The organism is Planococcus sp. TJ-201 (assembly GCF_058268495.1).
Genome location: NZ_JBZDOG010000002.1, coordinates 1 through 57,671, shown reverse-complemented (window position 1 = coordinate 57,671; position 57,671 = coordinate 1). Strand labels below are relative to the sequence as shown.

Sequence of the window (57,671 nt, the reverse complement as noted above, 5' to 3'; positions counted from 1 at the left end):
CTCCTTCACTCGCTCATTCATTTATAGCTCCTGTTCTGATAGAAGCGACATAATTTCATTTTATCAGAATTAACTGGGTATTTGCTTTTTATTTTGCAATCCCCACAAAAGTTAAGTAACTTTAAGGTATAAGTCAACAGAAATAAAACAAATGTTTTTCTTAAGCCGTCTATTTGATTTATTTCCCTTTATGGACTATCACGACTTTGCTACGATACTACTTCACCAAATAATAGGAGGAATGACCATGACATCATTGACAGGAACACCACGTTTATGGACAGAAGCACAAGTAAAAGCCTCACTCCCACGCAGGGGATCCGACAGCCATAAAGGAAGCTATGGCACCGCTTTGCTGGTTGCGGGTACGAAAGAAATGCCGGGGGCCGCGTTGCTGGCAGGGCTCGGTGCTATGAGAAGCGGTGTCGGCAAGCTGGTCATCGCGACAGAAGCTGAAGCCATGGGCATGATTGTCCCGCAGTTGCCAGAAGCGACCTACCTGTCAAACGGACTGAAGCAAATTGCTGAACAGCAGTCATCGGTCAATTCATACCGTGCAGCTGCCATCGGTCCCGGAACCATTCCGGACAGCTTGATGGAAGATGCCGTAAATGTTCTTCTTGAAAGCCGAATGCCGATTATTTTAGACGCAGGCGCTTTAAGCAAGAGGACATACTCCGATCGACAGGCACCCATCATCCTGACGCCCCACCCTGCCGAGTTTTCTCGCATAACCGGGGTCACTGTCGAGGCCCTGCAAGAAAATCGTGCGCTTCATGCCGGTGAGTGGGCGAAAAAACTGGGAGTTACGATTGTATTAAAAGGGAAAAAAACCATTACCGCGTTTCCGGATGGTGAAATTTGGGCAAATCCATCCGGCAATAGTGCCCTTGCAAAAGGCGGCACCGGCGATACGTTGACGGGCATGATGCTTGGCATGTTGTGCTGCCACACCGATTGGAAGCAAGCCGTGCTGAACGCGGTCCATCTGCACGGGGCGTGTGCAGACGAATGGGTAACGAATCGCTCTCCCCATACGCTCTTAGCACACGAATTGACTGAGCTGTTGCCAACAGTTTGGGCAAGATTTGAACAATAAACCCCAGAAAAAACCAGCCGTTTTTGTCCACGGCTGGTTTGCAACATTTTAACCCCATTTATTTTCTTCTTTTATTTTCATTAATAATGCCTGACAGCCATCTACAACCAGTTGATAAGTTTCCTCAAAGTTACCTGTATAATAAGGGTCCGGAACGTCTTTCGAATGATAGGTTAAATCCAAAAACCGAAGAATTTTCGAGTCGCTTGGCTGATCGAGCATTGAACGGATATCTGCAATATTTGTCTGGTCCATGCCAACGATGTAGTCGAATTTGTGGAAATCGTCCTTGTGCAGTTGGCGCCCCTTCATCCCGCTTGATGAAATGCCATAATTTTTCAGTATTTTCACCGTTCCTGGATGCGGCTTTTTGCCGACATGCCAATCTCCTGTTCCAGCCGAGTCTACCTCTACTTTTTTAGATAACCCTTGTTTGTTGAGCTGCTCTCGCAAAACCGCTTCCGCCATAGGCGAGCGGCAAATATTGCCTAAACATACAAACAGTACACGGATCATGCAGAACACTCCTCTCCATTGGTGGTATACAAATGTTATAGACTTTATGTGCATAGTATAGCACCCGCTGCTGCCTCAAGCAGTGCGGAATTGCTCTTCCCATTGCATCAGTTTATTTACAGAAAAGGTTTAGCGTCCCCTCATTGCGGAATACTACTAACATACTGCGAAAGCGAGGAATCGATTATGAACACAGATATTCAAACATTGCCATCCACACAAACAAAAATTGCCGAGGCAACGCCGGACCACATCAATCAACAAATAGAACGGGAAACCGAAGCCCGTATCAATCAGTTTAAACGTGAAGAACCCGAAGCGATCAAACAGCGCATCGCTGAACTGGACAACGAACGGGATACCGAGCAGGTTTTGAAAATCACGATGGCCGGTATTGCCTTGTCCGCCTCTTTATTGACGCTTACAGCCAATAAAAAATGGGCTCTGTTGGGCGGAACCGCCAGTGCCTTTATGCTCCAGCAAGCGCTCAGGGGGTGGTCTCCACCACTTTATTTGATCCGCCGCCAAGGCATTCGCACTGCGAGTGAAATCAACTTGGAAAAACAGGCGCTGAAAAATTTGTTAAAAGACGAACATTATCCAGTCTAGCCCCATAAATAAGTAAAACGGCTTGTCCCATGATTGAATGGGACAAGCCGTTTTACTAACGGTATTTAAATTTTGAAATGTCGTTTACCCGTCGGTTTATTGCGCACTGATTTTCCTTTGTATATAACCCACAGCAAATAAAGTGTGCCGATGATGCTCAATGAAAACAAAAGTACCTGATAAGAAGCCAGGCCGCGGTGCATCATAGTTTCTGCATAGCGGATGCAATTCATCGAAAAAATCAAGATCGGCAACCATAACCAATTATTAGAAATTGACTTTTCCCCCTTTTTTACGAGTGACCGGCTCTATCTGCGAGAGCTTCTAATCATCTCAGTTTTTAATTGTATCAAAAAATCAGGAAAAATAAAGATTTTTTATTTTACTTTCATTTTTCACAAGGTTTTATCTCTATAACATAGCAAAAAGCAGGCTTGTAACAGCCTGCTTCTTATTATTCGACCACAGCAACTGTCTGCACGTCTTCTTTTCGGTTCTTTCTGGCTTTGCCATAAAAAAGTACAATAACGATAGCCGTCAGAACCAACCCGATAATGAATGAAAGATTCAAGTCCAAGTTAAAACCAATTTTTTGGTTCAGTATATAGACAAAAACCATATACGTAATAAAGATCGCTGGTGCAAGAGACACCAAGTAGTTTTTGCCTTGGATATAGAGATACATCGTCGCGATCCACAACGCAATGGCCGCAGTTGCCTGATTGGCCCACGAGAAGTAACGCCATAGTAAATTAAAGTCAACCTGCGTCAACACTGCTGAAATGATAAACAGTGGAATGGCGATGGCCAGTCGTTTCATCAGCTTGGTCTGATCCACTTTGATGTAATCGGCAATAATGGAGCGTGCCGCGCGGAATGCCGTATCGCCGGAAGTGATCGGCAAAACGATGGCACCCAAAACAGCAATGGTTCCGCCTACTGCACCAAGCAAAGTCATAGACACTTCATTGACAACCGCTGACGGCGTGCCAGAGTTGATCAAGCCGCTCAAGGTTTGGCCGTCAAAAATGCTCATGGCTGCAGCTGCCCAGATCATGGCAATGATCGCTTCCGCAATCATCATTCCGTAAAAGATGTAACGGCCCTGAGATTCTTTTTCAACCGTCCGTGAAATAATCGGCGACTGGGTTGCATGAAAGCCCGATAGTGCCCCACAAGTAATGGTGAAGAACAAGATCGGGAAAATTGGCAAATTACCCGGATGCATATTCGTAAAGTTTAATTCCGGGATTTTGTATTCGGAAAACATCAGCGCAACACCGACGCCCAAGGTCCCAATCAATAGCACTGCCCCAAAGTATGGATAAAGCCGTCCGATGATTTTATCGATTGGCAAAATGGTCGATAAGAAATAATAAATAAATATGATGACAATAATAATGCCTACAGCAACTTTTCCATCCAACAAAATTGACAGCAGGGATGCTGGCGTCGTCACGAATACCGTTCCGACCAACAGCAGCAGCAATAAGGCAAAGACATTGACGACATGGCGAGATGCAGCTCCCAAAAACTTGCCGGCAAGTTCCGGAATGTGCGCTCCTTTATTGCGAATGGAAATCATGCCTGTTAAATAATCGTGTACCGCTCCGGCAAAGATTGAACCGATCACAATCCAGAGAAATGCCACTGGGCCATAAAGCGCTCCCATAATAGGACCAAAAATCGGTCCCGTTCCGGCGATATTCAGCAACTGAATTAATGCATTTTTGTGTTTGTTCATTGGTACAAAATCGACACCGTCCGCATTGGCATAAGCAGGCGTTTTTCTCGTTTCGACCGGATCAAACATTTTTTCAATAAATTTTCCGTATGTAAAGTAGGCCACCACCAAAATGGCAATGGAAATTAGAAAAGTAAACATTGGGCACCCCTATTCTTATATGAAAACGCTTTCTTTATATACTAAGAAATTCCAGCTATGTGCTAATTTCTTAGTATGATTGGCTTTGCTCCTTCCATTTGTCTTTAAAAGTAGTTTTACAAAAAATAATCAAACTTATCATTTATATACTAGAAACATATTTTATGTTATTAGTATAGTTTTAAATAGTCAATCTTTTTTTGAAAAACAAAAAAAATAACGCCAAGCTTTACCGAATTGCTAACTAAAAACGCCTTCCGGCAATCGGAAGGCGTTTGGATCATTAGTTCAGAAACTCCGTTATCCCTTCCACCAATCCATCTGCAAGCGGTAAATCCGGATTGCTGTACGTTTCTAGATTTTCTGCAGAGTCGGCAGAAGCATTTTTAAGAACATGGTTCATGTTTTCGATTATCAATATTTCTGCATCTTTAGAAGCATCTTTCAAAAGCTTGGCATCTTGCGCAGGCACTTGAAGATCAGTGGTGCCACCAATGACTAGGACAGGAATATCAAGCTTGGCGAGTTCAACCTTGGGGTCATATGCTAACCACGAAATCAGGTACGGTTGAACCGAGGGCCGAAAAATGTTGGCCAGCTCTGGACTGATTTGCTCGACCCTGTTCCCTTCTTTTAACGCTGCTATGATTTCCGCCGACTCCGCTAACAGATTTTCAGAAAGCTGCCCACTCAACTGCTCCATTAGCACCTCATCAATTGCACGGCCGGGCCCTGCTAATGAAACAAACACTGAAGCATCTTGCTGCTGTGCCGCAATCATGCCAATCAATGATCCTTCACTGTGCCCTATGACACCCGTCCGGTTAAAGGTTTCCTGTGACTTTGCATACTCGATCCAGGCTGCTGCATCTGCAATGTAGTCATCAAATTCCAAGTCTTCTTCCATCCCAGCCAAGTGTGCGTTTTCTCCAACTCCGCGTTTATCGTAACGGATCGAAGCGATTCCTTGTTCAGCCAATGCTTCCGCTACCATTTTCAAGCTGTTGTTTTTTCCTGCCAACAGCGGCGAGTTGCCATTTTTATCGGTTGGTCCAGAACCTGACAGCATAACCATAACAGGAAATGGTCCCTCTCCTTCTGGAGTTAAAACAAGCGCCTTCATGGTCCCTCCTGCCACAGCAATTTCAACTTTGGTGCCAGCTTCTTGTTCAATAATTGCAGTGGACCTGGTCAGTTCGAATGGAAAGCTTTGTCCTTGCTGGGTGAATGTACCCGTGATTTCATCTTGAATCATTTCACCATTAAAAACCAATTGTTGATTTTGAATATTCATTTCAAAACGAATAACTGGGTCATCAAATTCAATGGCTGTCAGCGGAAAATCTGCAATGCCTTGAACAGGTATTGCAATTGTCCCTTCTTGCCCGTTAAATGCAACGATAATCGGCAGTGGTTGATTGGGTACTTGAATAGCCCCTTCCCAGTTCCCTTCAAGTTCTTCCATTGGTTTCTCCTCCTCGTCGTCTTTGCTGGTTTCCTTGCTGCAAGCTTGCAAAGACAAAATTAAAATGACCAACACGATACAAACACGTAAGGTTTTTTTCATTTCTTCCCTCCGTCCCTTGGCGTCTGACTCTTAAAGGCGTTATAAACAAAACGATCTATCAATCTTTTCCGATAAAGAAAAAAGCACAGAAAAAATCCTGTGCTTCTTCTTACTTTAAGGCCACAAAAGCCAACTACTTTTTAACTGGCTGAATGGAAAATCCGGTTGTGGATAACGTTTGGATCATTAACTTATGCATGAGTTTATAGCCTTCGTCATTGGGATGAATAGAATCCAACCAAATAGACGGATTTTTTCCCATCTCAGCCGTTTTCGAAACGATGATACCTTTTTCGCCGATGGCTGAATTCCAGACACGGAATAACAAGTTTGTAAAACCGAAATATTGCTCTTCTTTTTTCATGGAATTGTACAGGTTATTCTGAACGATGATCGCCTCATCGTTTGCCTGTCGGATCAAAGAGTAAATTTCAAGCAGGTTTTGGCGGTAGGTACGTTTTAAAATGGAAAACTGCCGAAGCAATCCCTTTGCCCCACCATTTCGAAATCCACGAAGCAAATCATTGCCGCCAATATTTAGCAGCACAAGGTCTGCCTTTTCGAGCGGCGCATGCCAAGAATCTGTCCGCATTTTCTGGACCAGCCCGCTGCTGGTCAGTCCATTAATGCCAAGATTCGTAATCTTACTTGTTGGGAATGTTTCTTTCAAGTAACTGGCAATGCCGCCTTTGGTCCCGTAGCCATAAGCTACAGAGTCTCCTAAAATCACTATGTTTTCTATATAAAGCGGTGTTTCATTTTTTTTGGCAGAAAGAAAAGGTGCTCTTCCAAAAAGGGCACCGGATCGAATGTTGATCAATCTGCTGCACGTCCCTTCTTGCTGTTTTTCTCTGTTATTTTATCATATTTCAGCAAATTCGCCGTGCAAAACGCTCCTGCAGTACATCGTCAACTTATACTTTCTGTGTCGAAACCTTTATTATTAAAACTGAGAACTGTCCTCCCTGTCCAATTTCCCGTCGCAAACGCACCGTTAATTGGACTGTTTTAAGAATTCTTTTAAAGGAGTGGATTTAATGACCAAAGACTGGCTTTTAAACGCGAAGCATGTAGTGATCTTTACCGGTGCCGGCATGTCGACTGAAAGTGGCTTGCCCGACTTCCGCTCAGCAAACAAGGGATTATGGCAGCAAAAAGACCCAAACCAAATAGCCAGCGTCGAGGCGCTGAATACGAATGTCGAAGAATTTATCGATTTTTACCGCAAGCGTGCTTTGGGCGTAAAAGAGTTCGAACCGCATCATGGCCACCGCATTTTGGCAGATTGGGAACGACAAGGACGGCTGCAATCCATCATTACCCAAAACGTTGACGGTTTCCACCAGCTGGCCGGCAGCCAACAAGTCGCAGAGTTGCATGGCAGCTTGCAGAACATTCATTGCCAGCTGTGCGGCACTTCCCGCAGCATCCAAGCCTTTCTTGACGAATCCTATCGCTGCGGATGTGGCGGCATTTTTCGCCCTTCTGTCGTGTTGTTTGGAGAAATGTTGCCGGAACAGCCTTTTGAAATGGCCTACGACGAAGCAAGGCGGGCCGATTTGTTCATTGTCCTCGGCTCTTCGTTGTCGGTTGCACCTGCAAATCAGTTCCCGCTCATCGCCAAAGAATATGGTGCAAAGCTTGTTATTGTCAACCAGGAATCAACACCACTCGACCGCTATGCCGACTGGGTTATCAATAACCGCCAAATTGGCGACGTCTTAAAAGAATGGCACCAATACTGACTATATGGAAAGTACCGCTTTCTGGTGTTTTCCATTTACCATCGAAACCGTTCTCAAAAATCGATCGATGAATGGCTCAATAATCGATCAGCCGGCCATTATCGTTCCACTGGCCATACATTTTATTTGCCCTCGTATTTTCAATCAACTTATCCAATCTTTTGGCAAAAACTACAGGATCATTTTTATATCCTTGAATATTGTCAACTCGGATTCTTCGATACAATTCAGGGAAGTTTAAGAAGTTCTCGTATACTTGTTCTTCTTTCAACCGATATTCAATGTCTGGATCAATACTAAAAGATTCCGGGCGCATGTCAGGAAGAACTTTCAACCCTCCTTCTTTCATTAACCCTAACTTCTCCAGCCTTCTGACCCGCTCTTTATTTAACTCAGTCCAGTTGCTTGCTTTTTTTCTGGGTGAAAATCTTTGAGCCAGTTCCGTATCAGACTTTTTCTTCATAATGCCATCAATCCATCCGAAACATAAGGCTTCCTCGACGGCATCCAGATATTGAATAACACGTGGTTTTTCTTTGACACTGACCAATAGCCAACAACATTTTTCGGTAGTTGAATGTTCTTCGAGCCACTCTCTGAATTCCTGTCTTGTTTGAATTGAAAGCAAATTTTCAATTTCCATATGGAACAACTCCTTTCTAACGTTCATTCAGAACTAGAGATCCACCAACTCATCTTCCTATTACAAATAACGTTTCTCTGTCAGTGCCTCAAAATCCTTTTTGTTCATTCAGCAAGTCATTGATATAATCAGAAGAATAAGAAAATCCAGGCAGTCGAAAGGGGCATTTTTGTGATCCATTCTATACCACTCAATTCAAATCAGCTTCACTCATCTTTTAATCGGGACTACACACCTATTCTGACAGTCGCTTCAGGAGATACCATTCAGTTGAAAACACTCGATATCCAATGGGGTTATTCCGCATCTGAAAACGAAGAACGGACTATTTTTAAATCGCGCGAAAACGAAGAAAAGTTGGCCCACCCCATTATAGGACCTATCGCAGTTCAAGGAGCCAAGCCTGGGATGGTACTGGAAGTGCGTACCAACAAGCTGATTCCCGGATGGTACGGACGCAACTGGGCTGGAGGGCTGCCAGCCTGGCAAAATGGCAAACTAGGCATCACAGACAGCGAACGGCTGCAAGTAGACTGGAAGTTAGATGCAAATAAGATGACCGGAAGCTGTGAACTTGGCGGCCAGCAATTCAAAGTCGGCTTGTCCCCATTTTTAGGATTGATGGGAGTGGCGCCTGCGGAAGCCGGGAGCTTTCCGACAAAGCCGCCTGGTTATTTCGGTGGCAATATCGACTGCAAAGAATTGGTGCCCGGCAGCAGTCTCTTCTTGCCTATTTCTGTAGAGGGTGCACTATTTTCATTGGGCGATGGCCATGCACTTCAAGGAGATGGAGAAAGTTCAGGTACAGCGATTGAATGTCCGATGGACTTGGCTGACATTACGTTGATCCTCCACGAAGACATGAAGCTGTCCGTACCGCGAGCAAATACCCCAACCGGCTGGATCACGTTTGGATTTAATGAAGACCTAAACGAAGCAGCAGCAGCTGCACTTGCTGAGATGGTTTCCTTTATGGAACAGTTGTATGGCATTTCTCGGACAGAAGCGACCGCTTTATCAAGTGTTGCAGTCGATTTGCATGTTACGCAAGTCGTCAACGATGTCAAAGGGGTCCATGCGATTTTGCCGCATGCAGCAATCCGCTAAACAAGAATTCTGAAACTTTTGCTTGCAGTTTCCGTACATAAAGAAAGAGGTGATGGAAATGAACAAGAAAAGATCTTCTATAATTGCAGCAGTTCTACTGGTTTTTGTCCTGTTTCCTGTTCAAGCCCTAGCTGTTGACTATTCTATTTCCGAAGTGATCATTGAGGCGCAGGTAAATGCCGATGGAACGGTGGACGTGGTGGAGAACCACACTTATGCGTTCGAAGACGATTTTAACGGCATCACTCGAGAAATCGTTCCAAAAGAAGGCACGTCAATTCAAAACTTTACTGGCTATGAAGATGGAGCCGAACTAAATGTTGAACGTGACGGGGACTTGTATCAAATTTTCCGTGAAGGCGATGACGAAACCATTACAGTTGAATTGCGCTATGAAATTCAACAAGCCGTTGAAAAATTTGAAGACGGCGCCGAGTTTTACTGGCCTTTCTTCGATGACCGCAATGAAAGTGATTATGAAGACATGACTATATCGGTAAGCCCTCCCGCTCCAGCAGAAAGAACCGATTTTGTCGGCTATGACGAAGCCTTTGAAACAGGCTCTGTGCAAAATGACGGCTCGGTCCTGTTTGAAATGGGCTTGGTTCCCGAAGGCTCAAACGGCGATGTCCGCGTTATTTTTGATGCCGAACTGTTCCCTGCCCTTCCCTTGCAAAACGGCTCTGTACGCGAAGAGTTGGCTGATGAAAAAGAGCGGCTGGAAAACGAAGCGGCTGCTTTTGCAGCACGACAGGATACGGGAAGATTTATCGGCACTGGGCTCGTTCCAGCGGCTGGAGCATTGCTGCTTGCCATGACCGCTTGGGCTTGGAACCGTTCACGAAAAACCAGGCAACAGGCACAACCAACTGATGGTGCTTTCTTTGTACCAAAGCAGAAGATGAGCATTCCGGCTACTTTGTATTTCACCAAGTCTTCCATTTTGACACCATCCGTAACCGCAGCTGCATTAATGGAACTGGTGCGCAAAAAGTACGTTGAACAAGTATCGCAAGAACAATTCCGGCTAATTGACCGCAATGCGGAACTTGCGCATGAAAACAGTTTGATCGAACTGCTTTTTGACAAAGTTGGCGACGGAGAATTCTTTGAAACAAAAGATCTTGAGGCCTACACGAAAAATGAGTTAAACCATGCGGCTTATAACGAATCTATCGCTGCCTGGCAGCAAGGCGTTGCAGCAGAGGCAAAACAGCACGGGTTGTACGGCAATCCGAAAGGACTACGCTGGACGGTCGGATTGATTGGACTGGCGTTGTTTGCAGCGGCGATTTTCTTCGGGATCACAAACCTATTGCCGCTAATGTTCTTCTCGCTCGTGATCGGCATTTGCTTTATCGCTTTTTGTTTTTACTCCCCCATTACTTATGAGGGCCACGTCATCCGTGCTGAGTGGAAACAGCTGCGAGAAGCCATGGAAAATTTGAACGAAGATGATTGGCACCACTTGACGCAAGACGAAAAAATGCGTTCTTTTGCCTATGTGTTAGGCGTTGATGAAAAATCAACAAACTCCAATACCCAAAGATTCACCACTGCTTACAGTGAATCGGCATTTGCGGACTTTGGCGTATTTTACAACCCTGTGCTGCTGACGGGCATATTTGTCGCTGCCAATTCAAGCACAAGTGCTTCGGCCAGCGGAACAGGCTCTGTTTCTTTCGGTGGTGGTGTTGGCGGCGGTGGCGGCGGATCGGGTGCCTTTTGACAAACCGCTCAAACGGCTGAGATTTTTTCTCGGCCGTTTTTGTTTTGCCGGCAGTTTCTTGGGGAACAACAAGGTAGATGTTATTTTTTGTATATGGAGGAACTTTACATGATTACTACTAACGAAGCTTTATTAACAAAAGAGGACTTTTCAACCCGTACCGACCTGCCGGAATGGCTTTTGGCTGAATACAAGACCTTTCACGAAACCGTGACAGACAAAACCTTTCCTTGCTACTTTGGAATGAGCGGCGAGTTAAAAGGCGAATTGCGCTATGCCTATATCACACAAGAAGATTGGAGCAATTTGCCTGCAGCTGTCGAATCGTTCTTGGCTTTGTTCAACAACCCAAAACACAAACGCCACGGCTTGTTCGTTTTTGTGGAACCGTTCAAGGAAGAAGGTTCTTTGGAAACCTACCGCCAACAATTTTGGGACATACTCCAGTATTTGCATGACGAAGACGAAATGGAATGGCCCAAAGATGCTCCGCGCGATCCGGACCATTATTTATGGGATTTCACGTTCCAGGGCGAACCTATTTTCATCTTCGGCAATACCCCAGCCTACAAGCAGCGGAAAACGCGCGATCTTGGCAACGCCATGGTGCTTGGCTTTCAGCCCCGCCGTATTTTTGAGGGGTTAAAAGGAACTGAAAAAGGCGGTGTCATGTCACGCGAAAAAGTTCGTCAGCGTGTAGAAGAGTGGGATCACCTGCCAACACACCCAGATATCAGCCATTTCGGCGACCCTGAACACAACGAATGGAAACAATTTTTCATCGGGGATGATAGCGAACCCATCCAAGGAAAATGCCCTTTCATGCACAAAGACATGAAGTAAGACAAAATGAAAAGAGTCGTTTTGGACGGATTCCAAAACGACTCTTTTTTGGGTTTAAACATAAACCAGACAAGGGTAATCCTATAGTGTTGCCCTAATGCGGCTGAAAAAATCAGCCCGCTCGACTGGTTAAAGGGATGCAGTAGACTTTCGCTCATGCAAGCGAACTTCTCTGCTGACATGAAATGCTTCGTCCTGATTGAGAGTCAGCATATCAAGCAGCCGGTTGATCGCTTCTTGCCCAAGGTCATCCAGGCTATCCGTTGGACCAACAGATGTCAAACCAATGGCCGAATGTTGACTCAGTTCCGAGTTGCCAATGCCGATAATGCTGACATCTTTCGGAATGTGGTAACCGGCTTGTTGATAAAAGTCCAAAAACTGAATGGCAATTTCGTCTGTAGCAGCCACAATCGCCGTCGGTTTTTTCTTTAACGACTGAAGATCTTCGAAGGCGCTGTAAAGAGACTCTTTGTCCGTGTCTGCAATTACCAATCGTTTTTTGCGAATTTTATTCCCTGCTTCCTGCAGCGCATAAACAAACCCTTGAAAACGCTCTTTATGCGAAGGATTATTCAGTGTTCCGCCTATCCAAGCGATTTCCTCGTGCTTGTTCTCGAGAAGATGGCTCGCGGCCAGGTAGCCTGCCTCCACATTGTTTAAACCAATTGAGTTGTGACTATCAGGGTAGCTTGAGTTAAGGAGAACAAAAGGAACTTTTGCCTGATTCAGTTTTTCGTAACCTGCTTTATCCAGTCCAACAGATGCGATGATTAGCCCATCAACGTTGCTGGACAAGATCGCGTCATAAGTTTCCGACTCATTGTCTTTCGTGACGAAATGTACATTGACTTGATAGCCTTTTTCTTTTGCAACATTGAGAATTGCAGGAGCAGAACCAATAAAAATTGAATCATCCAACGACCCAGCAATAAGACTGATGGTTTTAGTAGCTTCGACCACAGGCATCGTATCTTCATTACCCGTCGTCGAATAATTTAATTCATTGACTGCGGCCATCACTTTATCATAAGTGTCTTTTTTCACTTGATCCGGTTTATTCAATACTCGTGAAACCGTGGTTTGTGAAACACCTGCATGTTTTGCAACGTCTGTAGTTGATACCAAATCGATCACCCTGCTTTCTTTTTTAGTTAATCCAGCTATTCATTGCAACTATTAAGCGCAATTCATTTACTTATTCACTATACCACCTTTAACCATTTTCTACACATCAGATAATAAAAAATACCTTAATGAATAGATATTAGAATATTCATTATGGCGAAACGAAAGGAATGAATACTATTCATGAATAAAGAATCCTACTTAAAAAGATTCAAAGCTAATCCAATTCAGGAGCATTTTCTGCAAAATTTAGCAGAGCTTCAATCTTTGCATATGCAAAATGTCCCGTTTGAAAACTTAGATGTTATACGTAAAACACCCATTTATTTAAATCTCGAAAGCATTTACGATAAAATTGTGAATCACCATCGAGGCGGTTATTGTTACGAGCTGAATGGTTTGTTCCATTGGCTGCTGGGGGAACTGGGATTCGATGCAAAGCTAATCTCTGCCACTGTTCAAAAACCGGATGGTACTTGGTCTAAATCAGATACTCATGCAGCGATTCTGGTAGAGCTTGATACCTTGTATTTAGTTGATGCCGGATTCGGCGATTCCACGATCAGCCCTATCCCAATTGGCGGTGAACGCCATACAGACCATAGCGGCACTTATCGCGTTCAGCAAGTAGACGATGTGTATTATGATTTAATTAGAGAAAACGATGACACTGAAAAAATTCTTTACCGCTTTTCAACTGTGGAAAAGCAACTGGCTGATTTTCACGAGGGCTGTGTGTTTAACCAAATATCCAAAGATTCGCCTTTCACCCACGATGATTTGGTGACGCGCGCAACAGCTGATGGACGCATTACTTTATCCGGAAGTCAGTTGACACGTTCAGAAAAGGGAGAAAAAACCAAAGTTGAATTGTCTGTTGAGGAAAAAAGACGTGTACTAAATGAGGAATTTGGCATTGATCAGGATACACTGGAAGAACAACTGCAATAACCCAAAAAATCCCCGCTTGTTAAGCGGGGATTTTACTGTTTTTATTCAAAAGCTTCCGGATACACGGTTTTAGCTACCAATTCGACGGCATCGCCAATTCTTGGTCCTGGCCGTGATGTGATGTCCGAGTCCAGGAAAAATACTTGGTCATTTCGGATAGCGTCAATATCGTTCCAACCTTCGCGTGCTTTAATTTCATCAATGGGATTTTCTACATAAGAAACGGTAGTGACGATAATCTTTGGATTCCGTTCAATAACTTCTTCTTCAGAAATCTGCGGCCAGCCTTCGAGATCGCCAAACAGATTGTCGACTTGGGCATGGTCCAATATTTCCTGTTGGAACGTATTTTGGCCGGTCGTATAGATTTCCGGTGAAGGGCTGATTTCAACATACAGCTGTTTTTTCTCTTCTATGGAAGCAACTTGCTCTTGTACGCTTTCAATTTGCTGCTGTATGGAAGCAATCAGCTCATCCCCTTTATCTTCAAGACCTAATACCGTGGAGATTTGCTCGATGTCCCCATAAACATCTTCAAATGATTCTGCGGTTTCAATGACAAACACTTGAATCCCCGCTGCTTCGAGATCTTCAAAACCGGTTGGCCCACCTGTGGAATAGCCGATGACAACGTCTGGATCCATTTCGATAATGCGTTCTGCGTTGAATGTGACAGAATCTGAAACCCGCTCCACCTCTGTTGCTTCAGCTGGATAATTATCGTAGTCTGTAACGCCGATAAGTTTGTCTCCTGCTCCGATTTCGTAAAGAATTTCGGTATTGCTTGGAATCAAGGAGACAACGGTCGCTGGAACTTCTTCGAAAGTCAGCTCTTTATCCAAGTCATCGGTTACCGTATACTCAGTTTGTTGCGAAGGCTCGGTCGCTGTTTCGGGATCTGTTGTTTCGGCAGTGTCAGACTGGCAAGCTCCGAGTGCTAAAGCCAGTGTTCCGATCGATAAGAATTTGAATACGTTGATTTTCATTTGTTTTTGGCCACTTCTTTCTTTTTTGGTCTTGTTGGATAGGACTTGCTGACGAACGGAATTTCTTCTACGCCGTGATGCTGATTGACATATACCGCCATAGTAAACAATACGTTTGCCAACAGGTTGGCATAATCAAAAAGGATTTCGGGCACTTCCCGCTCCAGGCTCACTTTATGCAAAGCCCGTACGGATTTTTTCGCTTCACTGCGGCACACATGCAGCACACAGGCGGCTTGGGTTCCTTGCGGCAAGACAAAATTCCCAATTTTATCTTTAGTAAAGTTTACATAATAATCATACATAGCGCTTAACATAGATAAATCCTCTTCTGCGATGGCAAGTTTGCCCCGTACCGAACCATTTAAATGGTAAGCCATGGGCTGTAAAGTTTTCAAATCCCGCTGAACCACTTCAATATCTGTTGTCAGTGATAAAGCTTCCCCGATTCGGGTCGTCAAAGAATCTGTGCGAATTTCAAAATCCACTGTGGAAGCGGATTCACGCATGAACGGATAACACAGAAAACGCATGTCTTTTTTCATCTTTTCACCTCACTTTTGTTTGGTGAACACCACTGCATTGAACGCTCCCGCAAAACAGCAAAAAGCCGCCCTCAAAAAGAGGGCGGCATTATAGCTATTCAAAGACATACTCCAGCAGTCAAAAATAGACATTTTGCCGTATGATTCCCTTAGCTTCCGAAGAGTAAAAATACGTTCAAAAAAAGGTAGGTCTCCTGGCTTGTGCATCACTTTACTCTAAGAACCTTCCCGTTCAGATGACTTGGAGCATCTAAACAGTGGCATTTTCTTATTTCATACGCACTTACAGTTGCGGAAACAGCCCCGGAATCTAACCGGGTTCCCTGTTATGCTGATTGATCAGCACCTTTTTTCTGCATGATTATTCACTTGTTTTCAGTGTAGCATACCCCTGGCAGCAAAAGACATACGCAATTAAAACTAACTCGAAAATCCTTACCTTTGAGCTTGCCTGTCTTATTCCTGATTTGTCAGCAGGTTTATTTTTCTCGGCTCTGCAAAAACAATTCGCTTGTGCCATCTCAAATACGGTGCATGCTCGGGTGATACCGGCACTTTCATATTTTTGCGCAACCTGTATATGGGGTAATCGTCTTCCGGGATTCGGCTGGAAATATGCAAACGGCCGCCGCCTGTAAACGCAATCAGTCCTGCTGAGTACAGTGCTGCGTGATTGGCACAAAGCAATACCCCATTAAAAGGATCCAGGCGTTCGGCATCTGAACTGTCTTTCCACGGCTTGGCATGGCTCGCTTTTAGTACGTCCCCAATGGCAATTCCACACAGCGGACATTCACCGTTCCACAGCGGCAGCAAGCTTTCGCGGAATTGCTCTTTGCCTCTGCGCATTTTTGTTTTGATTTCCAATTCCGCTTCCGCAATCAACCCGAGCAATGGATTGTGTTCGGTTTTTTTGATGACTTCCATTGCCAGTTCCAGCTGTTCCACTTCCACTGTGAAAATATTCAATGAGCTGATAAGTTCTAAAAACTTTATGGCCAGTTCTTCATTGCACGGATACAAATAGCCTGAATTGCCGCTGGCGTCTTCCTGGAAAGCTGCATATTTCACCGGCAGCAAAGACTGGATATCAGAAAAACGTTCTTTAACAGACAGCGGATTGTCAAGCTCCCGGTATTCCGTTTTTGCAATAAAAGCAGCTTCGGTTTCTTGGGAATGCGGATGTTCACTTTTCGGCTTTGTTCCTTTTGAGCACCCTTTTCGCACTCGGCTAATGGCTACCACATACCCTTTGACATAGTGGAAAACGATATCGCCCTTTTTCAGCTCCTGCATCCGGTTCCACGAATGCGGTACCATGCCGGATTTATCAATTTGCGGTGTCCAAAGAACCCCCGCATTGCGTTCTTCCTGATAAGTCTCTCCTTGCATAACAATAAAACTATTCATGAACTTCCTCCTAGTAATGGCAATACTCAAATTGATTCGATCCTATGTAGTCGAGCTGTTCATTCGAAATTAAACGCTTATTTTTAGTTTACCCCAAATCCAAAGCTTTTGCCGGGGAAAAGAAAAGCGGAAGCGCCCGTGTAGCTCTGCCGGGCATAAGAAATCAAAGAAAGGGAATTCCCCTATACCTTTTCCATTGTTTCTGTCTTTTTTGGTGCAGTCGCCTTGTACCAGTGATAACACAAAATCACAATGATGAGTAGCTCTATTAAATCGCCCCCGTAGTACATCAACATCCCACCAGCTTCTGCCTGTGCCTGTGGAACCCCTGCAGGTGGATGGGCATAAAGGAATTTGGCTAAAATTTTATGGGCTGCCAGCGACAAAATGAGAACGATTGAACGAAGCACGTAACCCACACGGTGAGCGGTAATGTCAACATAGATTATAGAAGCAGTAAACAGATAGCCTGCCAGAAATATATGGATATGGATGAAGGCATAGACGAACACGGACTGATGCATCCATTCGAACAGATTGGTCAAATACAATAGATAAAGTCCACCAATGTTAAGAGTAAATGCAGGAATTGGGTGGCTTAAAAATCTGGCAAGGCGGCTCCTCAACAAAAAGGACATCCTTCTAGCCAGTGGAACAGGCAGCGACCTTAACAGCAAAGTCATGGGCTTCGCAAGCAATAACAATAGCGGTGCCAGCATGCCAAGCAGCAAATGCGTCCACATATGGCCCCTGAAATTATTTTGAGCAAAATCAGCAAGCGGTCCAGCAATGGATATCGCGATGGCAACAATTCCAAGGCTCCATAAGAAAATGCGGTGCAACGGCCATGGCTTATAACGCAGGCTTGTTAACGCAGCAGCCAGTGGGTACAGCAGAAACGACAGAAAAAGCAACACTATAGCCACTGCCTCTAGATTCGCCATCCCTGATTGCAACTCATGCTCCAATTGGACCTCCCCCTTCCCTGAATTTGTTTTCTTGTGACCGAAACTTTTCAGGGGTTTCTTCATTCTCTACCCGATTATGCTGCCAGCTATGTATAGTCTTTTAGTCCTCAAAAAAAGGCAGACACGTTGCTGAAAGGTGTCTGCCTTGCTGAATTTTTTTCATCAAACACTGATGGTTTCAAGCTGTCCCATACTTCCAAAAGCCGAAACTTGGTTTTTTCCATTTCTCTTGGAATGGTACAAAGCCTGATCGGCCTCTCCGATCAACTGTTCGAGTGATTTGCCTTGTGAAGCTAAACAAATTCCCATCGATACCGTCAGTTTGCCATTGGGCTGTTGTTCTTCCCCTTCAAAATGATGGTCCTCGATGCCCGTGCGCACCCTTTCAGCAATCGACAAGGCTTCATCAGCATTTGATGGATCCATGATGCAAAAAATAAATTCCTCACCGCCATAGCGTGCCACATAGTCCTTATTGCGTGTATTGTCCCGCATCAATTGGCCAATGGATCGGAGGACGGCATCTCCTTTTTGATGTCCATGGGTATCGTTGTAAACTTTAAAGTAATCTACATCCATCATGACAATCGCCACTGGCACTTGTTGTTCAACCAAAATTTGGGCTTTGCTTCTAAAATACCGCAGATTGGGCATTTGCGTTAAATGATCTTGATTTGAGAAATATTCCAATTCTTTTCGAACTAAAATATGATAATTTTCTCCATTCGCCATCAACCCCATCGAAAGAATCGCAATTCCGGCAAAAGCAGCCATTGATAAAGTCATAAAAGGCGTAGCTGGTGTTGTACTTTCCATCCAAACCGACTTTAAGAGTTCAAAAACTACCCACCCTACCATCATTCGCTTAATATCCAATCGGGCAAAAAATTTATTGACCGTTTTTTTGTTTCGAAATAGGCTTCCCATGACAACAGGAAATAACACTGTTTGAAGAATTCCGGCCACTACAGTAGGACCGCCAAGAGAAAAGCGATAATACGTAGGGAAAATGGCAGATAAGATGCCGATGCGCCATCCCCCCACATAGGAAATAAAGTAAAGAGGAACTTCCCGTAAATCTAGTCTCATTCCTTCATAAACAAACGGATGATACATGACTGAAAAAGTTAGAAAACTGATAAATACAATACTTAACAGCAATAACCACTTCGATTCGTTTAAATCAGGAAATAAAAATTCTTTGGCTTTTAAACCAATATACAAAAGTGAAATAATCAACGCCATATTTTCAAGAAAAGAAAAAAGCAACGAACCCATTTAACCAACTCCTATTAAAACCTTCCCTATTAGTTTACCGCTAATACACACATAAATATATATAAAAACTACAATATTATACAAATTTACAGGAAATTAGTTAATCTCATTCCCTACTACATAACCAAAAAAAGTAAAATACACAGTAGTATTTTTAAAAGCAATTAGGAGAAATATTCGAATGTCAAAAATTCATTACAAAATTTTCGACATGTACAATTCATTGGCATACTTTCCATTTATCACGAGTGAATTCCGCTTGATCCCTTCTACCTCGAATCCCATTTTCTCATAGAGGGCTATCGCAGCATGATTGTCTTCCAATACAGTCAATTCAATGCGGCGAGTCAACTTTTCTGTTGCCCATTGCTCCAAAGCTTGAAATAGTTGGGTTCCAATGCCTTTTCCGCGCTGTTCTTGATGTAAGCCAATGACAATATAGACCGAATGACGTTTGCGGTTGACGCCTTCATTTATTGCGAACAAGTACCCTTTTAACTCGGATTCTTCTTCGGCAAGAAGTATCGTTGATTTATCGTTCATCGCAACGAGCCTGTCCTGCAATTGCTCACCCGTGGTTTTTCGTTCTCCTGGCTCAAACAGCATATAATTGGATTCTTCTACATGTTTCATCAACTTCGCCAATTGGTGGGCATCTTTTGGAACTGCTTTTCTGATAATCATGGCCATCCCCCTACTATTCCCTAATTTTAGACGAGCTCTGGTTTTTCTACTTGTTTTCCCTTGCCTTTTCTAATAAATAATCCTGTATAAACCAATAACGTTCCGATCATCAATAACACGCCCATGTAAACAGACATCATCGTGGGTAGTAGAAAAGCACCGACGATAATGGTCGAACGTGCCAGCAGATCCGCTCCGCTGAATGAAAAATTGGAAAAAGCGGAATACGAGCCTCGTTTGTCTTCAGGGATCATGTTTGCCATTTCTGCATTGCGGACCGGCGAGTAAATCAATTCACCGATTGTCCCGATAAAATTGAACAAGATTAATAAGTACCAGCTGTTCGCTGACGTAATGGTGATGTAGCCAACACTGTAGAGCAGCAGACCGGTCAGGAGAACATGCTGCTTAGAAAAACGGTCTGTGAATTTATTGACTGTGAAAGTTAAACAAACCACTAGCAACATGTTTTGAATATTAAGCAGGCTCAACATTCGAACGCCTGCCACTTCAAAATCAGCTATGGTGAACGTTTCAAAACTTTCGGCAAGCCGAACGCCAATATAGCTGTTTAGTGAAAACTCAGCTGAAAAGATGAACATCGATCCAACTACTACTTTAACAAAAGGCCGGTCTTGAAAGGCAACTTTGTAATTTTGCAGCAAATCCACGAATACATTGTGATGCTGTTTTTTCAAGCTTTGGACGTTCTCATCTCTCAGCCAAATCTGGTAGGCAATCGGCAGGCTGGCAGACGTTGCAGTCAAAACGATAAACAGTTCCATCTGGTGATTCACATACAATAAGCCTCCAAGTGCGGCACCGATCGCCATCGACAAATTGACCAGCCAGTAATCAATGGCATAAATGGCTTTTCGGTTTTCGGGAGTGGTTGAATCCATAATGATGGCATGCATGGCAGGTCTTCCAAGACTGCTGGTAATGATAAACATGACATAAGACGCTGCAAACAGGCCGATCCATTTGTCACTTGGCACTAAACTGAGCGTCATGAGCAGAAACATCATGGCACTGAGAGCAGATGTTGTCACCAATACCTTTTTACGCGGAAAACGATCGGAAATATACCCGCCAATCAAATTAACGAAAAAACTGATCAAAACCGTCATGATCAAAAAAGAACCCGCCCATACTTTGTTTATTTCCTGTGCAAAAAATAAGGCCATAAAAGGCATGACAGCTGAAGTAACAGCTCGATTAAAAAAAGAAGTAATTAAACGCACTTTAATGTTCTGTGGATAGTCTTTCCATTTCATCTTGTCAGCCCCCTTTGTCTTATGTATATTAAACTAGACTATGGTTACTAAAAATAGACATTTTTTATAATCTTGTCCACTTTTAGGAGGGAAGATGATGGAAAAGACTCTTTTAGCACTTTGGCAGGCTGTTCCATCCGGCAACATCAAACAAACTCAACTTGCTGATTTACTCGGTTTGAGCAGCAAGCAGACTGCTCGTCTGTTGCGAAAATGGGCAAGCGAAGGCTGGCTTACTTTTACACCTGGCAGCGGCAGAGGCAATGCTTCCCACATAGAGTGGCATCAAGATGTAGAAGATGCTTACGAACAGCAGCTGTCTCAATTGATTGACGAACAGGCTATCGAAGTGGCTGGAAAGTATCTTTTGTTTAATTGGTCGCCCGAAATTAAACAGCGATTGATGCATAAGTTCCGCTCGAATTTCGGCTATGTTCAAAACAGTATGAGCAGCACCGACAAGCTGATCATTCCGAGGAAGTATCCGCTGATCACGCTCCATCCACTCCTTGCTGCAGATGTCCACAGTGCCAATATGGTGGCGACAGTATACAGCCGTTTAGTGTCAGTCAATGAAAACGGCATCGTTTCTCCAGAACTGGCACATAGCTGGGATTTGACGGCCACAACGCTCAGGCTTTACATTCGAAAAGAAGTTCGTTTTCATGATGGCTCGTTTCTGACTGTGGACGATGTACTAATTTGTTTGGAACGACTGCGAAGACATGCCGCGTTCAAGGAACTGTGGAAGCCGATTACTGCCATAAAATCCATTTCTCCCTACGCACTAGAAATTTCTTTTCCCGGGGGCTGCAGTTATTGCCTGCAGATGCTGGGCATGATCAATGCCAGCATCTATAAGGAAACCGATTCCCAGCCTATTGGTTCCGGCAGTTTTTTTGTGGAAGAAAATCACGAGTTAAAAACCACATTGACGGCGTTTGGAGATTATTTTCAGGAACGTCCGTTGCTCGATACCGTACAATTTATCCAAGTGCCTGAAGACTTTGACTTTGCCTATCGGACTTCAGCAAATGATCAAACGGAAGAGACATTTCAAGTGGAAAGCGATTCGGGGTTTGGCGTCGTCATTTTGAATGCCTTTCGAGAGTCTCCTATAAAGCAAAAAGAAGTGCGCGACTATATCCATTATGCGATTGCCAAACACCGCCATAAAATCGGACTGTATCATCCAAGAGCGATGCCCAATCATCAAAGTTGCTTGATTGGACAAGATCAGACTTATTCGCTGCCCTTGTCCCAAAAACCTACTCTTGAAAAACCTTTAATTATTAAAGCCGCAAATTATACCAATGGTTCAACACGTTGGTTGAAAGACACTCTTGAAAGTGAAGGCATTCCTGTCGAAATTGAGTGGCTGTCTTTTCAGGACAAGATGCTCGACACGAAAGAAGATCAAACAGCCGACTTGTTTATCCACGGCGAGGTATTTGAAATGAATCAAAATTTTTCATTTTTTTACTTTCTGTCAAATGGCTATTCGCCACTGGCTGCCATTATGAAATCCCAGCCAATGTTCAGCAATTACATGCAGCTATATGGAGATACACCGTTTGAAGAATGGACAGCACTGAACCTAAAAATTGAGCGGCAATTAATGGAATCCTCCATCATGCTTCCTTTGTATTATGAAAAACGCCAAATTCCTTTTTCAGCAGATTTAATGAATATATCCATAAGTCATTTTGGTTATGTCAACTTTTCAAAGCTGTGGGTGCGGCCAAGTATCGTCGAATAAATTAAAAGATGAGACAGCACACAAATTTGTGTACTGTCTCATCTTTTTTATGAAATAAACTTTATAGCCTATCTAGTCCTTGGTCACACATTACCGATGCTTTCAATGTGCATAGATTTATATGGAGTGCAGATTACTGGAGAAAATTAAGTACAGGCCTAATGTCATGACATTAAACAATACAAGATTGAATTTCATGTCTCCTCTGGCACCAATCAGTGCGGTTACAATTCCCATACCACTAAGAAAACAGGGAAAATGAAGGTGAAAACTCAACAGCAGTTCAAGTGGTTTGTGGAACCAATGAATCGCAGCAAAAGTCAATGGCAGCATAGTCAAAAGCAAAATAATTGCTGAAATGCACGAGAAACATTTCTTATACATATGAACACCACCTTATACTGTTGCTATGGCGCGAGTCAGTGACAATTAAAACAGAAAGGCAGTTCAATATGTGCAAGGCTAACAATCAATTGCTTCTAGGGCTGATGCAACACGTTCGGCAAAGATTTCTGGAAATTCCTTTGTTTCTAGATAGATGCAATAAACATTGGGTTCCATTACAAGACGCTGCATGTAATTGTTTGGCAGTGGATGGGCATGGCGGATTAAAGTCGATAAAAAAGTGGAAAGTTCTGACGGCAACAGTAAAATTTCGGCCCTGTTAATCATAATTCCTGGCTGTTGCATTGCTTGAAATGTAATCTCACAATCCATCTTGAATGAAAATTTTGTGTCACCACTTTGGATGATTAAGCTTCGAAGCTTCTTCACTAATAAGAGATTTCCGGTTACTTCTACCTCAGCTTTTAGAGCTTTCTTTAAAAACCTGGTTGTCTCTTGAATCGGATCTGCTAGAATCATTTTCCTCATCCCTTCATAGCCTCCCATTAAACCAATGACAAAATATTACTAAAACCAATAATTCTAAATTTTACTTTAAATGAGAATAAAAAGTCTTATAACCTATATTTTTTACTTTTAAGTTGAATTAATAGAACTTACATCACACTATTAGACTACAGGCTATTATGCAAATTGTAAATAGAAAAGTATTAATATGATAACTTTTTTGCAACAATAAACAGGATGGGGATTTTTTAATCCTAAAACTTCTATCGTTATATATCTTTAGTTAAACGTTTTTATTTTATTACTACTTCTATAACAGGGAAATATGTCCATTAAATAACAAATGGTAAATATATAATTATTCACACAAATCATTAATCACTTAAATTTATAATTTCAATTTTTTATGGTTAAATCTTTTTTTCACAAAAAAGAACCCTTTATGGGTTCGTAAGTGACACATTGAACTTTTTAAGTAAGTCTTTAAATGACGGCCGTTCATTTCCAGCACGCCCAACGACAGCTTCTGCAGTGATTAGTGAATTTAGTACCGCCTCTTCCGTCGCTTCTCCAACGGCTCGGAAAGCCTCATCCATATCCTCCTCATGAATGGTTTTAATTGTTAAACAGTGTGGCGGTTTGATATGTGGAATTTTAGTCGCCGTTGTAAAGCCTAGAATGATTTCACCGCTGCCATTAGTGATGATGGAGCCGGTTCGAGAAAGTCCTGTGATCGTTCGTTTGAGAACGCGGTTTAATTGCCGCTCTGACAAAGGCAAGTCTGTCGCCACGATAACCATAACGGATCCCTTGTCTTCTTCTTTGTACGACTGCAGAATGTGTTTCTTCAATTTTTGACCTACGGGATTGCCACTGACCGTTAAATCACTGAGCATTCCAAAGTTCGATAGAACCAACACGCCGAGTGTATACGTGCCATGATTCAGCTGCATGAGGCGGGAAGCAGAACCGATTCCACCTTTCAACGAATAACACAGCATACCCGTTCCTGCACCGACGGCACCTTCCTCGAATTCCACATTGGTATGGTCCAGTGCATGCCGTACATGCTGTTCTTTAACAAATTGGCTGCGAACATCGTTGAGGAACATGTCGTTGCATTCACCGATGATTGGATTGACTGTCCCCGTCGTGCTGCCGATATCAGCATTTCTCTCCAACATGTAATCAATCACGGCATTGGCCGCCGTCCCGACATTCAAAGTGTTGGTTAGAACGATAGGTGTCTCCAGCGTGCCGAGTTCCGCAAGCTGAATGGTTCCCATTGTTTTTCCAAACCCGTTGATCACATGGCTTGAGGCAATCAGCTTATCGTGAAAAACATCTCCTTGATGCGGCAAAATGGCCGTCACACCGGTTTGCATGTCGCCGTCACTCAATGTCACATGACCTACTGTTACACCTGCTACATCTGTTATGGCGTTTAATGGTCCAGGCTTCATGCAGCCTATTTCCACGCCGTAATCTCGGATTCTTTTTTGATTGTACACGTGGCTACTCCCTCTCAACTGATAGATTTCTTCAAGGATCCATTGAAGATTTTGTCCATCACTTTTTATTTAATCATACAGCTAGCATGTCGCTCATTGGAAATTATTCCTCAAATTTTACACTTGCCATATTTTTGTATCGTCATGCACGTTGTTGAGTCAACTATCATGACGTCTACAATCTTCCTCGTTCGTTCCTCGGAGGAATTTATATTTTTTCAATCAAAGAGTACATTAACCTCAACATAACGATTAGGGAATTTATCGAAAGCTATTTTACATTCATGTTAAAATAAACTTACGTAAATGAGCCATGCGTACACGTCTGTTAAATTTGTGTAAATACCATAATAAGGAGGCATAATTTATCGAGTTTCTACCTGTTTGGATTGAGTTTTTAATTCTGATGATCGTAAATTTAGCAGTCGGAGCAGCGGGTTTTGTTCCGAGCTTTTTAGTGACTGCTGTTAATATCCAGTCGTTCGGCATTTATGGCGGTGGAGCTTTGACATTTGCAGGTGAAATTTTTGGCGCGTTGCTCGGCTTTTATCTGTATCGTTTTGGCTTTTCCAAAGCAAATCCAAAATGGCTGCACCACCCCTATTGGCAAAAATTCCGAAATCAATCGGATAAACGGGTTTTTGGCTTGGTGATCTTGCTTCGGCTGCTTCCGTTTATGCCATCCGGCTTTGTTACAGTAGGGGCAGCACTTACAACAATAAGTGCCAAACTGTTCTGGATCGCCAGCACGATTGGAAAAGTTCCAGCCGTAATGTTGGAGCTTGCGGCTGTTTACGGCTTTACCCAAGTTGTCCCGACCAATGTGCAGTATACCCTGTTTGGCACCGTACTAGCTGTATCTTTAGTGCTCTGGCAACTAGAACGGCTAAAGCAGAAAAAAGCCCCTCAATCTATAGATTGAAGGGCTTTACTAGTTAATAAACTTTGTCGCCATTAAAAATGGAGTTTTTAACGATCACGTAATCCACGTTGCGGATTGCCAGTAATTTGTCTCCGCCTGCGTAAGAAATTGAAGATTGAAGATCTTGCTCCATCTCCACCAACGTGTCTTTTAAAGACCCTTTGTATTCTACAAACATCTTTTTGCCTTCAACATTTTTCTTTTCGCCTTTTTGAAATTCAGATGCCGAACCAAAGTATTCTTTCAGCAACTTGCCATCCTGGTTGATGGTTTCTCCGGGAGATTCTTCATGCCCGGCAAATAGCGAACCGATCATCACCATGGATGCGCCAAAACGGACAGATTTGGCAATGTCTCCATGGGTACGGATGCCACCGTCTGCGATGATGGGTTTGCTGGCTGCCTTGCCGCACCAGCGAAGTGCTGCCAATTGCCAGCCGCCTGTTCCAAACCCAGTTTTGATTTTGGTAATGCAAACTTTTCCTGGTCCGATACCCACTTTTGTAGCATCCGCTCCAGCGTGTTCCAGTTCGCGGACCGCTTCCGGCGTCCCAACATTACCGGCAATCAAAAAACTGTCTGGAATCAACTTTTTAATGTGCTGAATCATGTTAATTACCGCATTGGAATGGCCATGTGCTACATCAATGGTGATGTATTCCGGCGTAATCTTTTCATCAGCCAATTGTTGCACAAATTCGTATTCTTCCGGTTTCACACCGACACTAATGGAAGCATAAAGTCCGCGTTGCTGCATGTCTTTAGCAAACGCTAACCGCTTTTCAGGTTCGAAACGATGCATAATATAGAAATAATTATTTTCAGCCAAGAATTTGGCAATTTTTTCATCTACAATGGTTTGCATATTGGCTGGTACAACTGGCAATTTGAAAGTGCGGCCACCAAACTCAATCGATGTGTCACATTCTGAACGGCTGTCTACTACAGCTTTTGCAGGAACCAATTGAATATCTTCGTAATCAAATACATTTTCCATTAATTACACCCCTATACACGAATGATATATCTATATACCATAATAATTGTTCGTCCATATGATAATGTACTTTATTTCAGAAGAGATGTCAAAGAGGAAATAATTAAGCAGATTCTAATTTCTAAGGAGTGTCCATCAACTTTAATAGTTTAGGCACATACAACAATAAAAAAACAGATCGACCCAAACTAAATAAGATAAATGCCAACCATACCCCGTGGTTTTGCAGGAGCGGTACAGCAGTCCATAACACCACCAAAAAGATGCCCAATGACAAGAGCATAGAGTTTCGAATTGGTGCAGTCTCGGTGGCACCGGTAAACACGCCATACAACACGATTCCAAAGCTCGAAACCAGCGGAAACAGCAGCAGCCAATCGCCATATATTCCGCCGAGTTCTATAACTTCAGGTATGGCGGTAAAAAAAGCAAAAACTTTAGAGCCAAACAGCCAGTATAGGCCAGTCAGCGCAATCGATGAATACAGTGCCCATTCGAAAGACAAGCTTAAATTCTTTTTAAAAAGTACAGAATCTTTGGATCCAATGGCTTTTCCCGAAAGAATACTGGAAGCGTTGGACAGGCCGTCATAAAAATAGGCCATTATGTAGTGAATTTGCAGCAAAATCGCATTGGCTGCCAAGGTTTCTGTACCAAATCCTGCACTTTTATACGTAAATAAATTAAAGACGGCAAGCAGGCACAGCGTCCGGACAAACAAATCCTGATTCACCGCCATCATCTTTCGAATAGCTGAGCCATTTGTTACCAGCTTGAATGCAGGCAGCTGAAATTTGTAAGCTGTGCCGCGCCATACTACCAGCAAGCCGATTAGACAAGCCGATACTTCTGCAATTAAAGTTGCGGCAGCAACTCCAGAAACGCCCCACCCGAATCCAAAGACAAAAAGCAGATCCAATGCGATATTCAAGAGATTCATAAACACTTGAATCAACACTGAAATTTTGATGCGGGACATGCCAATCAACCAGCCCATGATGACATAGTTGACCAATGTAAAAGGCACCCCCCATATCCGGATGCCAAAGTAATCGGATGCCAGCGCAGCAACGTCTTCGGCAGGCTGAAGCAAATTTAATGCCGCGTATTCAATCGGCTTTTGCAGCAAGAAAAAAACAAGTCCCACGATCAGTGCGATGACCATCGGCCGAATGAGAGCCAGCGTTCCTGACAGTTGATCATTTGCTCCGTGCGCTTGTGCAGCAAAACCAGAAGTCCCAATACGCAAAAACCCAAAGAGCCAGTAAAGTGTATTGAAGATGACCGAACCGATGGCAACGGCGCCAATATAAGCAGGGTTTGGCAATTGTCCCACGACCGCTGTATCAACAGCTCCCAATAAAGGCGTGGTGATCGTTGAAATGGTCAGTGGAATTGCTAAAGCCAGGTATGTACGATGATTCATGAGAAGCTCCTAACCTTTCAACATCATTTTTTCAAAACATGGACAGCAGCTCTTTTGTATAGGGATGGCGATCGTGCGAAAAAATTTCCGCATTGCCAAACTCATCCACCATGTGGCCATCTTTCATAACCAACAGATGTTGGCTAAGTGAGGAAACTGCCGCTAAATCATGCGATATAAACACATAAGAAAGCGAAAATTGCCGGCGAAGGTCATCCAGTAATTTCAGCAAGGAAGACTGCGACAACACATCAAGGCTGGATGTAGGTTCATCCAGTATTACTATAGCCGGTTCAATGCTGATAGCTCGGCTGATCGTCACGCGCTGCTGCTGTCCTCCGCTCAATTCGTGCGGGTAACGTTCAGCCAGATTGCTTGGAAGTTCAACAGCCTCCAATAACTGGCTGATGTAATGTTCTCTGTTTGTGTAACTGAAATGCTGCAGCTTTTTTTGGCTGCCAAATTGCAAATAAGGATCCATCAGCGAATCTTTGATTTTCAATTTAGGGTTTAATGAAGCTGAAGGATTTTGAAAAACAGCCTGGACCTGCCGTCTGAAAGGCTGCAGCCTTTTGCCCGTCAGCTTATGGACAGCTTCGCCATTTAATACGATTTCTCCTGAGTCTATGGATTCCAAGTGCAGCAGGCATCGTGCCAGTGTGCTTTTGCCGCAGCCGCTTTCCCCAATAATACCAAGGCATTGACCTTTCTCGAGAGAAAATGATACATCCTTGAGTACTTGAAAGCCGTTTGCATATGTTTTATTGATGTGGTTTATGGTCAACAGCTCCATTGAGCACCTCCAATACGTCTAATTTCCCTGTTTTTTAAAAACTGGAATCGCGTCAATCAATGCACGGGTGTAGGCATGTTCAGGACAAGCGAGGATTTTTGTTTGTTCTCCTTGCTCAACAATCTGCCCTTCTTTCATTACCAAAATATGATCCGCATAGTTGGCAGCATGCCGAAGGTCGTGAGTAATGTATAAAATGGCACAACCCGTTTCTTTCCGCAGCTTTTCCAGTAATTGCAAAATCCGATAGGAGGAAATGCTGTCTAAGGCGGTTGTTGGCTCATCCGCAATCACCAAATCAGGTTTCAGCAGCAAGGCAAGTGCAATCGCAACACGCTGCAGCTGCCCACCGCTTAACTGAAAAGGATAACGGCTCGAGAGTTCAGCGTCCAGGCCGACAGATAGGAGAGCTTGTTGTGTATTCTGCATTCGCCGGGATTTCCCTGCAGTCAGGTGAGTCCGCTGGTATTCGTCAAAATGTTTGCCAATTGTCAGAAATGGTGTAAACGAGCTTTGATAATCCTGGAAAACATAAGAAATTGCTTTGCCTCGTACCTTTCTCATTTCCTTTGATGTCAGTTCAATTAAGTTGGCGCCATTAAATCGGACCATTCCCGTTGCAGAGAGATTTGGCTTCAACAATCCGCCAATGGCTGAAGCGGTCACGCTTTTCCCGCTCCCGCTTTGCCCAACTACTGCCAGCCAATCTCCCCGTTGAATTTCAAATGAGATCTCTTTGACAATCTGCTGGGTGTCCACTCCGACGCTTAGCCCGTCGACTTCCAATAAACTCATGACTGCACTTCCTTTTTCACATCAAACTTGTCCCGTAAATAATCACCCAATACATTGGAAATAAGAACCACTGTAACGATTGCCAGCCCTGGAGTAATCATCAGTGATGGCATCGATTGAAAATAAGGGCGTGCATCATTCAGCATGGCACCCCATTCTGGAGCCGGTGGTTGAGCGCCAAGGCCGATATAAGACAACGAAGAAATCAGTAAAATGATTTTCCCAAGATCCAGGCTGCCCAGCACCAACACATGGCCAATGATGTGAGGAAACAGATGCTTCTGAATAATTTGTCCGTCTCCCAAACCGTTGACTTTAGCCATGGCGATGTATTCTTTTTGGCGTTCACTGACCACCGTACTTCTGACGAGCCGGGCATAATTGACCCATTTCACAAAAATAATGGCCAACAGCAGGTTTTCAATTCCCGGTCCCAGCAGGCCGCTCAAGACAATCGCTACAATGGTATCCGGAAATGCCAAAAACGTATCGGCAACACGCATCAAGAGCCGATCCAGCCAGCCGCCTTTATAGCCGGCGATCAATCCAATTGGCAACCCGATAGCGACTGCCGCTAACAGTGCCACAAAAGAATAGCCAACTGTCAATTGGGCTCCCAGCACTATTCGCGTTAACACATCGCGCCCCAGATGATCTGTACCAAATGGATGCTCCAGGCTCATGGGCATCAGCTGGGCAGTCAAATCAACTGCGTCTGCATCATGCTTCAGGTACAAGAACGTGTAAGCGCCAAGCAACGCAATTAAACTTAGTAGCAAAACGAGCATTCTCGCTTTCCAATTCCATTTGTGCAGATTTGTTGCTAAAACAGTCATCAGCTCGCTTTCCTTTCCGTTAATCTGATTTCGGGGTTCAAGTACCGGTATGAAATATCTACCAGGCTGTTCACAATAAAAACGATAACCGCCATAATAAACAGATAAGCTTGTATAACGGGATAATCCCGTGCCCGGATTGCCTCTACTACCATTTTGCCTATTCCCGGATAAGCAAAAATCACCTCAATCACCACAACACCGCCAATCAAACTGCCAAGACTGACGCCAAAAACAGTAATGACCGGTGGCAGCGCTGCCCGCAATGCGTGATAGAAAAAGATGCGGATTTCTGAAATCCCTCTTGAACGAGCAGCTTTAATATAGTCATGACTGAGCGCATCGATCAAACTGGAACGCAGCAAACGGACATAAACACTGGTGATGGCAAGTCCCAATGTAGTGGATGGCAAAACCATTGAGCCAAAACTGTCTCGGCCCATCGTCGGCAGCAAGTCCAGCCGCACGGCAAACAAGTCAATTAACAACAATCCCAACCAAAAGCTTGGAACCGCTGCACCAAGCAAGGAAAACCAGCGGCTAAGCTGATCAATCCAGCTGCCTCGGTATAGCGCAGCAAGCGATCCGAGCGGCAAAGCAATTACCAGCATAACGAGCAGCGCTCCTGCAGCCAATTCCAAGGTAGCCGGAAGTCCGCTGAGAAGCATCTGCAATACAGGTTGATTGGTCAAATAGGAATTGCCAAAATCCAATTTTATAAAATCCATAAACCATTCTCCATACTGTACGAGCAAAGGTTCATTAAATCCCATATCTTCCCGGAGTTGTTCGACTTGGGCCGCAGTGACCGATACATCATCAACACGGAGGATGGACAGCACCGGATCTCCCGGTGCCAGCCGTGCAAACATAAAGCTAACAAACGTCACCAGCAGCAAAAATACAGCCACTTCAGTAAATCTTTTCAGTAAAATCCGGACCATTTACTTCACATCCAAGGTGTTGGTCAACATGTAATACTCACTGCGGGTAGTGACCCAGTTTTCTACTTTATCGGCATTGTAGGCAACCAATGTATTCGGGTGAAGAATAAATGAATTGTATACTTGCTCATCGACGTAAAGCGCAATCTCTTCTGCAATCACGGAGCGTTCGCCCTCGCCTACAGTTACATTCAATTTGTCGATTAGCGCTGTCAGTACATCGTCATTAGCACCACTGAAATTTAATGCTCCTTGCGGATGGTACGTGGCATTTAAATAATAACCTGCATCTCCGCGTGGTGCGGTCAAATTGCTGTAAGTGGTCAAGTCCCAATCTCGGTTTGCTGCCATGTATTCTTCTGGTACTTCGATTTGCTGAATGTCTACTGCAATTCCCAACTCTTTAGCATCCGATTGAAATACTTGGGCGATCAGCGGCAAATCTGCACGCGCGCTATAAGTTAATAGCGTAAGCTCTAACGGCTCTCCGTCTTTTTGCATCACACCGTCCTGCTCTGCATATCCTGCTTTGGTTAAATGTGCTTTAGCTTCTTCCAACCCGATTTTTTTGTCAGGATAGTCCGGTGCAAAAGTAAAGGTTGAAGGAAACGGACCCGTCGCTACTTCTGCATGGCCTTGCAAAATGGTTTCCGTGATGGCCTTGCGATCGATTAACACGTCTATCGCTTTGCGGACATTGATGTCTTTCATGGATTCCCGTTCAAGGTTCATTGTCATTTGGTGTACCCGGAAAGTTGAAGTAGACTCTACTTTTACTCCTTCAACTGCTTCCAATTTTTCCAAACCTTGAACTTCTGGGCGAAATGCAATATCAACATCTCCCGATTCCAATGCCAATGACCGAGCGTTGGCATCTTCATTAAACGAAAACCGTGCTGCTTCCAACTTGGCAGCCCCGTTCCAATATTCATCAAAACGAACCAAATCAACTGCTGTGCCTGGTGCAAATGAAAAAACAGCAAATGGTCCTGTCCCAATCGGCTTGTTGATAAAGTCCGGTTCCGTCACATCGATAATGGATGTATTCGGGTGAACCAGCTCAGATGGAAACTCTGGAAATGGCATAGTCGTTCGGATCGTCAGCTGCTGGCCATCCGCTTTGATCGATTCGATCCGAAGCGCATTGCTGATGGCAATATTGTCTGCCATGGCACGCTCCAGCGAAGCTTTTACAGCTGCCGCATCCATTGGGGCACCATTTTGAAACAACACATCGTTTCTCAGCCGAATCGTCCATTCTTGGCCATCTTCACTGTCCCAGCTTTCTGCAAGCCACGGCTCGAGCGTCAATGTCTCGTCATTTAAATGCACCAAGGTTTCCGTTATCCCTGCACGCAACGGCACATAGCTGCTGTCTACGTTCGGATCGAGCGATCTTGTGGCAAAATTGAACAACAAGTTCAATTCTTTGCGATCTTCTTCTGGGATAGCTGCATCTGATGTACAAGCGCTTAAAATAAATGCCAATGCCAAAAGCAATAGTATAAATGCGTTCTTCATTAATAAACACTCCTCTTTTATAAAATGTAATTATTACGATTTATTTACCAAAAAAATAATTCTCTCTTTCCTCCTGTCCTGCCACTGGAGAAAAAAGAGAGCTTTTCTTGATTCTTTCTTTAAAACTATGTATTTTACAAATCGTAACTATTACGTTTTAAATCATATCCTTTTGGATTAACAAATGCAATCTCTTTTTTTTAAAAGTTTTTTATCTTTTCCAAGCTATATAAGTTGAACTACTAAATCTTTCATTGTCGATATTCCGCAAAACAGCTGCGCTTTCCGCGGGCTCGCGTCCAAGCCTCCTCGGTCGCTTCGCTCCCTGTGGGGTCTCTGCCGTCTCGCTTTACCGCAGGAGTCGCAGCTGGTTTGCTTCATATCGGTTAGTAAGCAACGTTTTCAGCGCTGGCGCGTTCACGAGCTTGCGGATGAGCAGTCGTCTTTGCTCTACCCAAAGCGACCGATGCGGTATATAAATTGATAATTCCTAAGCTCAACTTATATAGCATCAATATTACGAGTAAAAAAAAACAATATAAAAAAGGGGCTGTCCCACAAGGTCATGAAAATGGCGGATGTTAAAAAGGGTATAAAAAACCGTTCATCTCTGTAAAATGAAAGTTACCATACTACAGAAAGAACGATTTTCATGTGCAATCCGAAGATTATTTCCTCAAACTATAGTGTTGAATAAGTCGTATCTCTACTCTCCCTTGTGCATTAGAAGTCCTCAGGGTATTCTTCACTCAATTTGTCTTTCAGGTTATCCAAAACATATGTGTTATACACCCACTCTTCACGAATGAGCTGCCGATATCCTGCCAACGGTTCAGAAGAGTTTATTGTTTCATAAATAGGCAGGAGTTCTTCGTCAAAATAATAATATTCGTTTTCTAAATATGCTACTTGAGCTTCTTCTGCTTTCTCAAGTGATAGTTGCGGATCAATAAGCAGGTAAATTTCTGCCAACAACACCAAATCATCGACCAAAAACGCTTCTATGTCTTCAGCGATTTTGAGTTCAAGCAATTCTGCAGCTTCGGTGAATTTCTTTTGGTCCAGCAAGACGTCGACCAAAATCCACTCGGCCGCATCCTGATCGTAAATGTCTCCGGCCCTTTTGATGGCTTCAATTGTTTTTTCAGCACCTGTGTATTCTTTTTTATCCAGCTGAACATAAGCCTGATCAAACAATTCCATCATTTGGTTTTGTTCAGCAATTTTTTGATTAAGAAAAACTTCTTCATATTCCTCAATTTTCATGCCGATTGTTGTTTCCAGCGTTTTGTAAAAAGCTGGGGTTGACCTGGACATCAATAAATTTGGAATAAGTTCTTCCCCGTGTTCATCCACCAAGCTTTCTACTGCTAGAAAGCTTTGGAGATAAGGATCAAACGTTTCTGTAGAAGAGCTGTCATAATCTTGTGGGCTATCCAGCTCATGAAAGTCTATAATTTCTGTCGTTTCCAGGTCATACCAACCGCCGGATTCATCTGCCAGATAATCGGCAACCCCCTCTTCAAACCACGAAGGAATACGGGTGATTGGCAAGCTGTGCTGATTGGAAAAAAGATGGCTTTGGTAATGTGAATACTCATGGACCAAGATCAGTTCCCAGCTCTCGTCCGTTGGAACCAAATGGATGCTTTTATTTCCAAAGTTGTAATAGCCAGCCACTTCTTCTCCGCCGTAGCTGGATTCCAGCGAGTCGTAATCTTCGTGGAATTCAACCGTTAAGCCGCCTTCATCTTGAGTTCCTAGATATTGATTCAATCTTTTGCGCTGCTGCTGGAGAACTTCATCGATTTTGGCGATTTCATCTTCCGTTTTTTCAGAGTAAAAATAAGTTACGCCATTCTGCTCAGTCTTCAGCAGTTCGGGCTGTGAAGAAACCTTGAATACAGTGGACGCAAAAAGCCTCACTTTAGCATCTGCCGCCTGATTTTCATCTCCAGTCGTGTAGGTTGCAAATGAGTTGATAATCGTCACACACGCCACGATGATTGTCAGGGCAATGGATAAAACCATCAATCCAATCGCTTCTTTGACATGGTTAATTTTGAAGAACTTGAGCTTGCCTTGTACAATGGCGACAACGCTCAAAGAAAACAAAAACAGACAGATTGCAAAAAATAGTCCTGAAATCATCAAACCACCAACGAGTCCCTGGTTTAATATGAAGAAATATGCCAAATACGAACAGCCAGCCAGGATGAAAACTTGCTTCAAAATACTTTTCATTGGTGCCTCCAGTTAGGTTAGGTTTCAAAGACAAATAAACTTTGCCACAAAACAGATAACCGTGCTGCTGGAAACCAAGTTAATGTGATAAGCCCTTAATCTTTTCTATATATTAGCAGTTTAGCAATTGAATACATAGTCCTTTTAAAGTTGACTTAACATTTGCTTATGCTCGTAGGAACATCTGGATAAACTGAATCTTTTACTTGATTAAAGAAGCAGGTTAAGAAGTTTCTTGTACGGTTTCCAAAGACAGCCATTTTTGCCCTTAGCTGTCTGTTAATATCATTCTTTAACATTACTAAAAATAAAAAAAACTGACCGCAAAAGCGGCCAGTTAAATTTCTGCACTTAATACAACTTCACCTTCAGGCAAGTCATTTCCCGCTTGAGGCTCGAGCGTAATCGCGATTGTGTCCCAATCGGTTGAATTTTCGTTAAGCTGATAGTAACTTGCCCCTTCGCCGTTTGGACTCGGCGAGAAAGCGCCTGCTGGTATCGGCTGGTCATCTTTGATCAACCATACTTGATAAACTTGGTCGGCGTCCAGTTCAGCCAATTGATTGGCTTGTACAACCAGATTCAGCGCACCTGCTTCTTCAATCATTTCAGCTGTGGCCGTTCCTGAAAATGCTTCGTTCGGTGCCAGTTGAATTGATTGAATAGCCGTTTCCACCGCTTCATCCTGATCTGACAATTGAAGAAACGCATAGGCATTTCCTAACAAGGATGCTAAGAACACTGCTGCAATCAGCGGTTTCCAAATATTCGGCTTACTTTTCTTATTGTGCATCGGTATTGGAGACATCGTTGGTTTCAAAGCAGCAGGCGATTCGTTCTGTGCCGGCTTTTCTTCAAATACATTGGATAAAATTCGTGCTTTCATATCAACTGGCGGTTCCACTGGATCTGCAAGATAAGGGAGCTCGCCTGTTGCTTCCACTATTTCCTGGCATTCTGTACATGTTTTCAAATGTTGTTCAAACTGCTTGCTTTCATCTGCCGACAGCGTTCCGTTTAAATAATCTACTAAACGGTCACAATCCATGCTATTCATCATAAGCCCCCCTTTCCTGCATCCCATGCAGTGATGTTTTTAATTTTTTTAAAGCCAGCCTTATTCTGCTCTTGACAGTCCCGAGTGGGATATCGCACATGTCTGCGATGGTTTCATGTGTATGTCCTTTAAAATAGAACAAATCGATCATTTTTTGCTGATCGTCCGATAAGTGCTGAACAGCCGTTTGAATTTTTTCCTGCTTTTCCTGCCATTCCACTTGCACGTCTACAGGTGTATCATTACTGACCATTTGAGCAGCTTCTTCAATCGGTACGGTCGGTTTTTTACGTTTTCTTATCAAGTCAATGGCTGTATTTTGCGCCATTCTAAAAAGCCACGAAGTAAACTTTCCTTTGCTTTCATCATATACACCTTTGCCACGCCAGATTTTAATAAAAACCTCTTGCAGCGCTTCCTCAGCCAGATCACGATCTTCCAGCATCTTATATAGAAATGAAAAAAGGATTTTTTCGTAGCGGTCATATAATTGTTCCAATGCGGCTTTGTCCTGTTGATTAACCCGCAAGTATAAGCTGATATCAGTACTTTTTTCCATCCCCTGTCTCCTTTATTACATATTTCGTCTTTCTACCTTACTATACTTCCCGCTACAGGAAAATCTTTTCTTTTAATAGAATATCCTGATATCCAGTAATTTGAAGAAATGCATTGCAGTAAATCTTTTCATTTCCCTTATACACAATACGTAAAAAGTACGGAAATAGTTCACTTTTTCGGAAAAACGGGAATAGAATAACGAAAAGCCAATAACATGACTGGAGGAGATTGGATGATTTACAACATCACGGCTGCTACTGGACATCTTGGTGTGAAAATTGTGGAAGAGGCGTTGTCATACATCAAACCTGAGAATCTAGTGCTGACTGTTCGCAATCCCCAAAAAGCTGTCCGCTTCAAACAAATGGGCATTGGGGTAAAGCAAGCCAATTATCGCTCAGAACAGGCGCTAGCGGCGGCTTTTAAAGGAACAGATGTCCTCATCTACATTCCAAGCTTGACGTTTCCGAGTGTTGCACGAATCATGGAGTTTGAAAATGCCATTGTCGCAGCTGAAAAAACAGGCGTCAAACAGTTTATTTTTATTGGATTTATGGCTGACCATGGCAATAACCCTTTCAAGATGAGTCCTTTCTTCGGCTATGTGCAGCGCCGTTTGGCTTCTGGGAGCGTTCCGTACACTTATATCCGAAATGGCATGTATTCCGATCCCTTGGCCCCTTATCTTCCCGAACTTGCCAAACGGGGGAAGATTCTTTATCCGGTAGCTGACCAAAAAATATCATTTATTTCCAGAGCAGATCTTGCAAAAGCTATTGTTCAAGTTGCGGTACTAGAAGATTTTCATAACAAGGAGTATACATTAACAGGACCGAAAGCTTGGTCAATGGAAGAACTGGCTGATCTCATGAGCCAGATCAGCGGATCCCCAATTTTTTATGATCCGCTCACAAGTGAGGAATTTGCAGAGCTTTACGATGAGCCAAAAGGCTTTGGGCCTGTTCTTGTCTCCTTGTACGAGGCAGCGGCTAAAGGATTGATGGGAGAAGTGACAGGAGACTTTGAACGCATCACAGGAGAAAAAGCAGAAGATTTGTCCACATATATAGAAAGAGAATATCGAAATTTGTTTTAGTTTCCAATAAAATCATCAAAAAATCGTCCGTTTCTGTATAATGGCAGTTACTGCACAACCATTGCAGAAAGGACGATTTTTATGGGCAATCTGTTGTCAGCTACAATCAACACTATTCGATCATAATTTGATGGCCTTCCTCTTTTTGCTTGTCCTCTTTTGATTTTGGCACTTGCAGCATTAATACGCCATCTTTGAAAGAACCGGAAATGTGGTTTTCATCTACCTCGCCAATGTAGAAACTGCGTTTAAATGACCCATAGGATCGTTCTTTCCGGATATAGTGGCCGTCGTTTTCTGTTACTTCTTTGTTTTCTTCTTTCTTGCCTTGAAGCCGAAGGTAACCATCTTTGTACTCCACGGAAATATTTTCTTTGGCAAAGCCAGGAATGTCCACTTCCACTTCGTAATGATCTTCGGCATCTTTAATGTCTACTTGGGGATAATTGGCTTCTTTAAAAAAGCGATCAAATACATCCATTTCAAAGTTGCTGTCGAAAAGGTTAGGAAAAAAATCATCCCGTTTTCTTGGCAAAAGTCTCATTTCAATACTCTCCTCTCTAGCTCAGGTTTTTTAAATTTCAATTGAACTCTTTCCCATAAATCGGTTATGCAACAAAGTAGACTACCCAAAACTTCTCTTTCCTATGGCAATTTCACTTCCATAAGCTGAAGAAACACCCCTTCTACTCATTATTATAAAAAATAATATTTTTTTGTCAATTTATAATGTCTGAATTTACATTTAATTCAGATAACTAATTTTATATCTTCACTTACAAATATCTGCCTGTATAAGAGTTCTCGTTGGCCTTTATCTCTTCCAGAGTTCCTTCAGCGATGACCTGCCCGCCTTCATTTCCCCCATTAGGCCCCAAATCGATGACCCAGTCAGCTTCCCGAATAATTTGCGTATTATGCTCTACAATAATGACAGTATGTCCTTCATCCACCAGTTTATTGAGCAATAAAAGCAGCTTTTTGACGTCGTTCGGGTGAAGGCCGGTGGAAGGCTCATCCAAAATGTACAGCGTCTCTCCTCTGCTTTTTCGATTCAATTCTTTAGCCAATTTCAAGCGCTGCCCTTCACCACCTGATAAAGTGGTCAAGGTCTGGCCCCATTTTAGATAACCCAGCCCGACTTCACAGAGCAGGTCGATAGTGGAGAGGATTTTTTTCTGTTCACCCAAAAAAACAGCGCTTTCCTCAATACTGACATTCAGGATGTCTGAAATTGACTGCCCATGGTACATTACGGCCAATACTTCCTCTTTAAAACGTTTTCCTGAACAAACAGGACAAACCACTTCCACATCCGGCAAAAAATACATGGGTGTAAAAACATAGCCCATTCCGAGACAGTGTTCACAGCGGCCGCCTTCTGTATTAAATGAAAAATGCTTTGCGGTCAGCCCAGCTTTTTTTGACTGTGGCAATTTGGCAAACAAATTCCGCAACAGCATGTAGACCTCTGTATACGTTGCCACATTCGACCGCTGCATCCTGGTTAAACTGGATTGGTCAACTGTTACCATCCCGCTGAGTTCTTTTGTTCCAGTGATCCGGTCATAGCCATCTTTAACGTGGTCAATCCCTCCGCTAGCTGCCAATATTTCAAACACTAAAGAAGATTTACCAGAACCTGATACCCCGGTGATTGCGGTAAACGTACCGAGCGGAATACGAACCGTAATGTTTTTTAAATTATTTTTGTAAGCGTTATGGATGGTTATTTGATGCCCATTGCCTTTTCTGTGAATCTTTCCGGGCAGTTCGGGTTCTTTTAGGTAAGCCCCGGTCACCGAATAGTTTTGGTTGACTAATTGAAGCAGTGTGCCTTCCCCAACAATTTCCCCGCCGTTTATTCCAGCCGCTGGACCCAGATCGATGATCCAGTCTGCCTGCTTCATGACATCCACGTCGTGTTCAATGACTAGAACCGAGTTGCCCAAGTCCCGCAATTCTTTCAACACATCAATCAATCCTTGCGTGTCTTTTGGATGCAGTCCAGCAGTCGGTTCGTCCAATATATATAAGACGCCCGTCAAACTGGAACCCAGAATAGTTGCTAGCCTGAGCCGCTGAGCTTCGCCGCCAGACAAAGTGGCAGATTGCCTTTCCATGGACAAGTAGCCGATGCCCACATGAATGATCCGCTTAATTTTTTCACGCAGTTCAAAAACGAGGGATGCCGATACCGATTCGTCTTCCGCTCTAAAATCCCGTGAAATCTCCTCTACCCAGGAAAGTATGGCATCTAACGGAATTTGGGAAACCTCAGAAATCGATTTATTATTCACTTTAACTTGTCGACTTTCTTCTTTTAACTTGGTTCCTTGGCACCCGGGACAGGTTTCCTGGAAGAAAAAATCTGCTTCTCCTGAGTTTCCGCCTTTTTCCTGATAGCGTCTCCACATCCCGGTCAAGACACCCTCAAACTTTCCTTTGGCTACCGTTTTCGGGGGTGGAACTTCGGGATAATGCTTTTTGAATTCTTCACTTTCCACTCCGTAAAAAAGTAAATCTCTTTGTTCCGCCTGCCAGTCCTTTACTGGCAGGTTTTTATCAAGTTTAAGGCCATAGTGAAGGGCCGCTGCAACAGCGGAGTTGCCGTAATAATCGGCGACCGCCGCATTCCAGATGGTCACTGCTCCCTCATTTAAACTTTTCTCGAGATCCACTACACGCTCTGTCCGGATCCCGAGCTTTCTCCCCAGTCCCGAACAGGCTTCGCAAGCGCCTTCAATTGTATTAAAGGAAAAATGGGCCTTCCTTAAGTTTTTCATTTCGTAACCACAGACAGAACAAGCCATCGTTTCACTTTCCTCATCCAGCTCCAACGGTTTCCGGACCATTTGGTGACAATTCGGACATTTTCGTATGCCCAGTTTTTCATAAATGACACGCAAATACGTATACATGTCAGTCACCGTTCCGACAGTTGAACGTGGATTTCGATTGCTCGCTTGCTGCTGCCCGATGCCAATAGAAGGCGACAGCCCGCTGATGGATTGCACCTTAGGCTTATTGATGAAATTGGTGGTCAAACCGTTCAATTCCATATATTGCCGCTGGCTTTCTCGTTGGATGATATCCAGTGCCAATGTAGATTTTCCAGAGCCGGAAGGACCGGTAATTACGACGAGTTGCTGCTTCGGAATCGCGACTGAGACGTTTTTCAAATTATTTTCAAAAGCTCCTTCGATGCGAATAAAATCACTCACATGCAGCGCCTTCTTTCTTGAATTTCTATCTGCTGGTTTGTTAAAGAGGGATCATCGTTGCGGATTGCGGCATTCAATGGTCAAAAATAACCCACCGTAGTAGGAAGTCACCTTTTGCACTTCCCAACCCGAACTCCTTACTAACCCAAGAGTGTCTCGGTTTAAATGGCAGCCGTCGCACAGCTTTTTCCAGATCGGCGTCAAAGCCTCTTGCGTTTTCCCCAGTAGTTTTTGATCCATTTTGACATGTTCAAATAAAAGAAGCTTGGCTCCTGGTTTGCTAACTCGTTGAATTTCCCGAAGAGCACGCATCGGTTCCGGGATGGAGCAAAAAACCAAGGTTGCAACCACACTGTCAAAACTGTTGTCGGCAAACGGCAGCTGCTCTGCTTTTGCTTCGTAAAGACGAATGGGTATCCGTGATTTTTTGATGTGTTTGACTGCTTGCTTGCCCATTGCCGGGTTTGGTTCAATGGCATCGACCCGTAAAACATTTCGGTAATAGCGAAAGTTAGCTCCTGTGCCGAAACCGATTTCCAATACCTTTCCTTGCGCTTTTCGAACAAGCTCAGCACGAATCCTCTCAAAACGGGTTTTTTCCAGCGGCTTCATTGCCAGGTCGTATACATGAGGTAACCATCCGGCCATTTTCATCAACTCCTTTCCCAATGGTTTGGTTGCTGTTGAATTCGACTTTCCCTTCACGATCTCCTCTGTAAAAAAGCAGAAGATACAAAACGGCAGCCCCATCTCTGAGGCTGCCGTTTCATCAATTCCTTATTTTTTTGTATTGTTGACAAACGGTCCATATTCGCGGCGCTGATGCTGAACCGATAACCATTTCAAAGTCGTAAACTCTTCCAGTACCCATTCGCCGTTAAAGCGGCCAAGTCCTGAATCTTTTTCTCCGCCAAACGGCATATGTGCTTCATCATTAACCGGCTGATCGTTAACGTGGATCATGCCTGTATGAATTTGGTGTGCAATATTTGTGCCATGCTCGATATTTGCTGAATGGACGGCTCCACTCAATCCGAACGGATAAGCGTTCGCTTGTTCAACCACTTCTTCGTCACTGCTAAACGGAATTAAAATGGCAACCGGTCCAAAAATTTCATTTTCAGCAAGCGGCATGCTGTTGGTCACGCCTGTTAATACAGTCGGCTCCAATACATTGCCTTCTGCTTTTCCTCCAAGACGTACTTTCGCACCTTGTTCGACAGTCGCATCAATGTCTTTAAGGATACGGTCAACTTGATCACGATTGATCAGCGGTCCAACCTGCGTATCCTGCTCTGCCGGATTGCCGAATTTCAATTTGCCGGCACGATCGATAAATTGCTCTGCAAACTCATCGTAGATATCTTCATGAACAAAAATGCGGTTAATCGCCATGCAAATCTGGCCTTGGTGATAGAACTTGCCAAACAATGCAGAATCGACAGCCTGATCAACATCGGCATCATTCAACACGATAAAGTTATTGTTGCCGCCAAGCTCAAGTGCTGTTTTCTTCAGAGCACCTCCGGCAAGTTCACCGATGCGTTTTCCGACTGGTGTTGATCCAGTAAACGAAATAAGGCGTGGTGTTGGGTGCGTAACGATATCGTCGCCAATTTCCGAGCCGCGTCCAACGACAACGTTTAACAATCCTTTAGGCAAACCAGCTGCTTCGAAAATGCTGGCAAATAACAAGCCGCCTGTCACCGGAGTGTCCGTTGCGGGTTTGATGACAACTGCATTGCCTGTAGCAAGTGCTGGCGCGATGGAACGAATCGCCAAGTGCAACGGGAAGTTCCACGGGCTGATAATGCCAATTACTCCCAGAGCATTGCGGTAAACGCGATTTTCCTTGCCTGCTTGCTGCGAAGGAAGAATTTTGCCTTCCATACGGAACGGGAAGGTGATCGCTTCTTTTAAGATGTTTATGGAAGCACCAAACTCGACCGTGGCTTTGATAACCGTACTGCCTGCTTCTTTAACAAGCCAGTCGATAATCAATTCTTTATTTTCCTGCATTACGTTCAATGCTTTTTCCATGACAGCCTGTTTGTTTTGAGGCAGTTCTTTTGCCCATTCCACTTGTGCTTCAGCAGCTGCTTTGTAGGCAGCATCTAAATCACTTTTATCTGCGGCTTGAGTTGTCACCAGTTCTTCCCCTGTGAACGGGTTGGAATTTTTCATTTGGCTGTCGCTTGAACCTTGAATCCATTCACCATTTATATAAATTTTCGAAAAATCGGTTTTCACTTTTATCGTCTCCATTCTCTTTTGGGTTTACGCCTGTTGTCTAGGGCGAATTAAAATCTCATTGACGTCAACATGTGCCGGCTGTTCAACTGCATAGGCAATTGCATTGGCAATATCCTGCGCTTCAAGTGGTTTCATCGAACCGCGGTTTTTCATCGAAGCCAGTACATCTTCGTCTGTAATCGTATCCGTCAGTTCCGTCTGGACGGCACCAGGTGAAACGATGGTTACACGGATTTCGTGAGATGGATCGATTTCTTGCCGCAATCCGTCTGAAATAGCGCGAACCGCGTATTTGGTACCGCTATATACCGCACTTCCTTTGAAGACCATATGGCCAGCTACAGATGACACGTTCAACACATGACCGAACTTTTGTTTTTCCATGATTGGCAATACAGCAGCGATCCCGTAAAGAACCCCTTTGATATTGACATCAACCATTTTATCCCATTCATCCACTTTTAATTTATTCATAAAGGATAAAGGCATTAACCCGGCGTTATTTACCAATACGTCGATTTGCCCAAACTTTTCGATCGCTTTTTCAGCTAATGCTTTCATTTCATCTGCTGATGTAACATCTGTAACTCTATATTCAGCTGTACCACCAGCTTCTTCGATTTCTTTCTTTAGTTCAACCAATCTGTCTTCCCGTCTTGCAGCAAGAAGGACTTGATATCCTTTAGAAGCTAATTCTTTCGCCGTTGCCTGGCCAATCCCACTGCTGGCACCTGTAATAATTGCCGTTTTTCCTTTTGCCATATCAATCCAACTCCATTTCTGTATTTTAGACGTTTTCTTGAAAAACAGTCTATTATTGTTCTCATCATACATCTTTACCCCCTTCACTTGTCCACTCAAACAAACTCGTGTAAAAAATGGCAATCTCCTTCCACCTAACATGTGTTATAATTTTCACAAGATGGAGGTGTTTGTATGCGGAAGATTACACCGGAAGAACGGCAAATTATGCGCCGCTCCTATGCTGAAAAAATTATGGAGACCGTTCGTACCGAAGGATTTATTACGTTAACGATTCTGGATTTAGCTCATTTAATGGGAATCAGCAGGGCTTCCCTTTATAATTTTTTCGCATCAAAAGAAGACATCATCCTGGAAGTAACAGAAATTTATATTGACTACTTGAAAAAAACCAACCAATTTATTAACAATTCTCGTTTTTCATATATTCAACGATTGCCAACTGTTTTTGAGCAAGCTGCATTTTCCACCGTGTATGCGTCAGAAATCTATTTAAGCGAATTAAAATCCACCTGTCCGGACTTATACAAACGAAAGTTGGAATTAGCAAATCAACGCATCGCCACACTTCATGCCTTTTACGAAAAGGGCATCGAGGACGGCGTATTCAATCCGCTCAACCCATCACTTGTCGTTGCTCAAGACGAAGCTGCTTTGCGAAAAATTTTGAATTCCTCTTTTTTGATGGATGAAGGCCTTTTGTTGGAAGACAGCATGTATGAGTATTATGAAATTATGAAGCACCGCACATTTACTCCAGCGTCCATCAAAAGAGAAAAAGATCCCTATATTAAAAATGTAGTGGAAGTCATTGTCGGCCAATTGACTAAAATTTAAGCGACTTTTACAGAGCTTGTGAAGTTACTTTAAAATTATCAAACTCTCATCCTTCTGTTGTGAAGTCATTAAAACCCCGAATTCTTGACAGCCTAAAAAGCGACATCACATTACGTGACATCGCTTTTTTATTTTCTGTAAAATTGGTTTTGATTTGTAATTCCATGGGAATAGAATTGAACAAAAACTTTTAAGAAATCCAGAAAATAATAGTTTAAAAATTCCGACTAATGGAATATAATAAAATTCAACTACCGAAAAAAGGAGATGGTTAAAATGAACTTGGACTCTATTAAAGGCTCAAGTATGATCGTGAAGATGGCACGTGCATTAGTGGAAGACGGTTGGTTGTTCACGCCCAATGAATTCGATGTCATCGTTAAAGCAGAACACAAAGATACTGGGGAAGCCATCTCTTTTCATTCGATCGGCAACTTGAAAAGATGGATGTACGAAAAAGCGTTAAGCTACTAACCGCTCTCAAAATAGAAAACCTCGTTGACCCGTGTGGTCTGCGAGGTTTTTCCATTTTTATAAGCTCGCTGCTTTTTTGCACAATTCCGCATTGATGCCCTGCTTTTTCAAGTTTGTAACGATTTCACTCATTTTTTTCTGTTTTGGGTTTGCACAAAATAAGATTCTACTCATTCTCTCCAACCTCCATAAACTTTAAATAACCTCAGTATATAGAGAAGATGTGAACAAACTATTACCAAATGAACATTTTTAAAACTTATGGCAGTAATTCTTCGAAACTCAGCGACAAAGTCGCTCTTTTTTATCAGCCAGTATGGTGCTACTTTTTAGCTCACTTCACTAAAAATCTCCATAATCTCATCTTCTGAAGAAGCATTCAGTATTTTTTCGATATTTTCTTCCTCAGAGCAGACAATCGCAATATTGGACAAAATCTCCAAGTGTTCATTATTTTTTCCAGCAATGCCAATCAGAATTTTGGCGATGTTGCCGCTGCCGAAATCAATACCCTCAGGTACTGTAACCACTGATATGCCGGTTTCCAGAACATTCGCTTTGGCATCTTCCGTACCGTGTGGAATCGCCAGGCTATTGCCCATAAAAGTAGAAGCCATTCCTTCCCGTTCCAGCATTTTATCGATGTACCCAGCATCCACATAGCCATTATCTACCAGGATTCCTCCCGTATACCGAATGCCTTCTTCCATTGTAGCAAGCGGCACATTTAATTTGATGTTATCCTTTTTCAATACTGCTTTTGCCATGTCCACCACTCCTATCCGAATTTTCATGTTCTATTCTTTATTTTTTAAGCGCTGTGCCAATTTGTCATACTCTGGACTGTTCATAAAGTTTTCTACTGAAATATGCTCTGCCTGTGGCAATTTTTCTTTTGCGCGCGCGGTCAAATCTTTATGGGTAACAACAATATCTGCATCTTCAGGCAATTGGCTGATGGCAGTATTCGTAACCGGTATATCTATTTGTTCTTTTTTAAATTTATTTTTCAGTAAAGAGGCTCCCATCGCGCTGGAACCCATCCCTGCATCACAAGCAAATACGACACGCCGAACTTGATCAGCTGTTTTCATCCCTGGGTCTGATGTCACTACAGCTCCTTCTTGCAGCACTTCACCATCCGAAGTGTCGGTAGGACCTTGAGCAGCTTTAGGCGCCAAATATCCGGCAGCTGAACTTTTCTTACCCTTCATTTCTTCCATTTTTCCAGTAGCAGCGGTCAAATCTTCCTCGACATCTTTGGTCGTTTTTAAAATAATGGAAGCAATAGTGAAAGAAACAGCTGCCGCTACCAACACCCCAAGAACTACGCCTACATAATTGCCTTGCGGCGTCAACGCCAGCAAAGCGAAAATACTTCCGGGAGACGGCGTTGCGACTAACCCTGCATCGAATAATACAAAAGTGAACACGCCGCTCATTCCCCCTCCGATGACCGCCAATACCAACAATGGCTTCATCAACACGTAAGGGAAGTAAATTTCATGAATCCCGCCAAGAAACTGAATGATGGCTGCACCGGGAGCCGAGCTCTTGGAAATCCCTTTGCCAAAAATACTGAAAGCAAGCAGGATACCAAGACCGGGACCAGGATTTGTTTCCAACAGGAACAAGATGGATTTTCCATTTGCTGCAGCTTGTTCAACACCCAATGGACTCAACAGCCCGTGATTAATGGCGTTGTTCAGAAACAAAATTTTTGCTGGCTCGATGATGATGCTGGCTAAAGGCAACAGGCCAGCATCCACAATTACTTCAACACCAGCAGCCAGACTATTGGTTAATGAATTGACTATAGGACCAACACCAATTAATGAAATCAATGCAAGGATTGCACCTAAAATACCAGCCGAGAAATTGTTGTAGAGCATTTCAAACCCGGCCCGAATTTTGTCCAAAAACAAGCGATCGACTAATTTCATCAAATACGCTGCAAGTGGCCCCATGATCATTGCACCTAAAAACATCGGAATTTCGGCTCCTACAATGACACCCATTGTAGCTGTAGCTCCGATTACTCCGCCTCGGAAATCATAGACCAACCGTCCACCCGTGAACCCAATTAACAACGGCAGTAAATACTTAATCATTGGATCTACTAAAGCTGCAAAATCTTCATTCGGCAACCAGCCGGCTGGAATAAACAATGCCGTAATAAGGCCCCATGCAATAAAGGCGCCGATATTCGGCATGATCATCCCGCTTAAATGACTTCCAAAGCGTTGAATACGCGCACGATTTTTACCTTCAGCCATTTTGAATCCCCCTCTTCTGTAGTAATTACGCCAAAAAGACAAGTAAAATGCAGAAATGTTCATTTAGCTAACACCTTCGGATTTCGAAACTCTTTTATGCTATTTATTGCAAATGCTTCAGTTCTCACCTCTTTCACAATATAAGTACAAAGTTGTAAGTATTTTGACTTTACTTAGATGTTAGCATATTCCCATTAAAAGATGTTAGTTTTTTCTGAATAATCAATTAAATTAAAAAGATGCAGATTTATCTCAGTCGCACCAATAAATAACGGCAGCGAAGATGCTATCAACATCTTCGCTGCCGTTATTTTAACTATCTATTTTTTCTTTACAGATGATGTTCAAATGATGGACGGTCATTTTTCGTTGCTGCTCTGCGAAAATCTTTATTAGCTTACTCATCGCGCCCATAACCATGCCATCGAGCAAAAAAGCAGGCAATCAGTTTCCAAATGAATTCTCAAGTGGCTTGTACAACAAACTGCCAGCAAATTCCGCTCAACAACACCAATTATTTTTGGCATTTTAATAACGCAGCATCCGCAACATGAAAAACAATACACTGCCAAATACTACAATTAACAAAACGGGCAGGAAAAAGACACCCATTCCTTCTGCCGTTCCAGAAGCCACTCGGATATTCTGGACAGTAATAAAACTGAAAAAAAGCAGTATTTCATTTTTCAATACGTTCATCATTCTTCTGCCATTTTTGTACTGGAGTTCGGCATTATCTTTTGTCAAATTTATATAATTATAACTATAAGTATGAGGATGTCTTTCAAGTACCGACATACCTATCCATAAACCAGCAGCGATTATTGGAAGCAGAAATAGCTGTTCTTTGCCTCCCCATCCATCCACTTCTCCGGCTCCGTTGTAATGACTTGGCACTTGATTTGGCAATGCGTCAAATTGGATCAATAGATACAGCAGCATCGCAAAAAAACTTAGCAAGGCAATGGCATTTAGTAGAGTTTCAAACCTTGAACTTGGCACTTTTATTTTCGGTTGATTGCTCGTAGCAAGTCCCCTCCCCTACCGCTTCGTTTTTTTCAAAAAAAACCTGAGACTAGTCATATCAAGGCTCCAAGAAATTTATACATATAAGAAAGCAAAATATTATCATTGTTAACTATTTAAAAAATATGTCCATATTCGCAGACTCTGACTCGGAAATATGATTTTGCGGCCAGCTCATCCTGTCCAGATCTTTATGAATTCTCCTTTTTCTTTTCCTTTGCTTTGCTGACTTGCAGTCTAAGTACGCTTCTGTTTTTTGGCTAATAACATTGGCGATCTTTTCTTCTCCTCTTATCTATTCAGGAATACAGCACATTAAACGGAGGACTGTTGCAGTAACGAGTTTGTATTGTTCATTAGTTTTAGATTGATTAGATTCAAAATAAACGTTTCAATTAATCATTTTTTCCAGACATATCCTTGTTAGTTAAATATTTTACATTTTTTCTACTTCTACCCTCTTATTTCTTCGTATTTATACTATAATAAGGGATAAGCCCTAATTATTCCAACCGCTTTGAGGAGGCATGTGCCATGTTCAAAAATTTTTTTGCTAAATTCACTAAATCTCAAAACCATCCCGCCGAAAAACCCACGTTTCAACCTGTACATTCAGATAAAATCTACCTTTTCGACTCCAACCAACAGGAACTTGATCGCGTTATCCAGCTCCCTACTCTCCCTGGAAAAGCACCCGGATATGTTTACTTTGTTCAGGAATACATGACCGGTTCATTTAAGATTGGCAAAACAAAGCAGATCGACCGGCGCATGAATGTCTTTAATGTGAAGTTGCCTTTTGAAAACAAGCTGATTTTCCTCATCAAAACTGCAGATCACCATCAAACAGAAGCTGCGTTCCACCAACATTTTTCAGCAAAGCGATTGGAAGGTGAATGGTTCAAACTGACAAGGGACGATCTGAAGTGGATAAAAAGCGGCTTTTATACCGATAACATTCATAAAACCATCAATTCCCCATCTCAAGTGACAAAACAGCTAATTGCCAATAAAGCAAAAACCGAGCAAAAGCCTTTGACAGAAAAGCAAATCGAATTTGCCAAAACCTTGATGCAGAAGTTAGAACAAGGATACGAACTCAATTCGGAATACGCAAATTGGACACAGAAAGACTTGAATCGCTTAAGTGGATATTTCCGATTCAAAAATATGGGTGCTTTAACAAATTTGATTGAGAGCGGCGTCCTGAAAACGAAATAGCTGTTAGTTTTGCCGATTCATATAACTTTTACGCCGGCTTAAAAGAAGCTCAACAATTTCATGCGATACTGTCTATAGAAACGCTTGAAAGGGGCAGAAAAGCTGATGAAAATTGCGGTGATCGGTGATTTGCATTACCCGGCATTAAAAGAAACCTACTCCTTTATTGAAAAAGATCGACAAACGTTTTATGAGATTTTTTTAGAAAAGTTTTTTTCCATCCCTGCTGACCTCTATGTATCTATCGGCGACTTGACTAATTTTGGGACGCATGATGAACTGGCAGATGTTTATTCCATTATTGAGAAACATGGAAAACCATTCAAGCACGTTCTCGGCAACCATGATGTGTATGGCATGACACGTAAAGAAGTACTTGCCATCACTAAGCAGCACCGCTTCCATCAAGTTTCAACAAATTCGGTTGTTTTGGCCTTTTTGGACACCGCGCAAGAACAAAATTATGCCGATTGGGGCGGAACGATGGATTCACTGCAACAAGATTGGCTGTCTGCTGTTGTACAGGAAACGGAAAATCGGCCGCTTATCCTTTTTGGGCATCACCCGATTCATGGCACCACTAAAAATTCGACGAAAGAAAAACGCTCTATCCACCCGGACATTCCAATGTGGGAAATCTTATCTCAAAAAACAGGCGTTGGCTTGTATGTCAACGGCCACAACCACTTTAACTCTATCGCAGCGCGTGAGAATTGGACATTCTTGCAGCTGGCAGCCGTGCTCGATGAACAAGCTATCCGCTTGATTGAGGTTTCCGACTCTCTGTTGTCGATCGACTATGTATCTTTTGCTGATTTAGAGCTTCAAAAGCATGCGCAAGTAATCGGTGACGCCATCGACCATTTCCGGCTGAATCCATGTCCTCTTGGAACTGCTGCAGACGTGAAATACGCTATTCCTTTGCCAAAAAAAGATGCTTTGGCTCCACTTCAAAAGTAATAGGCAAACTTCTAAAAGCCGCAATTCCGTTACTGGAATTGCGGCTTGTTTTCACATTTTCTTCAAACAGGCATAGAAATTAATTGGCGAACAGCACCAACTGCACATGCATATCGTTTTTTTCTAAAAAGGTTTCTATTTCTGAAACGGCCACTTGCTGTGCCTGATCTTTCGGGTATCCGTAAATTCCTGCAGAAATCAGTGGAAACGCGATTGATGTGCAATTGAGTGATCGAGCCAATTCCAAAGAGTTTTGGTAGCACTCCCGCAATATCTTTTCTTCCCCCTGTGAACCTCCGCGCCAAACAGGGCCGACCGTGTGGATAATGTGCTTTGAGGGCAATCGGAAAGCATCGGTGAAAACAGCTTTTCCCGCTGGACACCCTCCAATTTTGTCACAGGCCCTTTGCAGTTGTGCTGCACCGGCTGCATGAAAAATCGCTCCGCAAACGCCTCCGCCCATCTGCAGCTCCGAATTAGCAGCATTGACAATGGCATCTGTTTTTACTTTTGTAATATCCTGTTGAATAATTTCGAATGGCATGCTGGAAAACCTCCTATTGAATTAAAATCCAATGCGACTAAAATTCGTCTTTACACTCTAACACTTTACGGAACAGGTCTAAGTAGTTTCTTGATACCACTCTGATAGGTGCATCAAACTCTTTATCCCATACATTTCCTTAATCAGCGCAAAGCCATCGGAATCTATTGTGCTTATTTGGAATTCTGTTCACAGTCTTTCCTACGGGTCTAGAGTAAGCCGCTCATTTTCGTTATACTAGGGTGTAACGATCAATGAATGCAGCGTGATTTAGAGCGCCGCTAGAGGAGTTGCCCCATGTACGAAATGCCACACAAAAACCCATTTAAAAAATCATTTTTTGACTTAAATGAATTGGTTGACTGCATCCAGGAAACTTTTCATTGTCCAGCAACAATCGAGGACACCAATCACCGGCTGCATGCATACAGCTCTCATGAAGACGATACAGATTCAGCGCGCATCGGTACAATCATTTCCCACCGTGTTCCCGAAAAAGTCATTAACCGACTTTGGAAAGAAGGCGTGATTCCAAAATTGCTGCAGTCAAACTCTGCGGTGCGCATTTCCCATATAGAAGACATCGGACTTCGCGACCGGGTGGCGATCTCTATTCGAAAAAACAATGAAACCCTTGGCTATATATGGATAGTTGAAGGCCAGTCAAAGCTGACTGATGAACAGCTGGAGCTGCTGCGGGATGCAGCGGTTGCTGCCATGCCTTTAATGTCGAAGCTTTATCAAAACCGCAAACGAAAAGAAGAAAACTATCAGGATTTTTTGTTGCAGCTGTTAACTGGACAATACAAAAATCTGAATGAAATCCAAAATAAGTTTTACGATTTGAATTTAAAAATGCCTACCAGCTTTACCGTTCTTGCTTTTCGTTTTGAACAGGACATTACTCGAAAAATGGAAGAGCAAGTTTCCTACTTGATCACAACCAGCCAAAAAATTACCAATCATTTTTTAGTAGTGATGGATGAAGAACTGATTCTTATTGCATCCCCCCATCCTTCACAGCAAGATGACAAAGCTTTTGGCGACTTTATTTCGTTTTTCATCTCTGAAATGGCTAACCGATTTTTTGTTAAAGGCATTAAAGGAAGTTCGGGAACAAGCTACAATGATTTCGACAAAGCCGAGACAAGCTATCAGGAGGCATTGACCGTGTTGAAAATGAAGTCACGTTTTCCAGTGGAGTTGGAGCATGTCCATCATTTTCGCCATCTGGGTGTTTTCAGGTATTTGGACCTTATCCAAAAAGAGCAGCGGACTCAACGTTATGAGCATCCAGCCATCGCTAAGCTCGAAGCATATGATGCTCTACATAAATCCAATTTGCTGAAGACACTTGAAGTTTTTATCCAGCAAGACAGCAATATGAACGATGCAGCCAAAAAACTCTTTGTGCATACCAACACCCTCCATTACCGAATCAAGCGCATCACGGAAATTGGGGATATTCAGCTAACCAATATTCACGAGAAAATCAGTATTTACCTCGATTTAAAAGCCCGAAAACTCGACGGGAAATAGCCTTTTGTGAAATTTCACAAAAGAAACCGCTTTCTTTCTTTTTTTCATCCAATGAACAAATAAGCTCTTCTCGCTATACTTATGGATATCTACACGATCCGTTTAATAGGGGGAAAAAAAATGATTATTGGGGTTCCAAAAGAAATTAAAAACAACGAAAACCGGGTGGCGATTACTCCTGCTGGTGTCGATGCTTTTGTAAGAGCTGGACATCAAGTCAATATCGAAACAGATGCCGGACTTGGAAGCAGCTTTACAAACGAAGATTACATTGCAACCGGCGCGAATATCGTCGCTACCGCTCAAGAAGCATGGGCTGCTGAAATGGTGTTGAAAGTAAAAGAGCCGATCTCTTCTGAATACCAATACTTCCGTGAGGATCTATTATTGTTCACCTACCTGCACCTGGCAGCTGAACCTGCTTTAACACAGGCATTGGTCGACAATAAAGTAACAGCAGTTGCGTATGAAACGGTCTCGGTTAACCGGACCTTGCCGTTATTGACACCAATGAGCGAAGTAGCCGGCAGAATGGCGGCTCAAGTTGGCGCGCAATTTTTAGAGAAAATTTACGGTGGAAAAGGCATCCTCTTGTCGGGTGTCCCTGGCGTGCAACGTGGAAAAGTAACGATCATTGGCGGCGGTGTGGCAGGAACAAATGCAGCAAAAATGGCAATTGGCCTTGGCGCGCAAGTAACGATGATTGATTTAAGTCCGGAACGGCTTCGCCAATTGGATGATCTTTTTGGAACGGATGTTACCACATTGATTTCCAATCCATTCAATATCGCAGAAGCAGTTAAGGCATCTGATTTGGTTATTGGCGCTGTCTTGATTCCAGGTTCAAAAGCACCTAAATTGGTATCGGAAGAAATGGTTCAGTCAATGAACCCTGGATCGGTAATTGTCGACATTGCCATCGACCAAGGCGGCATTTTTGAGACAGCAGACCGCATCAGCACACATGACGCCCCTACTTACCTGAAACACGAAGTGGTTCACTACGCTGTGGCCAATATGCCTGGCGCTGTGCCACGTACTTCCACTATCGCGTTGACCAATGTCACAGTAGGCTATGCACTTCAAATGGCCAACAAAGGTGTTCAGCGTGCAGTAGCTGAAAATCCGGCGTTAAAACTTGGCGTTAATACCGCAAACGGCAATGTGACATATGAAGCTGTGGCCAAAGACCTTGGCTTTGACTTTGTCTCTGTCGATGATGCACTTACTAAACCGGCATCATTAGTCTAACAACACATCAAAAGACGTTCCTCCACTGTTTGACAGTGCTGGAACGTCTTTTTCCTTTTTTAAAAATACAGTTTCCTCTCCTTGCTGTACAGAATTTCCGAGTTGCTTTACATTAGAGAAAGGTGATGAAAATGAAAGCAAAACGATACGCAAATGACGAGCGCTTTGTTTCGGGCATGACACTAAGAGATTCGGCAGCACCCGAACAAAATAATATGGCGCTGCATGCTTGTGAAAACCCAGAAACGATTATAGCCAATCGAGAAAAACTGGCTCAGTGGTTAAATGTTCCACTGGCTGCATTTATTTGTACGCAGCAAACACATAGTGCAAACTTTCGGCAAGTTTCCATAGCAGATAGCGGGCGTGGCGCATACGATACAGCGGATGCCTTTTCCGATACCGATGCTTTGTATACGTATGACGCCGGGCTTGTACTGTGCAGCTTTGCGGCGGACTGTGTACCTGTCATTCTCCGCGACAAAAAAACCGGATTGATTGCCGTTGTCCATTCCGGTTGGCAAGGCACGATCAAAGAAATCATGCCTAAGTTGCTTCGCCACTTAATCGAAATTGAACATTCCCATCCTGCTGATTTGGACATCCAGATCGGTGCAGCCATCGGCCAACAGCAATTTGAAGTCGATGAGGACGTGTATTCAAAATTCCGTTCTCTGGGTTATGCTGATGCGTTCATTTATTTTAACGAAGCTACGAGTAAATACCATATCGACAATCAAGCAACTGTCAAAAAACAATGCGAACTGGCAGGGGTTCCAACTGGACAGATCTTTGTTGAGCCTGTCTGTACATTTTTAAGTCCGGATGGTTTCTCTTACAGGCAAAACAAAAAGAGCGGCAGACATTTGATATTTGCAATGAAAAAATGATGCTCGTGTCGCATTGGAATCCCAATCAGTTTCGGGAAGTAAGTTGAGAAACTATTAGAGTTTATCAATTTTGGAAGTGCCACTTCCCCTTGCTATGTCTAAGAGTTACATATTATATTCCAAAAAAAAGTCGTTTCTGAAAGTTTTCAGAAACGACTTTTCTATTTATTTCGATGAATTTCTGTCAAAATTGCCTTCAACAAATTATAAACTATAGACCTATTATCACCATAACTTTATAACTATATAAATCAGTTGTTGCCTTCTTGCAAATTCAACCCTTTTGAAGAGTTGGCAGCTTTTTGTGATTCCTGCTGTCCTTCAACCCGCTTAATGTCCCAACGGATCAAGAGTGAAATTAGGAAAGCGATGGAGACTAACACAATAAAAACATAGAACACTGGAACATAGCTGTCTGTACGCTCACGAATTTGCGAGACAATTGCCGGTCCGATAATGCCGCCCATTGACCACGTTGTCAATAGGTAACCATGGATTGCGCCCAGCTGTTTTGTTCCGAACAAATCGCCGATAAACGCTGGAAGATTTGAGAACCCACCGCCGTAGCAGCTGACAATGACTAAAATCATCGCTTGGAATATGAGTACATTTCCAATGTTCGGAAGCATCGTGAAAGCAATAATTTGCAGCACGAAGAAAATGGTGAAAACGGTCGGACGTCCGATGTAATCAGAAAGTGCTGCCCATCCAAGACGTCCTCCGCCGTTGAAAATTCCCATAATGCCAACTAACGTAGCAGCGCCGGCTGCAGATAGACCGATCATTTCTTGTGACATCGGTGATGCTACAGAAATGATCATGATGCCTGCACTGACATTGATCAGCATCATCGACCAAAGCATCCAGAAACGGCGGGTTTTTACTGCTTCTTTAGCAGTCAATTGCGCCAAATCTTTCTTCATCACTTTTTTGCCCGAGTCGATCGCCTGCTGCATTCCTTGAGGCATCCAATCTTTCGGCGGCGGCGCAATGTAAGCGGCACCTAAGAGGATCAAAATAAAATAACTGATTCCAAGAATATAAAAGGTTGTGCTGACACCGTACGTACCGATTAGGTCAGCTGCAACTGGTGCCGTGATTAATGCACCTGCACCAAAGCCCATAACCGCCATTCCCGTGGCCAATCCTCTTCGGTCAGGAAACCATTTAACTAGAGTCGAAATTGGGGCGATGTACCCTACTCCAAGCCCAAGGCCGCTTAAGAAGCCATATGTTAGAAGAAATAAGATCAGCGAATCGATTTGAATGGCAAACCCTGCACCGGCTTGTCCAAAACCAAACAAGAATGCTGCCACAATTGCGGATTTCCGAGGTCCGTTCTTTTCAACAAATCCTCCAAAGAATGCGGCTGAGATACCACCAAGAGCCATCATAATTGTAAAGGCGTATGTAATTTCTTTAGGTGCCCAACCCATTTCACTACTGATTGGCGTCGTATATACACTGTAGGCATAGGCCGCCCCGATTGATAATTGGATAGCAATCGCTGCCAGAGCAATCAGCCACCTGTTTTTTGTTTTTCCCATCGAGCATCCTCCTTTAAATTAAAAATCCACTCTGTTTTTTCAGAAGCGATTCTTCAGAGAATACCTCCTTATTCAAAATAAAACAAATACTTTTTTGGCAATAATAGTTTTTGCTAAGCGTTTTTCGGGCTTGAAAACCAGCTGGGAGTAAGATTAAACAAAGCAAAAAAAATATTATTATAAAATATTTGCCAGAGTATTCTTTCTTCTTTTGCATCATTATCGTTTTATGCGATGTCCAAATTACAAAATCTTCTCTTTCAACATCAATTTCTTCTGCTTTAGACAAAATAAACCTAATCGCAGTCAATTATTATGAAGTTCTCAGCAAAATAAGTTAAGGTAAATAAACAACACAAAATAGTCACAAATTCCTCAAAATGTGCATTGATAGTGGTTTCGAATTTTATTTAAGCGTTAAAATGTAAACGCTTTACTCAAATTTCAGTATAGTAATATTTAGTAAAAACATCACGGTACAATAAATTTAAAGGAGAGATTTACATGACAACAACAAAAGGTTTAGAAGGTGTAGTAGCAACCCAATCCGCCATCAGCTCAATTATTGATGACACACTTACAT

The 57,671-nt window shown here is 43.1% G+C and carries 53 protein-coding genes and 1 riboswitch; of the genes, 17 read left to right on the top strand and 36 right to left on the bottom strand.

Features of this window, described 5'->3' with window-relative positions:
• Window positions 1-247: 247 nt before the first annotated feature.
• Complete coding sequence (locus tag AC4EG4_RS05945) at window positions 248-1,099, top strand: NAD(P)H-hydrate dehydratase (RefSeq protein WP_490978387.1); 852 nt, start codon at window positions 248-250, stop codon at window positions 1,097-1,099.
• A gap of 48 nt (window positions 1,100-1,147) precedes the next feature.
• Here AC4EG4_RS05945 and AC4EG4_RS05940 read toward each other — a convergent pair whose 3' ends face one another.
• Complete coding sequence (locus tag AC4EG4_RS05940; protein WP_490978386.1) at window positions 1,148-1,615, bottom strand: low molecular weight protein-tyrosine-phosphatase; 468 nt, start codon at window positions 1,613-1,615, stop codon at window positions 1,148-1,150.
• Window positions 1,616-1,801: 186 nt separating this feature from the next.
• Between AC4EG4_RS05940 and AC4EG4_RS05935 the strand changes: the two genes are divergently transcribed.
• Complete coding sequence (locus AC4EG4_RS05935) at window positions 1,802-2,224, top strand: DUF2892 domain-containing protein (protein ID WP_490978385.1); 423 nt, start codon at window positions 1,802-1,804, stop codon at window positions 2,222-2,224.
• Window positions 2,225-2,678: 454 nt separating this feature from the next.
• Here AC4EG4_RS05935 and AC4EG4_RS05930 read toward each other — a convergent pair whose 3' ends face one another.
• The 3 genes from AC4EG4_RS05930 to AC4EG4_RS05920 all read right to left on the bottom strand — a co-directional run bounded on the left by AC4EG4_RS05930 (window position 2,679) and on the right by AC4EG4_RS05920 (window position 6,496).
• On the bottom strand, window positions 2,679-4,109 hold the full coding sequence (locus AC4EG4_RS05930) for a carbon starvation CstA family protein (RefSeq protein ID WP_490987222.1): 1,431 nt from the start codon (window positions 4,107-4,109) through the stop codon (window positions 2,679-2,681).
• 283 nt (window positions 4,110-4,392) lie between these two features.
• On the bottom strand, window positions 4,393-5,676 hold the full coding sequence (locus AC4EG4_RS05925) for an alpha/beta hydrolase (protein ID WP_490987221.1): 1,284 nt from the start codon (window positions 5,674-5,676) through the stop codon (window positions 4,393-4,395).
• A 133-nt stretch (window positions 5,677-5,809) separates the two neighbouring features.
• A complete protein-coding gene (locus tag AC4EG4_RS05920) occupies window positions 5,810-6,496 on the bottom strand; it encodes an SGNH/GDSL hydrolase family protein (protein ID WP_490987220.1) in 687 nt (228 codons plus the stop codon).
• Window positions 6,497-6,713: 217 nt separating this feature from the next.
• Here AC4EG4_RS05920 and AC4EG4_RS05915 point away from each other — a divergent pair, with 217 nt between their 5' ends.
• Window positions 6,714-7,421, top strand: a complete 708-nt coding sequence (locus AC4EG4_RS05915; protein WP_490987219.1) for an NAD-dependent deacylase — start codon at window positions 6,714-6,716, stop codon at window positions 7,419-7,421.
• 76 nt (window positions 7,422-7,497) lie between these two features.
• Here AC4EG4_RS05915 and AC4EG4_RS05910 read toward each other — a convergent pair whose 3' ends face one another.
• Complete coding sequence (locus tag AC4EG4_RS05910) at window positions 7,498-8,064, bottom strand: YdeI/OmpD-associated family protein (RefSeq protein ID WP_490987218.1); 567 nt, start codon at window positions 8,062-8,064, stop codon at window positions 7,498-7,500.
• A gap of 171 nt (window positions 8,065-8,235) precedes the next feature.
• Here AC4EG4_RS05910 and AC4EG4_RS05905 point away from each other — a divergent pair, with 171 nt between their 5' ends.
• The 3 genes from AC4EG4_RS05905 (at window position 8,236) to AC4EG4_RS05895 (ending at window position 11,743) form a co-directional block, all read left to right on the top strand.
• Window positions 8,236-9,171: an acetamidase/formamidase family protein gene (locus tag AC4EG4_RS05905; protein ID WP_490987217.1), complete on the top strand. Its 936-nt coding sequence runs from the start codon at window positions 8,236-8,238 to the stop codon at window positions 9,169-9,171.
• Window positions 9,172-9,229: 58 nt separating this feature from the next.
• Window positions 9,230-10,900, top strand: a complete 1,671-nt coding sequence (locus AC4EG4_RS05900) for a DUF2207 domain-containing protein (protein WP_490987216.1) — start codon at window positions 9,230-9,232, stop codon at window positions 10,898-10,900.
• A 108-nt stretch (window positions 10,901-11,008) separates the two neighbouring features.
• Complete coding sequence (locus tag AC4EG4_RS05895; RefSeq protein WP_490978377.1) at window positions 11,009-11,743, top strand: YqcI/YcgG family protein; 735 nt, start codon at window positions 11,009-11,011, stop codon at window positions 11,741-11,743.
• 129 nt (window positions 11,744-11,872) lie between these two features.
• Here the strand turns inward: AC4EG4_RS05895 and AC4EG4_RS05890 are convergent, their stop codons facing one another.
• On the bottom strand, window positions 11,873-12,880 hold the full coding sequence (locus AC4EG4_RS05890) for a LacI family DNA-binding transcriptional regulator (protein WP_490987215.1): 1,008 nt from the start codon (window positions 12,878-12,880) through the stop codon (window positions 11,873-11,875).
• A 174-nt stretch (window positions 12,881-13,054) separates the two neighbouring features.
• On the opposite strand from AC4EG4_RS05890, the gene AC4EG4_RS05885 reads away from it, so the two are divergent.
• A complete protein-coding gene (locus AC4EG4_RS05885; protein WP_490987214.1) occupies window positions 13,055-13,822 on the top strand; it encodes an arylamine N-acetyltransferase family protein in 768 nt (255 codons plus the stop codon).
• A 41-nt stretch (window positions 13,823-13,863) separates the two neighbouring features.
• On the opposite strand, the gene AC4EG4_RS05880 is transcribed toward AC4EG4_RS05885, so the two are convergent.
• From AC4EG4_RS05880 to AC4EG4_RS05850, 7 genes are all read right to left on the bottom strand, one after another.
• Complete coding sequence (locus AC4EG4_RS05880) at window positions 13,864-14,808, bottom strand: ABC transporter substrate-binding protein (RefSeq protein ID WP_490987213.1); 945 nt, start codon at window positions 14,806-14,808, stop codon at window positions 13,864-13,866.
• Complete coding sequence (locus tag AC4EG4_RS05875) at window positions 14,805-15,353, bottom strand: hypothetical protein (RefSeq protein ID WP_490978373.1); 549 nt, start codon at window positions 15,351-15,353, stop codon at window positions 14,805-14,807. Before AC4EG4_RS05875 ends, AC4EG4_RS05880 begins: the two co-directional genes overlap by 4 nt.
• A gap of 167 nt (window positions 15,354-15,520) precedes the next feature.
• Window positions 15,521-15,719: riboswitch (cobalamin riboswitch) on the bottom strand.
• Window positions 15,720-15,809: 90 nt separating this feature from the next.
• Entirely contained in the window at window positions 15,810-16,763 is a 954-nt protein-coding gene (locus AC4EG4_RS05870; protein WP_490987212.1) for an HNH endonuclease, read from the bottom strand.
• Between the two features lie 182 nt (window positions 16,764-16,945).
• On the bottom strand, window positions 16,946-17,731 hold the full coding sequence (locus tag AC4EG4_RS05865) for a cytochrome c oxidase assembly protein (RefSeq protein WP_490978371.1): 786 nt from the start codon (window positions 17,729-17,731) through the stop codon (window positions 16,946-16,948).
• A gap of 162 nt (window positions 17,732-17,893) precedes the next feature.
• A complete protein-coding gene (locus AC4EG4_RS05860) occupies window positions 17,894-19,009 on the bottom strand; it encodes a GGDEF domain-containing protein (protein WP_490987211.1) in 1,116 nt (371 codons plus the stop codon).
• Window positions 19,010-19,204: 195 nt separating this feature from the next.
• Window positions 19,205-19,693, bottom strand: a complete 489-nt coding sequence (locus AC4EG4_RS05855) for a GNAT family N-acetyltransferase (protein ID WP_490987210.1) — start codon at window positions 19,691-19,693, stop codon at window positions 19,205-19,207.
• 26 nt (window positions 19,694-19,719) lie between these two features.
• On the bottom strand, window positions 19,720-20,970 hold the full coding sequence (locus AC4EG4_RS05850) for an MDR family MFS transporter (RefSeq protein WP_490987209.1): 1,251 nt from the start codon (window positions 20,968-20,970) through the stop codon (window positions 19,720-19,722).
• A gap of 97 nt (window positions 20,971-21,067) precedes the next feature.
• Here AC4EG4_RS05850 and AC4EG4_RS05845 point away from each other — a divergent pair, with 97 nt between their 5' ends.
• On the top strand, window positions 21,068-22,729 hold the full coding sequence (locus AC4EG4_RS05845) for an ABC transporter substrate-binding protein (protein ID WP_490987208.1): 1,662 nt from the start codon (window positions 21,068-21,070) through the stop codon (window positions 22,727-22,729).
• Between the two features lie 462 nt (window positions 22,730-23,191).
• Here the strand turns inward: AC4EG4_RS05845 and AC4EG4_RS05840 are convergent, their stop codons facing one another.
• A complete protein-coding gene (locus AC4EG4_RS05840) occupies window positions 23,192-23,602 on the bottom strand; it encodes a DUF1259 domain-containing protein (RefSeq protein WP_490987207.1) in 411 nt (136 codons plus the stop codon).
• 419 nt (window positions 23,603-24,021) lie between these two features.
• A complete protein-coding gene (locus AC4EG4_RS05835; RefSeq protein WP_490978365.1) occupies window positions 24,022-25,092 on the bottom strand; it encodes a DmpA family aminopeptidase in 1,071 nt (356 codons plus the stop codon).
• 406 nt (window positions 25,093-25,498) lie between these two features.
• Between AC4EG4_RS05835 and AC4EG4_RS05830 the strand changes: the two genes are divergently transcribed.
• Window positions 25,499-26,014 (top strand): TVP38/TMEM64 family protein, encoded by a 516-nt coding sequence (locus AC4EG4_RS05830; protein ID WP_490987206.1) that lies wholly within the window; start codon window positions 25,499-25,501, stop codon window positions 26,012-26,014.
• 13 nt (window positions 26,015-26,027) lie between these two features.
• On the opposite strand, the gene guaC is transcribed toward AC4EG4_RS05830, so the two are convergent.
• The 10 genes from guaC to AC4EG4_RS05780 all read right to left on the bottom strand — a co-directional run bounded on the left by guaC (window position 26,028) and on the right by AC4EG4_RS05780 (window position 37,186).
• The gene (gene guaC, locus AC4EG4_RS05825) at window positions 26,028-27,011 is read right to left on the bottom strand and encodes a GMP reductase (RefSeq protein ID WP_490978363.1); all 984 of its coding nucleotides are present in this window, start codon (window positions 27,009-27,011) and stop codon (window positions 26,028-26,030) included.
• 121 nt (window positions 27,012-27,132) lie between these two features.
• Window positions 27,133-28,437, bottom strand: coding sequence for an MATE family efflux transporter (locus AC4EG4_RS05820; protein WP_490987205.1), 1,305 nt, complete (start codon window positions 28,435-28,437; stop codon window positions 27,133-27,135).
• 31 nt (window positions 28,438-28,468) lie between these two features.
• Window positions 28,469-29,230, bottom strand: coding sequence for an ABC transporter ATP-binding protein (locus AC4EG4_RS05815; protein WP_490987204.1), 762 nt, complete (start codon window positions 29,228-29,230; stop codon window positions 28,469-28,471).
• Between the two features lie 18 nt (window positions 29,231-29,248).
• Window positions 29,249-30,025, bottom strand: a complete 777-nt coding sequence (locus AC4EG4_RS05810) for an ABC transporter ATP-binding protein (protein WP_490987203.1) — start codon at window positions 30,023-30,025, stop codon at window positions 29,249-29,251.
• A complete protein-coding gene (gene nikC, locus AC4EG4_RS05805) occupies window positions 30,022-30,813 on the bottom strand; it encodes a nickel transporter permease (protein WP_490987507.1) in 792 nt (263 codons plus the stop codon). The genes AC4EG4_RS05810 and nikC overlap by 4 nt, the downstream gene beginning before the upstream one ends.
• Window positions 30,814-30,860: 47 nt before the next feature.
• Window positions 30,861-31,805, bottom strand: coding sequence for a nickel ABC transporter permease (gene nikB / locus AC4EG4_RS05800; protein WP_490987202.1), 945 nt, complete (start codon window positions 31,803-31,805; stop codon window positions 30,861-30,863).
• Complete coding sequence (gene nikA, locus AC4EG4_RS05795) at window positions 31,806-33,326, bottom strand: nickel ABC transporter substrate-binding protein (protein ID WP_490987201.1); 1,521 nt, start codon at window positions 33,324-33,326, stop codon at window positions 31,806-31,808.
• 723 nt (window positions 33,327-34,049) lie between these two features.
• Window positions 34,050-35,570 carry a hypothetical protein gene (locus AC4EG4_RS05790; protein WP_490987200.1) on the bottom strand — a complete coding sequence of 507 codons (1,521 nt, stop codon included), beginning with the start codon at window positions 35,568-35,570 and terminating at the stop codon, window positions 34,050-34,052.
• A 337-nt stretch (window positions 35,571-35,907) separates the two neighbouring features.
• Window positions 35,908-36,627: an anti-sigma factor gene (locus tag AC4EG4_RS05785; RefSeq protein ID WP_490987199.1), complete on the bottom strand. Its 720-nt coding sequence runs from the start codon at window positions 36,625-36,627 to the stop codon at window positions 35,908-35,910.
• Window positions 36,620-37,186, bottom strand: a complete 567-nt coding sequence (locus AC4EG4_RS05780) for an RNA polymerase sigma factor (protein ID WP_490978355.1) — start codon at window positions 37,184-37,186, stop codon at window positions 36,620-36,622. The genes AC4EG4_RS05785 and AC4EG4_RS05780 overlap by 8 nt, the downstream gene beginning before the upstream one ends.
• A 234-nt stretch (window positions 37,187-37,420) precedes the next feature.
• Between AC4EG4_RS05780 and AC4EG4_RS05775 the strand changes: the two genes are divergently transcribed.
• Window positions 37,421-38,284, top strand: coding sequence for an SDR family oxidoreductase (locus AC4EG4_RS05775; RefSeq protein WP_490987198.1), 864 nt, complete (start codon window positions 37,421-37,423; stop codon window positions 38,282-38,284).
• Window positions 38,285-38,396: 112 nt separating this feature from the next.
• Here AC4EG4_RS05775 and AC4EG4_RS05770 read toward each other — a convergent pair whose 3' ends face one another.
• The 5 genes from AC4EG4_RS05770 to AC4EG4_RS05750 form a co-directional block, all read right to left on the bottom strand.
• Window positions 38,397-38,828 (bottom strand): Hsp20/alpha crystallin family protein, encoded by a 432-nt coding sequence (locus AC4EG4_RS05770; RefSeq protein WP_490987197.1) that lies wholly within the window; start codon window positions 38,826-38,828, stop codon window positions 38,397-38,399.
• A gap of 232 nt (window positions 38,829-39,060) precedes the next feature.
• The gene (gene uvrA, locus AC4EG4_RS05765; protein ID WP_490987196.1) at window positions 39,061-41,508 is read right to left on the bottom strand and encodes an excinuclease ABC subunit UvrA; all 2,448 of its coding nucleotides are present in this window, start codon (window positions 41,506-41,508) and stop codon (window positions 39,061-39,063) included.
• A gap of 51 nt (window positions 41,509-41,559) precedes the next feature.
• Window positions 41,560-42,156, bottom strand: coding sequence for a class I SAM-dependent methyltransferase (locus AC4EG4_RS05760; RefSeq protein ID WP_490987195.1), 597 nt, complete (start codon window positions 42,154-42,156; stop codon window positions 41,560-41,562).
• Between the two features lie 129 nt (window positions 42,157-42,285).
• Entirely contained in the window at window positions 42,286-43,758 is a 1,473-nt protein-coding gene (locus AC4EG4_RS05755) for an aldehyde dehydrogenase family protein (protein WP_490987194.1), read from the bottom strand.
• 27 nt (window positions 43,759-43,785) lie between these two features.
• Window positions 43,786-44,523 (bottom strand): SDR family oxidoreductase, encoded by a 738-nt coding sequence (locus tag AC4EG4_RS05750; RefSeq protein WP_490978348.1) that lies wholly within the window; start codon window positions 44,521-44,523, stop codon window positions 43,786-43,788.
• Window positions 44,524-44,697: 174 nt separating this feature from the next.
• On the opposite strand from AC4EG4_RS05750, the gene AC4EG4_RS05745 reads away from it, so the two are divergent.
• Together AC4EG4_RS05745 and AC4EG4_RS05740 are read left to right on the top strand one after the other, a co-directional pair.
• Window positions 44,698-45,360, top strand: a complete 663-nt coding sequence (locus AC4EG4_RS05745; RefSeq protein ID WP_490987193.1) for a TetR/AcrR family transcriptional regulator — start codon at window positions 44,698-44,700, stop codon at window positions 45,358-45,360.
• Window positions 45,361-45,636: 276 nt separating this feature from the next.
• Window positions 45,637-45,834, top strand: a complete 198-nt coding sequence (locus AC4EG4_RS05740) for a hypothetical protein (RefSeq protein ID WP_490978346.1) — start codon at window positions 45,637-45,639, stop codon at window positions 45,832-45,834.
• Window positions 45,835-46,163: 329 nt separating this feature from the next.
• Here AC4EG4_RS05740 and AC4EG4_RS05735 read toward each other — a convergent pair whose 3' ends face one another.
• The 3 genes from AC4EG4_RS05735 to AC4EG4_RS05725 all read right to left on the bottom strand — a co-directional run bounded on the left by AC4EG4_RS05735 (window position 46,164) and on the right by AC4EG4_RS05725 (window position 49,112).
• On the bottom strand, window positions 46,164-46,601 hold the full coding sequence (locus AC4EG4_RS05735) for a PTS mannitol transporter subunit IIA (protein WP_490978345.1): 438 nt from the start codon (window positions 46,599-46,601) through the stop codon (window positions 46,164-46,166).
• 30 nt (window positions 46,602-46,631) lie between these two features.
• Window positions 46,632-48,110 carry a PTS mannitol transporter subunit IIBC gene (locus AC4EG4_RS05730; RefSeq protein ID WP_490987192.1) on the bottom strand — a complete coding sequence of 493 codons (1,479 nt, stop codon included), beginning with the start codon at window positions 48,108-48,110 and terminating at the stop codon, window positions 46,632-46,634.
• Window positions 48,111-48,638: 528 nt separating this feature from the next.
• The gene (locus AC4EG4_RS05725; RefSeq protein WP_490987191.1) at window positions 48,639-49,112 is read right to left on the bottom strand and encodes a DUF1648 domain-containing protein; all 474 of its coding nucleotides are present in this window, start codon (window positions 49,110-49,112) and stop codon (window positions 48,639-48,641) included.
• A gap of 558 nt (window positions 49,113-49,670) precedes the next feature.
• Here AC4EG4_RS05725 and AC4EG4_RS05720 point away from each other — a divergent pair.
• Window positions 49,671-50,357 carry a GIY-YIG nuclease family protein gene (locus tag AC4EG4_RS05720; protein ID WP_490978342.1) on the top strand — a complete coding sequence of 229 codons (687 nt, stop codon included), beginning with the start codon at window positions 49,671-49,673 and terminating at the stop codon, window positions 50,355-50,357.
• Between the two features lie 105 nt (window positions 50,358-50,462).
• Window positions 50,463-51,317 carry a metallophosphoesterase family protein gene (locus tag AC4EG4_RS05715; RefSeq protein WP_490987190.1) on the top strand — a complete coding sequence of 285 codons (855 nt, stop codon included), beginning with the start codon at window positions 50,463-50,465 and terminating at the stop codon, window positions 51,315-51,317.
• Window positions 51,318-51,396: 79 nt separating this feature from the next.
• On the opposite strand, the gene AC4EG4_RS05710 is transcribed toward AC4EG4_RS05715, so the two are convergent.
• Entirely contained in the window at window positions 51,397-51,861 is a 465-nt protein-coding gene (locus tag AC4EG4_RS05710) for a macro domain-containing protein (protein WP_490987189.1), read from the bottom strand.
• A gap of 297 nt (window positions 51,862-52,158) precedes the next feature.
• Between AC4EG4_RS05710 and AC4EG4_RS05705 the strand changes: the two genes are divergently transcribed.
• From AC4EG4_RS05705 to pgeF, 3 genes are all read left to right on the top strand, one after another.
• Complete coding sequence (locus tag AC4EG4_RS05705; protein ID WP_490987188.1) at window positions 52,159-53,400, top strand: PucR family transcriptional regulator; 1,242 nt, start codon at window positions 52,159-52,161, stop codon at window positions 53,398-53,400.
• A 120-nt stretch (window positions 53,401-53,520) separates the two neighbouring features.
• On the top strand, window positions 53,521-54,651 hold the full coding sequence (gene ald, locus AC4EG4_RS05700) for an alanine dehydrogenase (RefSeq protein WP_490978338.1): 1,131 nt from the start codon (window positions 53,521-53,523) through the stop codon (window positions 54,649-54,651).
• Between the two features lie 131 nt (window positions 54,652-54,782).
• Entirely contained in the window at window positions 54,783-55,541 is a 759-nt protein-coding gene (gene pgeF / locus AC4EG4_RS05695; protein WP_490978946.1) for a peptidoglycan editing factor PgeF, read from the top strand.
• Between the two features lie 251 nt (window positions 55,542-55,792).
• Here the strand turns inward: pgeF and AC4EG4_RS05690 are convergent, their stop codons facing one another.
• Both AC4EG4_RS05690 and AC4EG4_RS05685 read right to left on the bottom strand, forming a co-directional pair.
• On the bottom strand, window positions 55,793-57,088 hold the full coding sequence (locus AC4EG4_RS05690; RefSeq protein WP_490978337.1) for an L-lactate MFS transporter: 1,296 nt from the start codon (window positions 57,086-57,088) through the stop codon (window positions 55,793-55,795).
• A 13-nt stretch (window positions 57,089-57,101) separates the two neighbouring features.
• Entirely contained in the window at window positions 57,102-57,377 is a 276-nt protein-coding gene (locus tag AC4EG4_RS05685; protein WP_490987187.1) for a hypothetical protein, read from the bottom strand.
• Window positions 57,378-57,671 lie beyond the last annotated feature (294 nt).

What these genes read in the sequence shown, in the direction of transcription:
- AC4EG4_RS05750 (WP_490978348.1), bottom strand. Translation starts at nt 44,523, where the DNA reads ATGGCAAAAGGAAAAACGGCAATTATTACAGGTGCCAGCAGTGGGATT.
- AC4EG4_RS05730 (WP_490987192.1), bottom strand. Translation starts at nt 48,110, where the DNA reads ATGGCTGAAGGTAAAAATCGTGCGCGTATTCAACGCTTTGGAAGTCAT.
- AC4EG4_RS05735 (WP_490978345.1), bottom strand. Translation starts at nt 46,601, where the DNA reads ATGGCAAAAGCAGTATTGAAAAAGGATAACATCAAATTAAATGTGCCG.
- AC4EG4_RS05870 (WP_490987212.1), bottom strand. Translation starts at nt 16,763, where the DNA reads ATGAATAGTTTTATTGTTATGCAAGGAGAGACTTATCAGGAAGAACGC.
- AC4EG4_RS05830 (WP_490987206.1), top strand. Translation starts at nt 25,499, where the DNA reads ATGATCGTAAATTTAGCAGTCGGAGCAGCGGGTTTTGTTCCGAGCTTT.
- AC4EG4_RS05690 (WP_490978337.1), bottom strand. Translation starts at nt 57,088, where the DNA reads ATGGGAAAAACAAAAAACAGGTGGCTGATTGCTCTGGCAGCGATTGCT.
- AC4EG4_RS05745 (WP_490987193.1), top strand. Translation starts at nt 44,698, where the DNA reads ATGCGGAAGATTACACCGGAAGAACGGCAAATTATGCGCCGCTCCTAT.
- AC4EG4_RS05710 (WP_490987189.1), bottom strand. Translation starts at nt 51,861, where the DNA reads ATGCCATTCGAAATTATTCAACAGGATATTACAAAAGTAAAAACAGAT.
- nikB (WP_490987202.1), bottom strand. Translation starts at nt 31,805, where the DNA reads ATGGTCCGGATTTTACTGAAAAGATTTACTGAAGTGGCTGTATTTTTG.
- AC4EG4_RS05885 (WP_490987214.1), top strand. Translation starts at nt 13,055, where the DNA reads ATGAATAAAGAATCCTACTTAAAAAGATTCAAAGCTAATCCAATTCAG.
- AC4EG4_RS05810 (WP_490987203.1), bottom strand. Translation starts at nt 30,025, where the DNA reads ATGAGTTTATTGGAAGTCGACGGGCTAAGCGTCGGAGTGGACACCCAG.
- pgeF (WP_490978946.1), top strand. Translation starts at nt 54,783, where the DNA reads ATGAAAGCAAAACGATACGCAAATGACGAGCGCTTTGTTTCGGGCATG.
- AC4EG4_RS05715 (WP_490987190.1), top strand. Translation starts at nt 50,463, where the DNA reads ATGAAAATTGCGGTGATCGGTGATTTGCATTACCCGGCATTAAAAGAA.
- AC4EG4_RS05720 (WP_490978342.1), top strand. Translation starts at nt 49,671, where the DNA reads ATGTTCAAAAATTTTTTTGCTAAATTCACTAAATCTCAAAACCATCCC.
- AC4EG4_RS05840 (WP_490987207.1), bottom strand. Translation starts at nt 23,602, where the DNA reads ATGAGGAAAATGATTCTAGCAGATCCGATTCAAGAGACAACCAGGTTT.
- ald (WP_490978338.1), top strand. Translation starts at nt 53,521, where the DNA reads ATGATTATTGGGGTTCCAAAAGAAATTAAAAACAACGAAAACCGGGTG.
- guaC (WP_490978363.1), bottom strand. Translation starts at nt 27,011, where the DNA reads ATGGAAAATGTATTTGATTACGAAGATATTCAATTGGTTCCTGCAAAA.
- AC4EG4_RS05855 (WP_490987210.1), bottom strand. Translation starts at nt 19,693, where the DNA reads ATGATTATCAGAAAAGCAGTTCCAAAAGATGCCCACCAATTGGCGAAG.
- AC4EG4_RS05850 (WP_490987209.1), bottom strand. Translation starts at nt 20,970, where the DNA reads ATGAAATGGAAAGACTATCCACAGAACATTAAAGTGCGTTTAATTACT.
- AC4EG4_RS05925 (WP_490987221.1), bottom strand. Translation starts at nt 5,676, where the DNA reads ATGAAAAAAACCTTACGTGTTTGTATCGTGTTGGTCATTTTAATTTTG.
- AC4EG4_RS05790 (WP_490987200.1), bottom strand. Translation starts at nt 35,570, where the DNA reads ATGAAAAGTATTTTGAAGCAAGTTTTCATCCTGGCTGGCTGTTCGTAT.
- AC4EG4_RS05780 (WP_490978355.1), bottom strand. Translation starts at nt 37,186, where the DNA reads ATGGAAAAAAGTACTGATATCAGCTTATACTTGCGGGTTAATCAACAG.
- AC4EG4_RS05815 (WP_490987204.1), bottom strand. Translation starts at nt 29,230, where the DNA reads ATGGAGCTGTTGACCATAAACCACATCAATAAAACATATGCAAACGGC.
- AC4EG4_RS05820 (WP_490987205.1), bottom strand. Translation starts at nt 28,437, where the DNA reads ATGAATCATCGTACATACCTGGCTTTAGCAATTCCACTGACCATTTCA.
- AC4EG4_RS05785 (WP_490987199.1), bottom strand. Translation starts at nt 36,627, where the DNA reads ATGAATAGCATGGATTGTGACCGTTTAGTAGATTATTTAAACGGAACG.
- AC4EG4_RS05740 (WP_490978346.1), top strand. Translation starts at nt 45,637, where the DNA reads ATGAACTTGGACTCTATTAAAGGCTCAAGTATGATCGTGAAGATGGCA.
- AC4EG4_RS05930 (WP_490987222.1), bottom strand. Translation starts at nt 4,109, where the DNA reads ATGTTTACTTTTCTAATTTCCATTGCCATTTTGGTGGTGGCCTACTTT.
- nikA (WP_490987201.1), bottom strand. Translation starts at nt 33,326, where the DNA reads ATGAAGAACGCATTTATACTATTGCTTTTGGCATTGGCATTTATTTTA.
- AC4EG4_RS05860 (WP_490987211.1), bottom strand. Translation starts at nt 19,009, where the DNA reads ATGGGTTCGTTGCTTTTTTCTTTTCTTGAAAATATGGCGTTGATTATT.
- AC4EG4_RS05845 (WP_490987208.1), top strand. Translation starts at nt 21,068, where the DNA reads ATGGAAAAGACTCTTTTAGCACTTTGGCAGGCTGTTCCATCCGGCAAC.
- AC4EG4_RS05875 (WP_490978373.1), bottom strand. Translation starts at nt 15,353, where the DNA reads ATGAAAAAAGACATGCGTTTTCTGTGTTATCCGTTCATGCGTGAATCC.
- AC4EG4_RS05910 (WP_490987218.1), bottom strand. Translation starts at nt 8,064, where the DNA reads ATGGAAATTGAAAATTTGCTTTCAATTCAAACAAGACAGGAATTCAGA.
- AC4EG4_RS05895 (WP_490978377.1), top strand. Translation starts at nt 11,009, where the DNA reads ATGATTACTACTAACGAAGCTTTATTAACAAAAGAGGACTTTTCAACC.
- AC4EG4_RS05940 (WP_490978386.1), bottom strand. Translation starts at nt 1,615, where the DNA reads ATGATCCGTGTACTGTTTGTATGTTTAGGCAATATTTGCCGCTCGCCT.
- AC4EG4_RS05705 (WP_490987188.1), top strand. Translation starts at nt 52,159, where the DNA reads ATGTACGAAATGCCACACAAAAACCCATTTAAAAAATCATTTTTTGAC.
- nikC (WP_490987507.1), bottom strand. Translation starts at nt 30,813, where the DNA reads ATGCTCGTTTTGCTACTAAGTTTAATTGCGTTGCTTGGCGCTTACACG.
- AC4EG4_RS05945 (WP_490978387.1), top strand. Translation starts at nt 248, where the DNA reads ATGACATCATTGACAGGAACACCACGTTTATGGACAGAAGCACAAGTA.
- AC4EG4_RS05900 (WP_490987216.1), top strand. Translation starts at nt 9,230, where the DNA reads ATGAACAAGAAAAGATCTTCTATAATTGCAGCAGTTCTACTGGTTTTT.
- AC4EG4_RS05775 (WP_490987198.1), top strand. Translation starts at nt 37,421, where the DNA reads ATGATTTACAACATCACGGCTGCTACTGGACATCTTGGTGTGAAAATT.
- AC4EG4_RS05880 (WP_490987213.1), bottom strand. Translation starts at nt 14,808, where the DNA reads ATGAAAATCAACGTATTCAAATTCTTATCGATCGGAACACTGGCTTTA.
- AC4EG4_RS05760 (WP_490987195.1), bottom strand. Translation starts at nt 42,156, where the DNA reads ATGGCCGGATGGTTACCTCATGTATACGACCTGGCAATGAAGCCGCTG.
- AC4EG4_RS05915 (WP_490987219.1), top strand. Translation starts at nt 6,714, where the DNA reads ATGACCAAAGACTGGCTTTTAAACGCGAAGCATGTAGTGATCTTTACC.
- AC4EG4_RS05935 (WP_490978385.1), top strand. Translation starts at nt 1,802, where the DNA reads ATGAACACAGATATTCAAACATTGCCATCCACACAAACAAAAATTGCC.
- AC4EG4_RS05770 (WP_490987197.1), bottom strand. Translation starts at nt 38,828, where the DNA reads ATGAGACTTTTGCCAAGAAAACGGGATGATTTTTTTCCTAACCTTTTC.